Annotated in this window: 39 protein-coding genes (2 of these 39 cut by a window edge); 23 read left to right on the forward strand and 16 right to left on the reverse strand. The window is 72.0% G+C overall.

Annotation, left to right across the window (positions count from 1 at the left end; translation table 11 throughout):
* The 5 genes from argS to AB0M79_RS08010 form a co-directional block, all read left to right on the forward strand.
* Nucleotides 1–746 carry the 3' portion of an arginine--tRNA ligase gene (gene argS, locus AB0M79_RS07990; RefSeq protein WP_364209328.1) on the forward strand. Its footprint begins 997 nt before the window's first position, so only the last 746 of its 1,743 coding nucleotides appear in the window; the start codon falls outside the window, past its left edge; its stop codon occupies nt 744–746.
* A gap of 128 nt (nt 747–874) precedes the next feature.
* Nucleotides 875–1,861 carry a LacI family DNA-binding transcriptional regulator gene (locus AB0M79_RS07995; RefSeq protein ID WP_364209331.1) on the forward strand — a complete coding sequence of 329 codons (987 nt, stop codon included), beginning with the start codon at nt 875–877 and terminating at the stop codon, nt 1,859–1,861.
* Nucleotides 1,862–2,014: 153 nt separating this feature from the next.
* Nucleotides 2,015–5,725, forward strand: coding sequence for an ATP-dependent RecD-like DNA helicase (locus tag AB0M79_RS08000; RefSeq protein ID WP_364209334.1), 3,711 nt, complete (start codon nt 2,015–2,017; stop codon nt 5,723–5,725).
* 62 nt (nt 5,726–5,787) lie between these two features.
* Nucleotides 5,788–7,161 carry a hypothetical protein gene (locus AB0M79_RS08005; protein WP_364209337.1) on the forward strand — a complete coding sequence of 458 codons (1,374 nt, stop codon included), beginning with the start codon at nt 5,788–5,790 and terminating at the stop codon, nt 7,159–7,161.
* A 10-nt stretch (nt 7,162–7,171) separates the two neighbouring features.
* A complete protein-coding gene (locus tag AB0M79_RS08010; protein WP_364209340.1) occupies nt 7,172–8,827 on the forward strand; it encodes an Hsp70 family protein in 1,656 nt (551 codons plus the stop codon).
* On the opposite strand, the gene AB0M79_RS08015 is transcribed toward AB0M79_RS08010, so the two are convergent.
* From AB0M79_RS08015 to AB0M79_RS08025, 3 genes are all read right to left on the reverse strand, one after another.
* Nucleotides 8,733–12,149, reverse strand: coding sequence for a helicase-related protein (locus AB0M79_RS08015; RefSeq protein WP_364209343.1), 3,417 nt, complete (start codon nt 12,147–12,149; stop codon nt 8,733–8,735). The genes AB0M79_RS08010 and AB0M79_RS08015 overlap by 95 nt on opposite strands.
* Before the next feature lie 215 nt (nt 12,150–12,364).
* On the reverse strand, nt 12,365–13,270 hold the full coding sequence (locus AB0M79_RS08020; protein ID WP_364209346.1) for an RNase H family protein: 906 nt from the start codon (nt 13,268–13,270) through the stop codon (nt 12,365–12,367).
* Nucleotides 13,271–13,332: 62 nt separating this feature from the next.
* Nucleotides 13,333–13,869: a DUF4352 domain-containing protein gene (locus AB0M79_RS08025; RefSeq protein WP_364209348.1), complete on the reverse strand. Its 537-nt coding sequence runs from the start codon at nt 13,867–13,869 to the stop codon at nt 13,333–13,335.
* 260 nt (nt 13,870–14,129) lie between these two features.
* On the opposite strand from AB0M79_RS08025, the gene drmD reads away from it, so the two are divergent.
* From drmD to AB0M79_RS08060, 7 genes are read left to right on the forward strand one after another with little or no spacing between them, the layout of a single operon-like run.
* The gene (gene drmD / locus AB0M79_RS08030) at nt 14,130–17,279 is read left to right on the forward strand and encodes a DISARM system SNF2-like helicase DrmD (protein ID WP_364209351.1); all 3,150 of its coding nucleotides are present in this window, start codon (nt 14,130–14,132) and stop codon (nt 17,277–17,279) included.
* Nucleotides 17,276–21,337, forward strand: coding sequence for a DNA methyltransferase (locus AB0M79_RS08035; RefSeq protein WP_364209354.1), 4,062 nt, complete (start codon nt 17,276–17,278; stop codon nt 21,335–21,337). Before drmD ends, AB0M79_RS08035 begins: the two co-directional genes overlap by 4 nt.
* Nucleotides 21,337–25,203 (forward strand): DISARM system helicase DrmA, encoded by a 3,867-nt coding sequence (gene drmA, locus AB0M79_RS08040; protein ID WP_364209357.1) that lies wholly within the window; start codon nt 21,337–21,339, stop codon nt 25,201–25,203. The genes AB0M79_RS08035 and drmA overlap by 1 nt, the downstream gene beginning before the upstream one ends.
* Entirely contained in the window at nt 25,203–27,101 is a 1,899-nt protein-coding gene (locus tag AB0M79_RS08045; RefSeq protein WP_364209360.1) for a DUF1998 domain-containing protein, read from the forward strand. Before drmA ends, AB0M79_RS08045 begins: the two co-directional genes overlap by 1 nt.
* Nucleotides 27,098–27,871 (forward strand): DISARM system phospholipase D-like protein DrmC, encoded by a 774-nt coding sequence (gene drmC / locus AB0M79_RS08050; protein ID WP_364209363.1) that lies wholly within the window; start codon nt 27,098–27,100, stop codon nt 27,869–27,871. Before AB0M79_RS08045 ends, drmC begins: the two co-directional genes overlap by 4 nt.
* Nucleotides 27,872–27,878: 7 nt before the next feature.
* On the forward strand, nt 27,879–29,897 hold the full coding sequence (locus AB0M79_RS08055; RefSeq protein WP_364209366.1) for an N-6 DNA methylase: 2,019 nt from the start codon (nt 27,879–27,881) through the stop codon (nt 29,895–29,897).
* A gap of 17 nt (nt 29,898–29,914) precedes the next feature.
* Nucleotides 29,915–31,531: a serine/threonine-protein kinase gene (locus AB0M79_RS08060; protein WP_364209369.1), complete on the forward strand. Its 1,617-nt coding sequence runs from the start codon at nt 29,915–29,917 to the stop codon at nt 31,529–31,531.
* 135 nt (nt 31,532–31,666) lie between these two features.
* Here AB0M79_RS08060 and AB0M79_RS08065 read toward each other — a convergent pair whose 3' ends face one another.
* A complete protein-coding gene (locus AB0M79_RS08065) occupies nt 31,667–32,311 on the reverse strand; it encodes a hypothetical protein (RefSeq protein ID WP_364209372.1) in 645 nt (214 codons plus the stop codon).
* Nucleotides 32,312–32,318: 7 nt separating this feature from the next.
* Nucleotides 32,319–32,606 carry a hypothetical protein gene (locus tag AB0M79_RS08070; protein ID WP_364209375.1) on the reverse strand — a complete coding sequence of 96 codons (288 nt, stop codon included), beginning with the start codon at nt 32,604–32,606 and terminating at the stop codon, nt 32,319–32,321.
* Nucleotides 32,607–32,813: 207 nt separating this feature from the next.
* On the opposite strand from AB0M79_RS08070, the gene AB0M79_RS08075 reads away from it, so the two are divergent.
* The 3 genes from AB0M79_RS08075 (at nt 32,814) to AB0M79_RS08085 (ending at nt 37,342) form a co-directional block, all read left to right on the forward strand.
* On the forward strand, nt 32,814–33,038 hold the full coding sequence (locus AB0M79_RS08075; protein WP_357539342.1) for a potassium transporter TrkA: 225 nt from the start codon (nt 32,814–32,816) through the stop codon (nt 33,036–33,038).
* A 17-nt stretch (nt 33,039–33,055) separates the two neighbouring features.
* Nucleotides 33,056–34,540, forward strand: a complete 1,485-nt coding sequence (locus AB0M79_RS08080) for a cation:proton antiporter (protein WP_364209378.1) — start codon at nt 33,056–33,058, stop codon at nt 34,538–34,540.
* A gap of 141 nt (nt 34,541–34,681) precedes the next feature.
* A complete protein-coding gene (locus AB0M79_RS08085; RefSeq protein WP_364209381.1) occupies nt 34,682–37,342 on the forward strand; it encodes a LuxR C-terminal-related transcriptional regulator in 2,661 nt (886 codons plus the stop codon).
* Nucleotides 37,343–37,388: 46 nt separating this feature from the next.
* Here the strand turns inward: AB0M79_RS08085 and AB0M79_RS08090 are convergent, their stop codons facing one another.
* Both AB0M79_RS08090 and AB0M79_RS08095 read right to left on the reverse strand, forming a co-directional pair.
* Nucleotides 37,389–37,952 carry a thioredoxin domain-containing protein gene (locus AB0M79_RS08090; RefSeq protein ID WP_364209384.1) on the reverse strand — a complete coding sequence of 188 codons (564 nt, stop codon included), beginning with the start codon at nt 37,950–37,952 and terminating at the stop codon, nt 37,389–37,391.
* Complete coding sequence (locus AB0M79_RS08095; RefSeq protein ID WP_364209387.1) at nt 37,949–38,626, reverse strand: BON domain-containing protein; 678 nt, start codon at nt 38,624–38,626, stop codon at nt 37,949–37,951. Before AB0M79_RS08095 ends, AB0M79_RS08090 begins: the two co-directional genes overlap by 4 nt.
* 333 nt (nt 38,627–38,959) lie before the next feature.
* Between AB0M79_RS08095 and AB0M79_RS08100 the strand changes: the two genes are divergently transcribed.
* The 5 genes from AB0M79_RS08100 (at nt 38,960) to AB0M79_RS08120 (ending at nt 46,651) form a co-directional block, all read left to right on the forward strand.
* Nucleotides 38,960–40,087, forward strand: a complete 1,128-nt coding sequence (locus tag AB0M79_RS08100; RefSeq protein ID WP_364209390.1) for a S1 family peptidase — start codon at nt 38,960–38,962, stop codon at nt 40,085–40,087.
* Nucleotides 40,088–40,344: 257 nt separating this feature from the next.
* Nucleotides 40,345–42,444 (forward strand): hypothetical protein, encoded by a 2,100-nt coding sequence (locus AB0M79_RS08105; RefSeq protein ID WP_364209393.1) that lies wholly within the window; start codon nt 40,345–40,347, stop codon nt 42,442–42,444.
* A gap of 91 nt (nt 42,445–42,535) precedes the next feature.
* Nucleotides 42,536–42,946, forward strand: coding sequence for a hypothetical protein (locus AB0M79_RS08110; RefSeq protein WP_364209396.1), 411 nt, complete (start codon nt 42,536–42,538; stop codon nt 42,944–42,946).
* Between the two features lie 268 nt (nt 42,947–43,214).
* Nucleotides 43,215–45,935 carry a cellulose binding domain-containing protein gene (locus AB0M79_RS08115; protein WP_364209399.1) on the forward strand — a complete coding sequence of 907 codons (2,721 nt, stop codon included), beginning with the start codon at nt 43,215–43,217 and terminating at the stop codon, nt 45,933–45,935.
* Nucleotides 45,936–46,282: 347 nt separating this feature from the next.
* Nucleotides 46,283–46,651 carry a hypothetical protein gene (locus AB0M79_RS08120; protein ID WP_364209402.1) on the forward strand — a complete coding sequence of 123 codons (369 nt, stop codon included), beginning with the start codon at nt 46,283–46,285 and terminating at the stop codon, nt 46,649–46,651.
* On the opposite strand, the gene AB0M79_RS08125 is transcribed toward AB0M79_RS08120, so the two are convergent.
* Together AB0M79_RS08125 and AB0M79_RS08130 are read right to left on the reverse strand one after the other, a co-directional pair.
* Nucleotides 46,633–47,601, reverse strand: a complete 969-nt coding sequence (locus tag AB0M79_RS08125; RefSeq protein WP_364209405.1) for an AraC family transcriptional regulator — start codon at nt 47,599–47,601, stop codon at nt 46,633–46,635. The two genes, AB0M79_RS08120 and AB0M79_RS08125, sit on opposite strands and share 19 nt — an antisense overlap.
* A gap of 106 nt (nt 47,602–47,707) precedes the next feature.
* Complete coding sequence (locus AB0M79_RS08130; protein ID WP_364209408.1) at nt 47,708–49,678, reverse strand: histidine kinase; 1,971 nt, start codon at nt 49,676–49,678, stop codon at nt 47,708–47,710.
* Between the two features lie 135 nt (nt 49,679–49,813).
* Between AB0M79_RS08130 and AB0M79_RS08135 the strand changes: the two genes are divergently transcribed.
* Nucleotides 49,814–51,280, forward strand: a complete 1,467-nt coding sequence (locus AB0M79_RS08135; RefSeq protein ID WP_364209909.1) for a type II CAAX endopeptidase family protein — start codon at nt 49,814–49,816, stop codon at nt 51,278–51,280.
* 78 nt (nt 51,281–51,358) lie between these two features.
* Here AB0M79_RS08135 and AB0M79_RS08140 read toward each other — a convergent pair whose 3' ends face one another.
* From AB0M79_RS08140 to AB0M79_RS08150, 3 genes are all read right to left on the reverse strand, one after another.
* Nucleotides 51,359–51,757 carry a hypothetical protein gene (locus tag AB0M79_RS08140; RefSeq protein ID WP_364209410.1) on the reverse strand — a complete coding sequence of 133 codons (399 nt, stop codon included), beginning with the start codon at nt 51,755–51,757 and terminating at the stop codon, nt 51,359–51,361.
* A gap of 176 nt (nt 51,758–51,933) precedes the next feature.
* A complete protein-coding gene (locus AB0M79_RS08145; RefSeq protein ID WP_357539330.1) occupies nt 51,934–52,080 on the reverse strand; it encodes a hypothetical protein in 147 nt (48 codons plus the stop codon).
* A 370-nt stretch (nt 52,081–52,450) separates the two neighbouring features.
* Entirely contained in the window at nt 52,451–52,852 is a 402-nt protein-coding gene (locus AB0M79_RS08150; protein ID WP_364209414.1) for a VOC family protein, read from the reverse strand.
* A gap of 336 nt (nt 52,853–53,188) precedes the next feature.
* Between AB0M79_RS08150 and AB0M79_RS08155 the strand changes: the two genes are divergently transcribed.
* On the forward strand, nt 53,189–53,548 hold the full coding sequence (locus tag AB0M79_RS08155; protein WP_357539328.1) for an STAS domain-containing protein: 360 nt from the start codon (nt 53,189–53,191) through the stop codon (nt 53,546–53,548).
* A gap of 185 nt (nt 53,549–53,733) precedes the next feature.
* Entirely contained in the window at nt 53,734–54,558 is an 825-nt protein-coding gene (locus tag AB0M79_RS08160) for a serine/threonine-protein kinase (protein ID WP_364209912.1), read from the forward strand.
* Nucleotides 54,559–54,710: 152 nt separating this feature from the next.
* Here AB0M79_RS08160 and AB0M79_RS08165 read toward each other — a convergent pair whose 3' ends face one another.
* The 4 genes from AB0M79_RS08165 to AB0M79_RS08180 all read right to left on the reverse strand — a co-directional run.
* Nucleotides 54,711–55,652 (reverse strand): DUF559 domain-containing protein, encoded by a 942-nt coding sequence (locus AB0M79_RS08165; protein ID WP_364209417.1) that lies wholly within the window; start codon nt 55,650–55,652, stop codon nt 54,711–54,713.
* A 159-nt stretch (nt 55,653–55,811) separates the two neighbouring features.
* The gene (locus AB0M79_RS08170; RefSeq protein ID WP_364209420.1) at nt 55,812–56,780 is read right to left on the reverse strand and encodes a DJ-1/PfpI family protein; all 969 of its coding nucleotides are present in this window, start codon (nt 56,778–56,780) and stop codon (nt 55,812–55,814) included.
* Between the two features lie 7 nt (nt 56,781–56,787).
* The gene (locus AB0M79_RS08175; protein ID WP_364209423.1) at nt 56,788–57,384 is read right to left on the reverse strand and encodes an isochorismatase family protein; all 597 of its coding nucleotides are present in this window, start codon (nt 57,382–57,384) and stop codon (nt 56,788–56,790) included.
* Nucleotides 57,385–57,515: 131 nt separating this feature from the next.
* Nucleotides 57,516–57,671, reverse strand: the end of a protein-coding gene (locus AB0M79_RS08180) for a glycosyl hydrolase (protein WP_364209426.1). 2,847 nt of this gene lie beyond the right edge of the window; the window shows 156 of its 3,003 coding nt (coding positions 2,848–3,003); the start codon falls outside the window, past its right edge; it ends in the stop codon at nt 57,516–57,518.

Raw genomic sequence — 57,671 nt, forward strand, 5'->3', positions numbered from 1 at the left:
ACCTGGGCGCGACCCGGCTGCGCTACGTCGTCGGGACACCGCAGCGGCAGCACTTCGAGATGGTGTTCGCGGTAGCCCGGGAGGCGGGCTGGCTGCGGCCGCCGGTCACCGCCGAACACGTCGGCTTCGGTTCGGTTCTCGGGCCGGACGGCCGGATGCTGCGCAGCCGGGCCGGCGGCACGGTGAAGCTCGTCGACCTGCTCGACGAGGCCGTCCAGCGGGCCGCCGAACTGGCCCGGCGGAAGAACCCCGACCTGGACGAGGCGGCCGTCGCCGAGGTGGCACGGGCGGTCGGGATCGGGGCGGTGAAGTACGCCGACCTGTCCACCGACCGGATCAAGGACTACGTCTTCGACTGGCAGCGGATGCTGTCGCTGGACGGCAACACCGCCCCCTATCTCCAGTACGCCCACGCCCGGATCCGGTCCATCTTCCGGCGGGCCGGGACCGGCGTACCGGCCGGCGTCCCCGTTGTCGTCGGTGAACCGGCCGAGCGGGCCCTGGCGCTGGAACTGCTCGGCTTCGAGCCGGTCGTCACCGAGGTCGGGCAGAGCCTGGAGTTCCACCGGCTCGCCGGCTACCTGCACACGGTGGCGGCGACGTTCAGCGGCTTCTACGAGCGGTGCCCGGTCCTGCGCGCCGACGGCCCGGTACGCGACAGTCGGCTCGTGCTGTGCGACCTCACCGCCCGGGTGCTGCGTCAGGGGCTGTACCTGCTCGGGATCGGCACGCCGGACCGGATGTGAGGCCGGGCGGGCGTCCCCGGACCGAAGCGGAGACGCCCGCCCCGGCCGGCCTGTCTCCGGATCGTCGCGCAGTGTTACCCCGTGCGATAATCGACCGCCATGCGAGGTCTACCCGAGCGGGCGATGCAATGACCGCTGTCGATGGCGATCGTCCGGCCGGCCGGCGGCGCCGGGTCACCAGCGCCGACGTCGCCCGCGCCGCCGGGGTGTCCAGGGCGACGGTCAGCTACGTGCTCAACGACGTACCGAACCGCAACATCTCCCAGGCGACCAGAGAACTGGTCCGGTCGACGGCGAAACGGCTCGGGCACATGCCGTACGCGCCGGCGCGGGCCCTGCGGTCGGGGCGCACCAACCTCGTCCTCGCCCTGGTGCCCGGCTTCGGGATCGGCTTCCTGTTCGACAAGGCACTCGACGCGCTGAACACCGCCCTGGCCGCCCGCGGATACGCCCTGCTGGTGCACCACCACGCCGAGGCGCTGCGGTCGATCACCGACCTGTGGGGGCTGGTGTCGCCGGCCCTGGTCGTCACCACCGGCGGCCTCAGCGCCGACGAACGGGCAGCCGTCGAATACTCCGAGGCCCGGCTCGTCGACGTCGACGGAATCGTCTCCTTCCCACGGATCGGCCGGATGCAGGCCGAATACCTGCTGTCGAAGGGCCATCGCCGGCTCGGGTTCGCCATGCCCGGCGATCCGCACCTCCAGGTCTTCGCCGACAGCCGGCTCGACGGCGTACGCGAGGTGTGCGCCGCCGCGGGGCTGCCGGAGCCGGTCGTCGAGGTCGTCGACTTCGAACGGGGCGACGTACGGGACGCGGTCGCGTCGTGGCGGGACCGGCCCGACCCGGTCACCGCCGTCTGCGCCCACAACGACGACGTGGCGCTGGTGCTGATGGCCGGACTCGAGATGATGGGGCTGCGGGCCGGCGTCGACCTGGACGTGATCGGGGTCGACAACGTACCGATGGCCGCGATCGGGGTCACCACCGTCGCCATCGACATCGACGCGCTCGCCGGGGTCGTGGTCGCCTCGGTTTTGGCCGAACTCGACGACCGGCCGCCGCCGGACCGCGACGGCGAGTTCCTGCGCCTGGTCGTACGCCGCTCGGCCTGACCGCCGTCGTGCCGTCCTCTCTGGACGGGGTGGCGGCAGGCTGTCGATCCTGGTTCAATATCGCCGCTCCGGTACGACCCTGATATTGGATTCCGAACGCGCCAGTGGCGTCGGTTCAGCGACAGTTCGGTGCGCTCAGCGAGTGGAGTGACCATGTATCACCTGACGATTCGCGTCGCCTGGCACGACAATGCCTGGAACGGCACCGTGTGTCGTGATCCTCGCGGGAACCCCTACTGCCTGGACCTCGACCGGATCCGGATCGAGCGCAATGACGGTCGGGAAATTGTCAATGCCGGCCGGCCGTTCGCCGAACTGGATCTCGCGCAGCGCCCGCCCTGCGCGGCCGAGTCCGGCGGGTTCATGAACCCGACGCCCTGGGTACGCCTCTTCCAGCACCCGTACGCGAACCTGGCAGCTACCGCCGGAACGCACGGCCACCTGCAGCCAACCGCGGTGAAGGTGCCCGAATACTCCACCTTTGCCGTGCCGTTCGCCTGGATGCTGCGCGCCCGGGGGCCAGAGATCGAGGACCGCCTCCCGATCTCACTCACGCCGGACGAAGAACCGCCGTTCCCGTCGAAGTGGGCCTTCTCCGGACCTCGGCAACGAGAGTTGCTCTCCACCTGTTTCGAGCGCATCTCTCCCGGTAGTTCGCTCGCCGTTTTCTACACCAAGTCGGGGCATCCGCTCGACGACAGCATCAGCCGGCTGGTGGTCGGCGTCGGACGGATCGATTCGATGAAGGGAATCATCGAATACGATGCGTCACCCGGCCGGGATACCTACCCCTTATGGGATCGGCTGATCGGTCATTCAATTCGGCCGGACGGATCCGATGGATTCCTGCTGCCGTACCACGCCTATCTCAGTCCGACCGGCGACCCGACCGAGGACGCCCGCCGGCGCGGGCTCCTTGCCGAGATCGCGGTAGTCCCCGACCGTGGCCAGATCACCGCGTTCTCCTACGGCAGCGAAACCGTCGGCTCCGACGTGACGCTCGCCGTCCTGGAGCGGTCGCTGACCGCACTACGGGCGGTGATCCGGCACGGCATCGCACCCGGCCCCTGGCACGAACGCGTCGAATGGCTCAACGCGCGTATTGCCGAGGCTTGGACGGATCGGGGAGCCTTCCCGGGGGCCGGTCCCGTACTCGAAGCACTCGGCCTGCGGCTGGCGACCTCGCTGCTGCTCGACCTGACCCGCGACGGCAGCCTGCCACCGGCGACGGACCCGTGGCCGCTGCTCGATGCCATGTTGCGCGGCGAACGCGCCGCACCCCGATCCGCGTACGAGGCCGACCTTGCCGCCGCCCGTCGGACCTGGACCCAGATGGCGCCCGACCGGCGCGACTATGTCAAGCTGCTCAGCCGCTTCGCGCTGACGACGGCGGCGGCGAAACGTTGGCTCGAGCCGGGCCTGCGCGCCGCCGGCACCGAACGGCCGGTCACCGACGCCGAGGTGCTCGCCAACCCCTACCTGATCGCGGAGGTCGACCTCGGCGACACCGATGACGAGCCGGTCTCGCTGCCGGTGGTCGACCGGGGCCTGTTGCCCGATCCCACCGTCGCGGTCGCGGCCCCGCTGCCGGCACCGAGCCGGATCGAGTCGCCCGGCGACCCGCGACGGATCGAGGCCGCTCTGGTCTGCGTGCTGCGGGCGGCAGCGACCGAAGGTGACGCCTTGCTGTCGGTCGACGAGGCCATGAAGCAGGTGGGCGAACTGCAGATCAGCCCACCGCCGATGATCTCCAGCGACTGGATCACCGGAAACATCGGCGCCGGCCACCGGGTGCTGAGCAGGGTCGACCTGCCCGCCGGGGACGGCGGCGAGATCCCCTTTGTCCAGCTTGCCGACCTCGCCGAACGCGGTCGTCTCCTCACCAAGATCCTGGCCGCCCGCGCGGTCCGGCTCCTGCCCAGCCTCGACGAGGACTGGAAGCAGCTCCTGGTCGCCGCGATCACCGCCGGCGGCGGACGGGTCGACGAGACCGACGAGCGGCACACCCGGGCGCTACACGAGCAGGCCACCGCGCTCGAAAGCCTCACCACCCGGAAACTGTCGGTACTCGTCGGACCGGCCGGCACCGGCAAGACCAGTGTCGTCGGCGCACTGCTCGCCTCGGAGAAGCTGCTCGCCGACGGTGTCCTGCTGCTCGCGCCGACCGGCAAGGCCACCGTCCGGCTGGCACACAAGACCCGGGCCCGGGCCCGGAACATCGCCCAGTTCCTGTACGGCCTCAAGCGCTACGACGGCCGGCGGCAGCGGGTGCTGTTCACCGGTGACCAGGCGTACGCACAGGAACGCACCGTCGTCGTCGACGAATGCTCGATGCTGACCGAGGACCAGCTCACCGCCCTGCTCAAGGCCCTCGACCTCGGCCACGTCCGGCGCCTCATCCTCGTCGGCGACCCGAGCCAGCTGCCGCCGATCGGCGTCGGGCGGCCCTTCGCCGACCTGGTGGCGTACCTCGGCGCGGGCAAGGGAGCCGACGACCCGGCCGAAGCGGCCCGGGCCGGGGCACTTGCCGGACTCACCGTCGAACTGCGTACCCTCGGCGACCGACCGTCGGACATCCTGCGGCTCGCCTCCCTGTTCAACACCGACGCCCACTCCGTCGACGCCGACTCGGTCCTCGCCGAACTGGCCGACAACGCCCGTGGAGCAGGAGACCCGGGCGGTGCCGGCGGTCCCGCATCGGACCTTCGGCTGGTCTTCTGGAAGACGGCCGAGGAACTACGCACCCGGCTGCTCGACGAACTGACCCGGGCTCTGAACATGACCGACCCGAACGACGCCGAAGGCTATGCCCGGGCACTGGGTCTGAACGGCGCACTGGTGCCGTTTGCCGACCACTCCGGCGCGGAACGGTTCCAGGTGCTGTCGCCGGTCCGGATGCGCGAATGGGGCACCTTCGAACTCAACCGGCTTCTCCAACGGCACTTCCGGGCCGAGGAGGTACGGCGGAGCCGTCGCCCCGGCGGTCGCAGCTACGGGCCGGAGGAGATCGTGCTGCGTGACAAGGTGATGCTGGTACGCAACCGCACCGGCAACGGCTGGGACCACAGCCGGAAGGCCAAGATCAAGGAGCAGTTGGCCAACGGCGAGGTCGGTCTGGTCGCCGTGCAACGCGACCGGTGGTTCAAGGTCGCGTTCGCCGGCCGGGAATGGCAGCACTACGACTTCACGGCTGTTCCCGGCAGCACCGAACGGCCCGACCTGGAGCTGGCGTACGCCCTGACCGTCCACAAGGCACAGGGCAGCGAGTTCGAGACCGTTCTCGTGGTCGTGCCGGAGGAGAGTCGGCTGCTGACCCGGGAACTGCTCTACACCGGGCTTACCCGGGCCCGGCGCCGGCTCGTCCTGCTCGTCCAGGGCGACGACGTGCAGCCGCTGTGGGACCTCGCCCGCCCCGAACGCAGCGAAACCGCCCGCCGCAACACCCACCTGTTCACCGCCGGTACCCGCCGCGGCGACCTGGGGGTGCCGTTCGCCGAACACCTGATCCACCGCACCGCCCGCGGTGAGCTGGTCCGGTCCAAGAGCGAGGTGGTGATCGCCAACCTGCTGCACGCGGCCGGCGTCGACTACCACTACGAGCGGCCGCTCAACGGGACGTCCGTGCCCGGCACCGTACGCCCCGACTTCACGTTCATCGACGCGGGTGGTGACCCCGTGGTCTGGGAGCACCTGGGGATGCTGGACCGACCCGGCTACCGGGCCGCGTGGGAGCGTCGCCGCGAGTGGTACGTCACCAACGGGTACGTCGAGGGCCAGACGCTCTTCACCTCGCGGGAAGACGGGACCGGGCTCGACTCCGCCGCCCTGAACGGGCAGGTCGCCCGGATCCGCGAGCTGTTGTGAACAGTGGCCCGCAGCGGCGCCGCACGCTGTCGACAGACGAGGACCTGTCTACAGTCTCTGCCGTGGAACAAGCTCAGGTTGTCGTACATCGGCCGTTCAGCCGTGACGAACCCGTCCGGGTCGCCACGGTGCTCGAGCGAGGCATTGGCAAGCCCTTCAGGGTTCGCTGGGACGACACGGGGGAGGAGGCCGAGGTCAAGATCGATACCCGTAACCTGCTCGCGCCGAGGGGATCGTTGCGTCACCAGTTCCTGGTCGATCCGGCGCCGATCGCGGAACTGTTCGCCGCTGATCCGGCGGGCATCGTGCTGCGGGTGCTCAGCGAGAGCGGCAGGTTCATGACCGCAATACAGATCAAAGATCAACTCGTTCGGTTCCAGCTGGACGAGCAGGCGGTGACGAAGGCGTGGACGGCCATCCGGAAGTCCCTTGCCGCGGACGACCGACGGATCAGACGCGAAGGCATGGGCTACCGGTGGATCGGTCCGGCGTTCGAAGCTACCCGGGTATTGCCCGTCGACGCTCCCCGCGCTGGTGCCGCCGACTCGAACGAGGATGCGGCAGCTGCGGTCGGGCGGCCGGTGGCGGGCCCCACCGACCCTAACCCGGGCACGCCCGAGCCCATTACGGTCGGGCAGGCGGAGGCGGGGGCCGCGGAACCCTGTCAGGTCCAGCCCTCGCCCACCGATGCCGGTCAGGCAGCGGCCGACCGAACCGAGGCCGCCCAGCTGACGAGCGTGCCAGGTCGCGAGGGGAAGGAGGACGCTCCGGGCCAGGAGCCCGAGGTCTCGCCGGCAGTCGGGAGTGACCGGACGGCAGCCCTGGAGACCGAATTCGCCGAGGCGCGTAGGGCCGCCGCGGATGCTCACCAGCAGGCCGAGGCGGCCATGGCCATGGCGATCGACGCGGAGGCCAGGGCCGAGCAGGCCGAGAAGACGGTCGCTGAGGCGCAGGCGCGGGCCGACCAGGCGACCGGCCGGATGGCGGCGGCCGAGGCCCGGGCTGAGCAGGCGGTGGCCAGAGCCGGCCAGGCCGAGAACAGGGCCGACGAGCTTGCCGACCGGTGCGAGCGGCTGGAGTCGATGTTGCGCACCGAACACACCCGGGCCGTAGGCATGCGGGCGGCCCAGGAGCGGCAGATCCGCATCGACGTGGTCCGCGCTCTGGCGGATCTTGCCGCCGAGGTCGAGGAGATCGTGGCCGCGGGCGGTGACGCGCAGGTGCTCGTCGAGCGGGTGCGTGGCCTGGCAATGGCGCAGGGACTCGAACCGGTGGGGTCGTCCGGGGCCCCGGCGAAGTTCGATCCGACGCTGCACGAATCCGTCGGCAGGCAGCCGGAGACGGGCGCCACGGTCGCGGTCGTCCGCCCCGGATACCGATGGCGATTCGCCGACGAGGAAATCCTGCTCCACCGATCCGTCGTGTCGACGATGTAGGAGGAACGAGATGGCAGGCACCACCCGCGCGGTCGGCGTGGATTTCGGTACCTCCACGTCCCTGGTGGCCGAGAAGGTCGGCCGGTCTCCCGTCGAGGTCGTGCCGTTGGGGCGTACCGCGCGGTGGTTCCCGTCGGTAGCCGGCTACCAGAGCGAGGCACTGGTGGTCGGGGAGGACGCCGAGGTGCTTCCGGGCGACCGGGTGATCCGGTCGGTCAAGCGGGCCATCACCGAGGAACTGGAAACCCTGGACGTCATGGGCCCGCGCGGCGTCCGGGAGGTGGTGGCCGATGACGTCATCGTCGCGGTGCTGTCGGAAATCGGCCGTCGCTCCGCCGCGGCGGACCTGCCACTGACCACGGAGGGGGACATTCGGCTGGGCTGTCCGGCGATGTGGACCGGCCCGCAGCGGGCAAGGCTGCTCGGCCTCGCGGCCAAGGCCGGACTGCCGATCAGCAATTCGACGCTGGTCGACGAGCCGATCGCCGCCGGGATCGCCTGGGTCACGCACCGGTTTCTGATGTACGGGGAACGCCCGGCCGGACGCCTGCTCGTGTTCGACATGGGCGGCGGCACTCTCGACATAGCGGTACTCGACGTGGAAGGTGGCGAACACCCCGAGATCTCGGTGCTGTCCGCACTCGGCACCGCCCATGCCGGTGACAGGCTCGACGCCGTGGTGGCCGACGAGTTGGCGGCCGACCTCGCCGGCGCGGGCGTCGACGTCGACGGGCAGGCCGGGTTGTTCCGTGCCCATCTCCTTCGAGCCGCGCGGGAGACGAAGGTCCGTCTCTCCACGGCGCATACACACGCCATTGTGCTGCCGCGTCTCCTCGGGCGGACGCCGGTGCTTCCGTACGGCCGGGAACGGTTGGAGACGGCTTTCCGCGCCCAGATGGACGATGCGGAGCGGCTGGTGTGGGCCGCGCTGCGGGCGGCGTTGCTGACCGAACGCGGCAGTCCATCGCCTGACGCGCTACGCCGGATGGGGCAGACGGAACTCGCTGCCGGGGTTCACTACGTGCTCCTCGCGGGTGGGATGAGCCGGGTGCCGTACGTGGAGCGGCGGATCGGGGCGCTCTTCCCGCACGCTCAGATCTTCGACAACGCGGGGGTGACCGCTGACGAGGCGATCGTGGCCGGCCTCGCCGACAACGGCAGCTATGAGCGACTCAACCTGCACCGGCCGGGATTCGACTTCGTCCTCGAATGGCAGCACGCCGGCCAGCACCGGGAGCAGACGGTCTATCCGGCGTTCACGCCCTTCTACGAGCCGTGGCAGGTGCTCAACGGTCAGACGAACCTGGGCTACGAATGGTGGGGGCAGGATTTCGTCGGACCGGGTGACGGCGTAGCTGTGTTCCGGGTCCGGTCCACCTCCGGCGACCACCTCGGCTTGACCTTCGACGGGCAGGCAATGGACGGGTTCCGGGTGAGGCTCGGACGGCACCTGATGGTCAAGCTCTACTGTGACGGCCGGATTCTGATCCGGGACGGCACCGGGCGGGCGTTCGACATGCGGGTCGACCGGTGGCCGGTACTTCGTGGTCGTGGGGCCGCCCGACTGAAGCTCAGGAGCGTCGCCGCCGGCTCCCCGACGCCGCCGACGCCCTGGTTCCTGGAGAAGGAATGGGCTCCGCCGCCTCCACGAGCAAGACGGCGATAGCGTTCAACCCCACGCTGAGTTCCTTGCGACCTAGGAGTTCGGCACGGGCCTGTGTCCGGCGGTCTTTCAGATTCCGCAGCCGGCCCTTGTGCAGCCGGATGATGCTGGCCGCCGCGGTGCTGGCGCTCAGCTTGATCAGGAGTTGCTCGGTCTTGCGGATCTGGACGGTGAGTGAGCTTTCCCGGGCACGGATGCGCCCTTCTACGAGAGCCGCGTTCTCCTGTGCCCGGGTCTGTTCAGACTGACGTTGCCGTACGAAGGTGCGATCCTGGGCAAGCTGCCACACCTCACGCAGGTCGTGGGGCGGAACCGTCGAGCCGTCGCGCAGCTCACCGTGGGCGAGGGCGGTGAGCAGCGCTTCGCCGACTTCGGGGCACAGTTGCCGGCTTGCGACGTCGACCGCCGTTGCCCACAGTTCGAGCGTCGGCCGCAGGCCGTTGGTTTCGGCGAGGTCCACGGTGACCAGGTAGCGTCGCCCGATCGGCAGGCCGGGTACGGCGACCGCGCCGAAGCGGGGCAGTGTCAGCGTTTCCTCGGCGAGGACCTCAAGGGCAAGCTTGACCAGCGGGTGCCGTCCGGAGATCAGCTCGACGTCGTAGCGGCTGCCGGTTTCCGGCCGGAAGGTGCAGTGGATGGGTGCCAGGTCCTGTAGGAGACTGGCCAGTTTCGATCTGGGGTAGCGGCTGCCTCCTTCGCCGACGTTGCTCGACCGTAGCCGGTTCGCGAGCCGGTCCGATCCGATGATCTCGAAGGTTCCGTTCTGGTCAGGCGCTCCACGGTGGCCGCCCAGCCGATGGAACAGTTCGTCGAGGATCCTGCGTAGCTCGGCCGGTCCGATGAAACGACCGTTACCGGGACCGGCCTCGGTGAGTCCGTCGATCAGCAGGCCGTCGATTCCGGCCAGCAGCGATCTGGACGACTCCAGGTCGTCGAGGTCGCGGGTACGTTGCTCGACGGCGACCGCGATTCGGTCGGCCTCCCGGCGTCGGCCGGCGGCGTCGAGTGACGGGTCGAGGAACTGCTTGGCGTAGTCGCCGAGTTCGTCACGCAGGATGGGTTCAAGCTCGCCGATCGAGTCTCGGAACACTCCGATCCGGTCGTAGAGGCGCTGGAAGATGTCGGTCTCGATGGTGCCGGGCACCCGCATGTTGTAGATGAATATCTTCTCGTGCTGCTGTCCGAACCGGTCGAGGCGGCCGATGCGCTGTTCCACCCGCATCGGATTCCACGGCAGGTCGTAGTTGACCAGGACGTTGCAGAACTCGAAGTCGAGACCTTCCGAGCCGACCTCACTGAGCAGCAGGATCTCGAACTTTCCGTCTCGGAAGTCCCGCATGATCTCCTGCCGGCCGTCCATGGAGACGCCGCCGTGCATCACCCGGACGGTGAACTGTGTGCTCAACCGCTTTCCCAGGTATTCGAGGGTTCGCCGGAAGAACGAGAAGATCATGGACTGCCGCATGCCGGCCTGGCGGATCCGTAGCAGTTCGCGCAGGAGTTGGTCGTACTTCGTGTCGACCGGCAACGACGCGGACAGCACCGAGGTCGCGAGGCCGGTGAAGTCCGCTCTGACGTCTTCGGGAAGGTCGTCGGTGTCCGTCTGCGCGAACTGCGGGTTGCGTTCCCGCATCAGCTGCTTCGAGGCTTCGATGCAACTCGCCGCCTGCCGGAGCGGCATCTGAGTCGCGAAGCCCGGTGGCGTGCCGGTCTGCAGCGCGCGGCTCAGGAACCAGGCCAGGATCGAGTCGTAGTAGGCCCGTTCCTCGTCGGTCCACCGGACCTCGATGTCGCGTGGCTCGCGTACGGCCTTGCGGTCGGGAACGTCGGCCTTACGGGTTCGGGTGATCACGCCACCCAGGGTGTTGAGGTCGGCGAGCAGGCGACGGGCTTGAGCCACCTCTCCCGCGTCGAGCCGGCGGTCGACGTCGAAAAGCTTGTTGAGGGTGGTGAAGTCCGGCCGGTCGGTGACCGTGCCGCCGAACTCCAGCGTGTGCAGTTCGCCGAGCCTGGCGATCAGCTTGCGGGGTTCGTCGCGGCCGGATCCGGTCAGTGCCGCGGCGACGGCGTTCAGAACCCGGTTCGGTTCCAGCTGAGCCGCGAAGATCGCCTGGTCGCTGAACTGTCCTTCGTCGAGCAGGCTCATCAGGTTGAACAGGTCGTTGTTGCCGAGGTTCAGCGGCGTGGCGGAGAGAAAGATCAGGTAGTCGGACCAGTCGGCCAGCAACCGTCCGAGAGCATGTGATCGGCTCTGCTGGTTTCGCAGATAGTGGGCCTCATCGACGATCACCAGGTCGAACCGGGGGTTCACCTTGGTCAGCTGCTCCAGGACGTGGTCGGCGGACCGCAGCGATTCGAGTGAGACCACCCCGTGGATCGGGGCGTTGTCGCCGTCCTGCAAACGCTGCGCGAAGGTGTTCAGATCGGCCGGCCTGAGCAGTTCGAGGCGCCGGTCGAAGCGTCGCCGCATCTCCGCCTGCCACTTGAGGGTCAGCGTCGCCGGAGCGACGACGAGGACCCGCTCCAGCCGGGACCGCTGTTCCAGTTCGGTCCAGATCAGGCCGGCCTCGATGGTCTTTCCGAGACCGACCTCGTCGGCAACGAGCAGTCGCCCAGAAGAGGCGGTGAGCAGCTTGAGGACGGGTTTGAACTGGTAGGCGCGGAACACGGTCTTGCTCGCGGCGAACGAGTAGATGGTATCGGTCAGTGGATGGGTGAGTTTGGTCCAGGTCAGGGTGAGTGAGACGTCGGCGGCTCCGGCCGGCGGCTGGGACAGCCAGAACTGTGGGTCACGCGGATCGCCCTCGATCAGGTGCAGCGCGGTCTCGTTGTAGTGCTGCCGGCGTCCGTCGCGTAGTTCGACCTCGTAGCGGTAGCCGTCGGAGGTCTGGTACACGCCGCTGATCCGCCCGAGGGTGTCGGATCCTTTGACCCGCACCAGATCTCCCACGCCGAACGTCGACAACCCGGCGAACCGGACCGCGTCCGGCCATTTTTCGTCGTACACGTCATAGGCTGCGTGGAGATGATGATCAGGGTCCGTGTACTTGCGCCGCGCGCTCTCCGGGCCACGAGGTCCGCTGCCCCCCATCACCAGTAGCCCGTGCCACAGGCCGCCCCTGAGGACCGCGTATCCGCCGTGATGCACCGCCCTGGAGATGAACGGAGTGAGTCGGGCCATCCGAACCTCGGGTGCGAGTTCGCTCACCGCTTTCCGCTGGTCGTCCGGTACCTCGCCGAGGACCAGACAGGTCTCCGGCCGGAGTTCGGCCAACCATCCGAAACCGTGGAGCGGTGGCTCGTAGCGGAGGTCGTTCCTGTTCATGGACGTCCTTCGGCGCGGAGGGGGAGGGGATGCCCTTGGTGACGAGGCGGTGACTCGGCGGTGGGGCGAAAGCGTAACGATGGGTGATTCGCCGGAACAACCACTGCTCGGGCGGTTGACGTTGCCGGGACGGGCGGGCCGCTCCGGCTTGCGGTACCGAGGGTGCCGACCGCGGTCGGCACGAGGAGTGGGCGAAGATACCGCTGGCGTGGCTGCTACGGACGTCGCCCACCGACCATCTGGACCGAGGCGGACGACCTTCGTGTGTCGAGGTGCTCCTGTCGCGGTACGGGCGTGGAGTGCCAGTCGCGGAGGAAGGCGTCGACGAGACTCTCGGCCCTGGTCCGTACGTCGAACCGTTCCCGGATCCGACGGCGGGCCATCGACGACAGGGCGTCCGCGGCCTCGTTCAGTGCGTTTCCACTGTGTCCCTTCACGTGTGTGAAGGTGACGCCGGGGAGTCGGGCGACTCGGTCGGCGAGCCGGACGAGGGTGGGTCGGGCGGAGCGGATGCGGGGGCGCAGGCTGTAGCCGGGCGGCATGGCAGAGGTGTCGCCGGCCTGCCACCGGTGCAGCAGGCGAAGCGCCGCGGCGCAGTCGAGCAGCACGGTCAGCCGTTCGGGGTGTTCGGTGAAGCCGTCGAGGAGGAAGTCGACGGCACGTAGCTCGTCGACCAGGACCCGCGATGGCCCGCTCGGGTCGAGGCGGCCGGCGATCCGGCCACCCAGACCGAAGCGGCCGTTGCTGATGACGTAACCGAGTCCGCTGGCGCGGTCTTTGCAACTGGCGTCGGTGGCGGCGACGAGGGTGCCGGCGAACCGGGCCCAGCCGGCGACGACGCCGCGGGAGGTGCTCGTGGCGCGGTGCCGGTCGGCGTCGGCGCAGCCGTCGGTCGCGGTGTGGCCGGGGTGGTCCACGAGTTGCTCCGCGTCGGCGAGCAGTTGTGCCGCGGAGTGGATTTCGTCGTAGTGGGCGGCGGTCACCGCCAGGTCGACGCTGTCGGTTATCCGACGGCATGGGTCGCAGGCGCTCCCGAATCGGTGTGGGCGCAGCGCCTCGGCGCGGGCCCGCAGATCCTCCGGGAGCAGCGGTAGGGCCGCGATGAACTGGTCGGTTCGCATGATGCCTCCTGTCGGTGGGCGGTCCGGCCCGGGCCCCCGTGGTGCCCGGGCCGGTCGCCGGCTCAGGCGAGTTCGACGGTGACCCCGCCGGACAGGAAGGAGTCGTGCAGTTCGAGCTTGGCGAGCTTCGTTTCCTTGGGCACGTCGAAGACCAGCACCGCCGTGATCTTGTTGCCGGGATTGATCTCCTTGTAGAACGTGTCGGCGTTCTTGTTGGCGTAGAGCCCGGCGGTCGTGTTGGTGGAGAACTCGGTGCCGTCGGCGTCGAACGCCTTCTGGTCGCTGTCGCTGAACGACTGCGGCTCCTTGCCGATGTTGGCGACATCGAGGGTGACCAGGCAGAACTGGCCCTGTGCCCGTTCGCTGAGCGGGTCCTTGCCGACGGATGCCTTGCCACAGTCGAGTTTGGTGACGGTGAATTCGAACTTGCCGTCCCGGGCCGGGTCGCCGATCTTGGCAGCGGCCGGCTTGTCGTCGCTGCCGTCTCCCTGGCCGGTGCCGGAGTTGCCGCCGGCGGCGGAGTCGGAGCCGCCGGTCGCCCCGCCGACGCCGCAGCCGAGAGCCACGACCGCCGCGGCCAGCAGCCCGATCAGGGTCATCTTGCGCATCATGTCCTCCAACAAGCTCGATGTCGCAGTCAATGACAGCAGCGACTGTGAATCGAGTCAACAGTCAAAATTTCTGACAGGGTGATCATCTGGAGGGTTGGTGGCCGTGAGCAGCGGCGATTCGCCCGTACGGGTGCTGTGAACCGCCGAATCAGGCAAATGGGCGGACTCGACTAACCTCCGAGGGGCACGTAGCGTGCGGGGCCCGCCCCTCCTGCGGCAGGGGTGTGCCCGTCGACGAGGGGAGCGCGGTGCGCGGCGCGACACGACAGAGGCCGGCTGACACGCCGACCATCGGAGCCCTGGTCCAGGTACGCGGCCAGCGCTGGGTGGTCAGCGACGTCGAACCGGGCGACCACAGCCACCTGGTCGGGCTGCAGAGCGTCGAGGACGGCCGGTACGGCCACACCCTCGACGTCATCTGGGAGATCGAGCCCGGTGCCCGGGTCCTGCCCACCGGCGCGCTGCCCGAGGTCACCACCACCGGCTTCGACCCGCCCGAACGCCTCGCCGCGTTCCTCGACGCGGTCCGCTGGTCGGCCGTCACCTCCGCCGACGTCAAGACCCTGCAGGCCCCGTTCCGCTCGGGTGTCGCGATCGAGGACTACCAGCTCGAACCGGTCGCCCGCGCCGTCGACGCGCCCCGGGTCAACCTGCTGCTCGCCGACGACGTCGGCCTCGGCAAGACCATCGAGGCCGGCCTGGTCGCCCAGGAGATCCTGCTCCGTCAGCGCGGCCGCCGCATCATGATCGTCTGTCCGGCCGGGCTGACCGTGAAGTGGCGCGACGAGATGGCCGAGAAGTTCGGTCTCGACTTCACCGTCATCGACACCGAACGGTGCGCGGTCGTGCGCCGTACCCACGGGTCGGCCGCCAACCCGTTCCAGGTCTATCCACTGTGCATAGTCAGCCTGCCCTGGCTGCGCGGTCAGAAGGCGCAGCGCCTGCTCGACGAGGTGCTGCCGGCCGACGGACCCGGCACCCGCCGCACCTTCGACCTGCTCATCCTCGACGAGGCACACCACGTCGCACCGGCCGCACCCAAGCAGGTCTACGCCGTCGACTCGCAGCAGACGAAGCTGATCCGCCGGCTCGCCCCGCACTTCACCCACCGGCTGTTCCTGTCGGCGACCCCGCACAACGGCTACCCGGCCTCGTTCACCGCCCTGCTGGAGATCCTCGACGACCAGCGGTTCGCCCGCGGCGTACGCCCCGACCCGGCCGCGGTCCGGGAAACCGTCGTACGCCGGCTCAAGCGCGACATCGTCGACGCCGACGGCAACCCGCGGTTCACCCGCCGCCAGGCCCGCGAGATCCAGGTCCACTATCCCGAGCGGGAGCGGGAGGTGCACGCCCTGCTCACCGAGTTCGCGGGGCTGCGCCGCAAGCGCCTGCTCACCGAACGGGGCCGCAAGGCCACCGACCTGGTCACCCTGCTGCTCAAGAAGCGCCTCTTCTCCAGCCCGGCCGCGTTCGCGCACACCGTCGACGTCTACCTGGAGACTCTCCAGTCCAGGACCCGGGCCGCCGCACCGCCCGGTGACGACGTGCCGGAGTGGGTGGAGGAGTTCTTCGACGACACCGCCACGTACGACGACGAGCAGCTCGCCCAGGCCGAGGACGACGCGTTCGGGCGTACCCGGTCGATGCAGCCGGACGCGACCGGCGACGAGATCGAGCTGCTGGAACGGATGCGGCGGTGGGCGCTGACCCACGAGGCACAGCCGGACGCCAAGGCCCGCGAGCTCGTCAACTATCTGCGGGCGGTGACCAAACCGGACGGCCGTAACTGGAGCAACGAACGCGTCGTCGTCTTCACCGAATACCGGGACACCCAGTCCTGGCTCGCCGAACTGCTGCGCCAGGAGGGCCTGGCCGGCGACGCTGTCGCCCTGCTGCACGGCCAGATCTCGCCGGAGGACCGGGAGCAGATCCGGCTGGCGTTCCAGGCCGCCCCGGACGAGAACCCGGTCCGGATCCTGCTCGCCACCGACGCCGCCAGCGAGGGCATCGACCTGCACACCCAGTGCCACCGGCTGGTCAACTACGACATCCCGTTCAACCCCAACAAGCTCGAACAGCGGATCGGCCGGATCGACCGCTACGGGCAGAAGAACGACCCCGACGTACGACACTTCGTCGGCGCCGGCTGGGGTCACGCCGTCGACTCGTACGAGGCGGACCTGGAGTTCCTGTCCCGGGTCGCGACCAAGGTCGCCCGGATGGAGGAGGACCTCGGCGCGGTCAACGCCGTCCTGTCCAACGCCGTACAGCGCCGGATGCTCGGCCAGGACACCGCCGACGTCGACACGGTCACCGCCACGGCGCCGGCCACCACCGGCCTGGCCGGTGACGCCAACGTCGGCGAGCAGGTACGCCGGCTGCGCGGCAACCTCGACGACACCGTACGCGAACTCGGCCTGACCCCGGCCGCCGTCAAACGGGTCGTCGACACCGCTCTCGCACTGTCCAACCAGCAGCCGCTGCGCCACCAGCCGGACGAGAAGGGCCGCACCGACCAGCTCTACACGGTGCCGACCCTGACCGGCTCCTGGCAGCGCGCCGCCGCCGGCCTGACCGAGAAACTCAAGCGCCGTAACGAACCGCCCCGGCAGCGGCCGGTCACCTTCGACGCCGGTGCCGCCAAGGACCGCGACGACGTCGTACTCGCCCACCTCAACCACCCGCTGGTCGCCATGTCGACCCGACGGCTGCGGGCCGCCGTCTCCGACCCCGCGATCGGCCTGCACCGGATCACCGCCGTCGTCAGCGACGACCCGGCGCTCGAAGAGGTGCTGGTCGGTGCCTACTCCCGGTTCGTCCTGGTCGGCAACGACGGCGTACGCCTGCACGAGGAGGTCCTGTACGCCGGCGGCTGGGCCCCGGCGGCCGGCCGGTTCCGCCGCCTGGAGAACCTGACGACCCTCGGCGGCATCCTCGACCGGGCCCTGACCGCCGGCATCCCGGCCACCGCCCCGGTCCGCGAACGGCTCGCCGAACGCTGGCCCCGGATCGCCGACGGCCTGCTCGCCGCCATCGACTGGCGCGGCAACACCCGCCAGGAGGCCCTGACCCGCAAACTCGACCAGCGGCAGAAGGCCGAAGAGGCGCGGATCAACGCCAACCTGGACCGGTTCGCCGCCACCCTGCGCGCCGAACTCGCGAACGATGACGCCGAGGCGGAGGACGCCCTGTTCAGCCGCGCCGAGGCGGCCGGCTCCCGGGAGGAACGCGAACAGTACCGCCGGGACCGCGAAACCTGGCGGGCCAAACTCGACGGCCTGGAAGCCGAACGGTCCCGCGAGCTGGCGGCGGTCGCCGCCCGCTACCGCGACCCGCAGCCGCACCGCTTCCCGGTCGCGGTCGTCTTCGTCGTCCCGAAGCGGGAGGCCACCCGATGAACCGCCGTCCGTCACGCCGCCCCGCCACCCCGGACGGCGCCACCCAGCACCGGGAATGGCTCAGCCTCGTCGACATCAGCGGCCCGTTCCTCAGCCTGCCCGTGCTGCGGGACACCTGGCCCGGCCTCGACGCCCTGGACCGGCCGGCCCGGCACCGGCTGCGGCTGGCCCACGCCACCTGGCTCGACGACCGGGCCGCCGGCCAGTCCGCCTGGACCGACCACGTGCTGCGTGACCTGCTCGGCTGGCGCGAGCTGCTGCGCGACACCGGACTCGACCGGCTCGCCGTCGACGTCGCCGAACACGACACCACCATCCGTCCCAGCTTCGTCCTGGTCGAGCCCGGCCCGGCCGCGACCGCCGACACGGTCAAGCCCGACGACGTACGACTGCTCGGGCTGGTCTGCCCGCCCGGTCACCAGCCGACCGCCCGGGTGCCCGGCTCGGCGTGGGCGGCGACGTACGCCGACCGGCTCGCCCACCTGTGCCGGCACCACGACGTCGAACTCGGCCTCGCCACCGACGGCCGCTTCTGGACCCTGGTCTGGGCGCCACGCGGCAAGGCGACCACGACCGCCGTCTTCGACGCGATCGCCTGGCCGGAAACCGCCGAGCGCGTCGTCGTACGGGCCTTCGTCTCCCTGCTGTCCCGGCACCGGTTCTTCAACGTCGCCGAACCGCAGCGGCTGGTGAAGCTGCTGCACGCCAGCCTGGAAAACCAGGAGGAACTCACCGAGGCGCTCGGCGTACAAGTCCGGCAGGCCGTCGAACTGCTCGTCGCCGCGATCGGCCGTGCCGACGTGCACGACCGGGAACACGGCGGCCCCGGCCTGCGCGACGTCGACGCCCACGACGTCTACCGCGGCGCCGTCTCGGTCATGATGCGGATCGTCTTCCTCCTCTTCGCCGAGGAACGCAACCTGCTTCCCGCCGACAACCCGCTCTACGCGCGGGCGTACTCTGCCGGCGGGCTGCGTGCCGAACTCCAGCAGCAGGCCGACGACGGCACCGAGGACGAGCTGGAACACTCGTACGCCGGCTGGCAGCGGCTGCTCGCCCTCTTCCACGCCATCTACCGCGGCGTCGACCATTCGCAGCTCACCATGCCGGCCCACGACGGCTCGCTCTTCGACCCGGCCCAGACCGACTGGCTGCCGCTGACCATCGACGACCGGACCGTGCTGCACATGCTGAACGCCGTGCAGCGGGTCCAGGTCGGCACCGGCAAGAACCGGGAGGTCCGCACGCTCAGCTTCGCGACCCTCGACGTCGAACAGATCGGGTACGTCTACGAGGGCCTGCTCTCCTTCGAGGGCTTCCGCGCCGACGAGGTCACCGTCGGCCTGATCGGCAAGGAGGGCATCGAGGAGGAAATGCCACTGTCCGTACTGGAGGAGCTGCGGACCCGGCACGGCGCCGAGCTGCCGAAGGCGCTGGCCGAGAAATACAAGGACTCCAAGATCGGCTCGGCGGCGGCGCTGGCGAAGAAGCTCACCCCGCCCGACGACGTCGAGCGCGAAGAGGTACGCAAGCGGCTGCTCGCCGTCACCGGCGGCGACTACCCGCTCGCCGAACGGCTGATGCCCTTCGACGGCGTCATCCGCAAGGACCTGCGCGGCCTGCCGGTCGTCATCCTCCCCGGGGCACTCTTCGTCACCGAATCCGCGCTGCGCGGCAACACCGGCACCCACTACACCCCGCGCGAACTCGCCGAAGAGGTCGTCGAACACGCCCTCGAACCACTCGTCTACGCGCCCGGCCCGCTCCAGACCGCCGACCGGACACAGTGGACGCCGAAGTCCGCGCGGGAGATCCTGGCGCTCAAGGTCGCCGACATCGCGATGGGCTCGGCGGCGTTCCTGGTCGCCGCCGGCCGCTACCTGGCCGGCCACCTGATCGCCGCCTGGGCCCGCGAGGGCGACGAACGCGCCATCTCGTACGTCGTCGCGGACGGGGACCGCCCGGTCAACGCCGACGCCGACCCGCTCGTCATCGAGGCCCGCCGGCAGATCATCGAACACTGCCTCTACGGCGTCGACATCAACCCGATGGCCGTCGAGATGGCGAAACTGTCGCTGTGGCTGGTGTCGATGGACCCGCACCGCCCCTTCACCTTCCTCGACGACCGCCTCGTCGCCGGCGACTCCCTGCTCGGCATCACCAACCTCGACCAGCTCGAAACCATGCACCTCGACCCGGTCAAGGGCCGCAAGCTGCACGAGGGAACCTTCTTCGACTGGACGTCCGGGGTGCGCGAACTCGTGGCCGAGGTGGCCCGCGACCGCCGCCGGATCGCCGAGGTCGAGTCGGCGGACGGCTCACTGGACGCCAAACGCGAACTGCTCGCCGCCGCCGAGGCGAAGACCGCCCGCCTACGCCTCTACGCCGACCTGGCCGTCGGCGCGGCACTCGCCAACGCCGGCCGGGGCGAGCGGGCGATCAATGCCGGATCGGTGGAGGCGGCCAAGCTCGTCGACGACGTAGCGGCCGGCCGCATGAGCGAGGAAGACGCCCGGGTGCGGGCCACCAGATGGCTGGCCACCGACCACGTCCCCGGCTCCTTCGACCGCCACCCCCTCCACTGGCCCCTGACCTTCCCCGAGGTCTTCAACGACCGCAACGGCTTCGACGGGGTAATCGGCAATCCGCCATTTCTCGGTGGGCAGAAACTCACCGGCACCCTCGGCACCGCCCACCGCGAATACCTCGTCGAGACGATCGGCCGAGGAGTGCGGGGCAGCGCGGACCTGGTGGCCTACTTCGTGCTCCGCGCCCATGCCGTGCTCAACAACAGGGGGCAGACCGGCCTGATCGCTACCAACACCCTCGCCCAGGGCGACACCCGCGAGGTCGGCCTGGATCAGATTGCGGCGGCTGGAACCACCATCCGTCGGGCGATCAAGAGCCGGCCTTGGCCATCCCGGTCTGCGGTGCTCGAATACTGCGCTGCCTGGACCAGCCGAGCGCCGGTCGCGAAGCAGGCTGAGCGCGTCTTGGACGACGCCCCGGTTCGCGACATCTCCCCGGCGCTCGACTCGGTCTCCAGGACGTCCGGAAACCCGTTCCGGCTGGCTGCGAGTGGTGGAAGATCGTTCATCGGGTCGTACGTGCTCGGGATGGGATTCACGATGGATCCGGCCGACGCGATCGCACTGATCGAAAAGGATTCGGCAAACAAGGACGTCCTGTTCCCTTACCTCAATGGTCAAGACCTGAACAGCAGTCCGGATGCCGCCGCAAGCCGTTGGGTCATCAACTTTCATGACTGGAGCGAGGCGCGAGCACAGGAGTATGCGGACTGTTATGGCCAAGTAGTTCGCTTGGTGAAACCAGAGCGCTCCACCAACAATGACAAGCGGCGGCGAGAAATATGGTGGCGGTTCACGCGTCCTGCGCCGGAGCTGTATCAGGCGATTGCGGGGTTGGGGCGGGTGGTGGTGATTGCGCGGGTCAGCAAGACCGTGATGCCGGTGATGGTGCCGACGGGACAGGTCATCAGCGAAGCGGTTGTGGTGTTTGCTACGGACGACACGGCGATGTTGGGGTTGTTGTCGAGTGCGCCGCACTACTGGTGGGCGGTCAGTCGCGCATCCACGTTGGAGACGCGTGTTCGCTACACGCCGTCGGATGTGTTCGAGACGCTGGCGTTGCCGGAGTTGACTGCCGAGTTGCGGGAGTTGGGGGACCGGCTGGACACGTACCGGCGGGATCTGATGCTGGCCCGGCAGGCCGGGCTGACCGCGACCTACAACCTCGTCCACAACCCGTCCTGTCAGGACGACGACATCGCCGAGCTGCGCCGGATCCACGTGGCGATCGACGAGGCCGTCTGCCGGGCGTACGGCTGGGACGACCTGCTCGCCCACGGCCTCGACCACGACTTCCACGACCTGGGTCGGGAGACCCGTTACACCGTCGGCGCCTACGCCCGCCGCGAGATGGTCGACCTGCTCCTCGAACTCAACCACGAGCGGTACGCCGCCGAGGTCGCTGCCGGCCTGCACGACAGGAAGAAGTCCGCCCGCAAGGCCGCCCAGCCCGAAGGGACCCTGTTCTGATGGCCGAGGGGTTGTTCCCGCACCCGCGCGGGGAGCAGGAGATGTTGCCGCTGGGTGACGGCGGACGGGCCGTGGCCGCCACCGCGCCGGGGACCGGGTCGGACGACATCGAGCCGCTCGACGTACCGCAGGAGTTCGAGGCGGCGACTTCGTTCCAGGTGCGGGACGAGTTGCAGGCGCTGGTCGGGCGGGATCTGCTCGGGCCGTGGGACGGTGACCACGAGCAGTTCCGGCCGGGGGCGATGGGGCCCCGGGAGCGGTACCTGGTCGGAATGCTCGGGCCGAAGCCGGCACTGCACCGGGCGGCCCGGGTCGCCGAGCCGCCGGACATGGACGCGGCGGTGCAGGGCGACGCCAGTGACGGCGAGCTGCCGGAGGTGCTGACCCCGCAGAGCCTGGGCAAGATGTGGGCGTCGTCGATGGGGATGTCGTTCGCCGTAACCGGTGACGTCGACGTGCTGCGGGTCGACTACGGCTGGGGGCGTTACGAGCCGAAGCCGGTCGAGGATGAGAACGGCCGCAAACGCACGAGCTGGACCCGGGAGCCGGTCGAGAAGCGGGCCGAGGTACGCCTCGACGGCAAGCCGTCGTACGACGTCGAGTCGGGTGTGCCGGGCGTGCGTCTCGCGGTCGAGGTGCGTCCCCGGGACGGGCGCCGGGTGGTGCAGATCGTCCTGGTCAACGCGCAGTCGGAGCCGGAGAGTCGGGCCGACACCGCCTGGCTGTTCCAGTCCCGGCTGACGGTGACCGCCCTCGACGGGCAGGCGGCCGTGTTCCTGCCGGTCGACGACCCGCTCGACGGTGGCCGGCCGGGTTCCGGTGACGAGGACGTCGAGGAGGCGCGGCTGCGGCTGCTCTACCGGGGGCAGCGCCGCTACGCGACCGGCCGCAACGTCGCCGTGCACCCGACCGTCCGCGCCGGGGAACGGCACGCGTACCGGCTGGAGACGACGTGGCTGCCGGCGTACGACGTACCGGCCACGGTGGCCGCCGCGGGCGACGAGGCGCTGGCGGCGGTCGAGTTGTCGATGGACGCGCTGGCGACCGCCGGGCCGCGCCAGCTGCGGCACGGGCTGGCGCCGCTCGCCGACGGCTACCGCGCCTGGCTCGACGAGCGGGCCGCCGAGATCCCGACACTGCCCGCGTCGCTGCGGGCGGCGGCCGAGTCGGCGGTGTTCACCGCCCGGCGGGCCGCCGACCGGATCCGGGCCGGCATCGAACTGCTCACCGACCCGGGCGCCGACCGGCACGCCGACGCGCTGGCCGCGTTCCGGTTCGCGAACCGGGCGATGGCGTTGCAGCGGCGGCACTCCGAGGTCGCCCGGCTGCGTGCCGAACACCCGCAGACGTACGCCGAGGCGAAGGCCACCGTGGACGCCCGGGGGCCCGGTGCCGCGTCCTGGCGGCCGTTCCAGCTCGCGTTCGTGCTGCTGAACCTGCCGTCGATCACCGACCCGGGGCACGGGGAGCGGGCCGCCGACGACACGGCAACCGTCGACCTGCTGTTCTTCCCGACCGGTGGCGGCAAGACCGAGGCGTATCTGGGGCTGACCGCCTACACGTTCGCGATCCGGCGGCTCCAGGGCGTGATCGGGGTCGGCGCCGACGCCCGCAGCGGCTCGGCCGGCGTCGCCGTACTCATGCGTTACACGCTGCGGCTGCTGACCGCGCAACAGTTCCAGCGGGCCGCCGCCCTCGTCTGTGCCGCCGAGGTGCTGCGCCGCGAGGACGAGGCCCGCTGGGGTGCCGAACCGTTCCGGATCGGGCTGTGGGTCGGCGGCGGCGTCTCCCCGAACTGGTACACCGACGCCGCGCAGCAGATCCTGGAGGCGAAGGACAGCGCCGACCCGCGCCGCGCCAGCGTGCTGCAGACGCTGAGCTGCCCGTGGTGCGGCAGCGCGCTGCGCGGCGACCGCGACCTCGACCCGCGCGACGACACCCACCGGGTGCTGGTCTGGTGCCCGGAAGGCGAAGGCGTCGACGCCTGCCCGTTCTCCCGCACCCGCGGCGACGAGGGGCTGCCGATCCTCACCGTCGACGAGGAGATCTACCGGTACGCGCCCAGCCTCGTCATCGCCACCGTCGACAAGCTGGCCCAACTGCCGTGGCGCGGCTTCGCCGGCATCCTGTTCGGCCGGGTCCAGCAGTGGTGCCCCCGGCACGGCTACCGGCACGACGACCTCGACGGCCGCACCGGCTGCGGGCAGCGGCACAACCGCAAGGGCAACCTGCCGGCGGTGACCAGCGAACCCGTGATCCGGCTCCGGCCACCCGACCTGATCATCCAGGACGAGCTGCACCTGATCTCCGGCGCGCTCGGCACCACCGTCGGCCTCTTCGAGGCGGCCGTCGACGAGCTGTGCACCTGGCCGCTGCCCGGCGGGCGGGAGACCGGGCCGAAGATCGTCGCCTCGACGGCGACCACGAAACGCGCCGCCGAACAGGTGCTCGGCGTCTTCGGCCGGCGGCTGGCGGTCTTCCCGCCGCCGGTCACCGACATCGCCGACACCTGGTTCAGCCGGCAGGTGCCGGTCACCCCGGCCCAGCCGGGCCGCCGCTACCTCGGCATCTGCGCCCACGGCGTACGTCTCAAGTCCGCCGAGATCCGGCTCGCCGAGATCCTGCTGATCGCCGGCCAGACCATGTTCGACCGGTACGGCGCACCCGCCGACCCGTACATGACGACGGTCGGCTACTTCAGCGCCACCCGCGAACTCGCCGGCATGCGCCGATACCTCGACGACGACGTCACCACCCGGGTACGCAGCCACGGCCGGCGCAAGGGGCTCTCCGACCGGCTCGACAGCACCCAGATGCTGACGGTCCAGGAACTCACCTCCCGGATCTCGTCGTCAGACATCAGCGAGGTGCTGAAACGCCTGGAGATCGGCTTCGACCCGGAGCTGGACACCACCGCCCGCCGCCGGGCGATCCGTGACGACATGCGGCGGGTCATGGCGGCCCGGACCGGTTCCGGTCCACGACCGACGCGGCACCCGCTGACCGACCGGTGGTATCAGCGCACCGACCGCGACCAGCAGCCGGTCGACGCGGTCCTGGCCACCTCGATGCTCCAGGTCGGCGTCGACGTGTCCCGGTTCGGGCTGATGGTCGTCACCGGCCAGCCGAAGAACACCGCCGAATACATCCAGGCGTCGTCCCGGGTCGGCCGCGACGCGAAGCGCCCCGGCCTGGTCGTCACCCTCTACAACTGGTCCCGGCCCCGGGACATGGCCCACTACGAGGACTTCGAGTACTACCACGCCACGTTCTACCGCCAGGTGGAGGCGCTGTCGGTCACCCCGTACACCCGGCGGGCGCTGGACCGGGGGACCACCGCGACCCTGGTCGCCGCCGTACGCAACGCGAAGGAGAACTTCTCCCGCAACGGCGACGCGCACACCGTGCCGCTCGACGGGCCCGAGGTGACCCGGATCATCGACCGGATGCTGGCGCGGGCCGAGGCGATCGGCGGCCAACGCGGCCGCGACTACCTCGCCGAACGGATCAACCGGCTCCGGGACCGCTGGGCCCAGAAGCGGACCGGTCAGACCCGGCTCGGCTACCTCGATTCCGGCGCCGACCAGCAGCGGCTGGTCGGGCTGCTGGAGCGGGCCGGCGGGCAACGCTGGGACGACCTGACCGTCGGCCAGTCGATGCGGGAGACCGAGAACGAGATCAACCTGCTGGTGCCGGCCGGGGCGCAGCTCTTCAGCCCGCTCTACGACGCTCCGGAGTGGACGTTCGGTTCCAGCGGTAGCCCGGACGGCGCGGGGCTGGACGGTGCTGTCCAGGACGGCAACGAGGATCTGCCCGACGGCGACGAACTCGGCGAGTCGACCCTGACCGCCGGAAAGGGCAACTGATGGCCGGCAACCACTTCAGCCGGGTCGGCGCCGTGCGGCCCAGCCACCTCATGTTCACCACCGGCGTCGGCGCCCTCGTCGATCTGCCCAACATCTCCGTACTCGTCCGCGGGCTCGACGACTGGCGGCACGACAAGGTCCCGGACTGGGAGGCGATCACCGAACCCCGGGTGCTCGACGCCGTACAACGGATCCTCGGCAAGCAGGTCAAGGAACTACGGCCGGCGCCGTGGCTCGACGGCGCCGACCGCGACCCCGCCGGCCCCGCCGGCCGGGTCGGGGTGCCGGTCGTGCCGTTCCCCGGCTGGCTGCGCTGCACCGTCTGCGACGAACTCGGCCCCATCGACTCCGGCGCGTTCGGATTCGACAACGCCAACGCCCGCAAGCCGCACGAGGCCCGCTTCTTCCACGCCGGCTGCCGGCGCAAGGTCAGGTCGAGGAAGAAGCCACTTGCCGTCGCCGCCCGCTTCCTGCTCGCCTGCACCGACGGACACCTCGACGACTTCCCGTACGCCCGCTTCGTCCACCACGGCGGATCGTGCCCGGAAGCCACCCACCCCACCCTGAAGATGGACGACCGGGGCGGCAACCTCGGCGCCAACGTCGAGATCAAGTGCATGCGCTGCGAACAGCGGCGCAACATGCGCGAGGTGTTCGGGCCGCGTGGCGCCGACAAGCTGCCCCGCTGCCGGGGCCGCCGGCCCCACCTCGGCGACTTCGAGACCTGCAAGGTCGAGCCGAAGGTGCTCGTCGTCGGCGCCTCCAACCAGTGGTTCGCGCAGACGCTGTCCGCGCTCGCCGTGCCGCCCACCGGCGCCAGCGAACTCGACGCCAAGGTCGACAAGCACTGGGACAAGCTGGAGAACATCCCCGACCTGAGCATCATCTCCTACCTGCGGACCGTGGTTCCCGTCTTCCGGGAGATGGTCGACTGGAGCGACGACGAGATCCGGGCGGCGATCGAGGCACGCCGGGCCGGGCCGAAGCCGGAACCGCAGACCGGCAACCCCGACCTCCGCAGCGCCGAATGGGAGATCTTCTCCGCCCGGCAGCTGCCGGAACCCACCGACGACTTCACCCTGCGCCGCGACCCGGCCGGGGTGCCGGCCCGGCTCAAGGGCTGCTACGCCGACGTCGTCCAGGCCGAACGGCTGCGCGAGGTCCGCGCCATGGTGGGCTTCACCCGGCTCGACGCCCCCGACCCCGACGACCCCGACCTCGTCACCCGGGTCGCCCTGGCGCGCGGCGACGTCACCTGGGTTCCGGCCAGCGAGGTACGCGGTGAAGGAATCTTCCTCCGCCTGCCCGAGGACCTGGTCGCCAACTGGGAGCAGCGGGTCGCGACGTCGGCGGCGCTCGCCGAGCACCGCGACGCGTACGCCCGCTTCCGCAGCAACCGCTACTCGGCCCGGACAGCCGGCCGGCTGCCCGGCGGCTTCGACCCGATGCGCAACTGGCCCGGCGCCCGCTTCATCGCCCTGCACACCCTGTCGCACCTGCTGATCCGGACCATCGCCCTCGAATGCGGCTACTCGTCGGCCAGCCTCTCCGAACGGATCTATCCCAGTAGGGACGACGACCCCCGCGCCGGAATCCTGATCTACACGGCGGTGCCGGACGCCGAGGGCACCCTCGGCGGGTTGGTGTCGCAGGCCGAGGAGGAGCCGCTGGTACGGCTCACCCGGCGGGCGCTGGCAACGGCGATGCACTGCTCGTCCGATCCGCTGTGTGCCGAACGGCTGCCGCAGGAGCCGGCCGACTTCCTGCACGGCGCCGCCTGCCACGTCTGCCTCTTCGTCTCCGAGACGACCTGCGAACGCGGCAACCGGTTCCTCGACCGTCGGTTCGTCGTCCCGATCGACGACCCCGACCTGGCTCTCTTTCCCGAGCTGCCGTGACGTCGTACGCGGCGTTCGAGGAGGCGGCGGCCTCGGCGGTCGAGGCACTGGGAGCCGGGCCGCTGCGGGTGCTCGCCGACCGGATCGGCGCCGGCTGGCCCGATCATGCCGCCCTCGGCTCGGTCGCGGTCGCCGGGTTCGCCGACGCCGCGCGGGCCGTGCTGGCCGGCCAGCGGGCCGCCAAGCTGACCGGCGCGGAGGCCGCGGCCTACCTACGCGGCCTGGCCGCCGGCCACACCCGGCAGGCGTCGGCGGTCCGTGTCGAATCGGTGTGGAGCGGCCCGAGCACCCACGCGGTGCCGGTCCGGGCCACCGCCCCGGTGCTCGTCGACCTGATCGGCGAGGCGACCGGCGAACTGCTGCTGATGACGTACTCGGCGAAGCCGTACCCGCCGGTGCTGGCGGCCCTGACTGCGGCCGTCGGGCGCGGGGTGTCGGTGACCGTCGTCGTCGAGACGCTGGCGGGCGCCGGCAGTGCGCTCGGCGGCGCAGAACCCGCGGCCGCGTTCGCCACCGTGCCCGGCGTGCAACTGTGGCACTGGCCGGTGGCGCGGCGGGCCGACGACCACGCCAAGATGCATGCCAAGATCGCGGTTGCGGACCGCCGCTTGTTGCTGGTCTCCAGCGCCAACCTCACCGCGTCCGGCATCGACCGCAACATCGAGGCGGGCCTGCTGGTCCGGGGCGGCTCGGCGCCCCGACGGGCGGCCGAGCACATCGCCGAACTGACGGCGGGCGCGGTCCTGGCCCGGCTCCGGCCGGGCGGATAGGAGGGACATGAACGGCGAGACGACCCGCGACGCGACCGTCGCCGCGAACGACATCGCCCGGCTCGCGGGCGTCGGCCGGGCGGCGGTCAGCAACTGGCGGCGCCGGTTTCCCGACTTCCCCGAACCGGTCGGCGGCACCTCCGCCAGCCCGCTGTACTCGCTGGCCGACATGGAGAGCTGGCTGACCCGGCACGGCAAGCCGTTCGAGCTGCGGCCCGGCGACCGGATCTGGCAGCAGATCCGGGGTGTCGTCGACGAGTTGCGGCTCACCGATCTGCTCGGCTACCTCGGAGCCTTCCTCGTCCTGCTCGTCCGCGAGCCGGACCGATGGCAGTCGCTCGCCGGCCATCCGGACACCCGGCTGGCCGCCGAACTCGGGCCGGCGATCGCCGCCGCCGCACCGGAGGTCCCGGCGCTCGACGACGGCTTCGAACCCGAGTGGAGCCCGATCGTGCGCTCCGTCGCCGACCTCGCCCTTGGCCCGAACGGCTTACGCGGCCTGCCGGCCTACCGCGACCTGTTCGACTTCCTGTACGACCGCTACCACCAGGTGCACTCCCGGCGGTATGCCATCAGCACACCGGCGGATCTGGCCGAGCAGATGGTCAAACTGGCCGGGCCCGACCTCGGCACCGTCCTCGACCCGGCCTGCGGGATCGGCACCTTGCTGCGCACCGCACACGACCGCGGCGCGGCCGGCCTGCTCGGGCAGGAGATCGACGGTACGGTCGCCCGGCTCGCCGCCGTACGGCTCCTCCTGCACGCTGTTCCGGCCAGGGTGGTGGCCGGCGACGCCATGCTCGCCGACGCCTACCCCGGACAGCGGGCCGACACGGTGGTCTGCGACCCGCCGTTCAACGAACGTGCCTGGGGCTACGACGAGCTGACCGGCGACCCGCGCTGGGAGTACGGCCTGCCGCCGCGCGGCGAACCCGAACTCGCCTGGGTGCAGCACTGCCTCGCCCGGGTCAGGCCGGGCGGCCGGGTGGTGATCGCAATGCCGGCGAGCGCGGCGAGCCGCCGGGCTGGCCGTCGGATCCGGGCCAACCTGCTGCGTACCGGCGCGCTGCGGGCGGTGATCAGCCTGTCCGGCGGAGCCACCCCGGCGACAGCCGTGCCGGACCTCTGGGTGCTCCACCGACCCGATCCGGCCCGGCCACCGGCGTCGGACGTGCTGCTGGTCGACGCCAGCGACGACCCGACGGCCGCCGCCGCGGCCTGGCGGGCGTACATCGCCGACCCCGCCGGACTCTCCGGCGGGGCCGGACCGTACCGGGTGGTCCGGATCATCGACCTGCTCGACGACGAGGTCGACGTCGGCCCGCTGCGGTACTTGACCACTACTGTGGACGGCACGCCGGCCGGTGAGTTCCCCCACGCTCGGCAGCAACTGCTCGCCGCCGCCGCCGAGCTCACCCGGACCCTGCCAGAGCTGGCCACGCGCGGCGATGCCGAACCGCTGTCGATGACCACCGTCGGTGAACTCGCCCGTGCCGCACTGGTCGTCATCCACCAGGCTCCGCTGAAGATGGGTGTCGGGACCGGCGGCGTCCCGGTGTTGACCGTCAAGGACGTACTGGTCGGCCGGGCCCCGTCGGAGATCGGCCAGGTCGGTCCGGGCACCGTTATGATCCAGCCGGGTGACGTGGTGGTGCCGGTCGCGGCCCGGGAGCCCGCAGCCCGGGTACTGGATCTCACCGGTGTGCTGCTCGGTCCGCAACTGCTGCTCGTCCGGCCCGCCCCGGAGCGGATCGACCCGCACTTCCTCGCCGGATTCCTCCGGGCCGCCCAGAACCGCAGTGGAGGACCCCGGGGATCCTCGCTACTCGCCCGCACCGACGTACGAAGGGTCCCGATCCCGCGACTACCGCTCGACGAGCAACACGGCTACGGTGAGGCGTTCCGCCGTCTCGCAGCGTTGGAGGACATCCTCCGGGAGACGGCGGCGCTCGCGGAGACCGTCATCCAGCACGGCTTCGCCGGCCTGGCCGACGGCAGCCTGCGGTCCGCGAGCGGCACCGACTGACGACGAAGGGTCGATGGGTGTCCGGGCGGACGACGATCAACGGTCGCTACGAACTCGACGGGCAGCCGATCGCCAGAGGCGGGATGGGCGAGGTCTGGGGCGGGCGGGACACCAAACTCGACCGGCAGGTGGCGGTCAAGTTCATCCGCTTCCCGGAGGACGTCCCGGACGACGAACTCGTCCGGCGATTCGTTCGCGAATCCCGGATCACCGCCCGGCTCGAACATCCCGGCGTGCCCGCCGTCTACGACGTCGGCACCCACCAGAAGCGGCCCTACCTGGTCATGCAGCGGATCAGCGGGATCAGCGTCGCCGACCTGATCGCCGAACAGGGACAGCTGCCGGTCGGCTGGGCCGCCGCGATCGCCGCCCAGACCTGCGCGGTACTGTCCGTCGCACACGAGGCGTCGCTCGTCCATCGCGACCTCAAGCCCGGCAATCTGATGCTGGAATCCGATGGAGGCGTCAAGGTCCTCGACTTCGGGCTCGCCGTCGCGCTCGACCTCACCGACTTCTCGAAGATCACCCGGACCGGACAGAGTTTCGGCACCCCGGCATACATGGCACCCGAGCAGATCCAGGCGGGGCTGAGCGGGCCGCACACCGACCTCTACTCACTGGGCTGCACCCTGCACGAGATGCTCGCCGGCGAGCAGGTCTTCGCCGGGTCGACACCGTACTCGGTGATGAACCGGCAGGTCGACGAGCCGCCCCGGCCGATCCGGGAGCTGCGGCCCGATGTGCCGGTCGGTCTCGAGGAGTTGCTGCTCACTCTGCTGCACAAGAGGCCCGAGGACCGGCCGGACGGCGCGGACGCCGTATACCGGCAGCTGCTGCAGTACGTCACCGGCCTCGGGCCGTTGCCCGGCGTTCTGCAGCCGGCGACGGTCCCGAGCCCGAGCCGGATGTACGCCGGCGTGCTCAGCCGGGTACTGGCCGATGCCGCGCCCGTTCCGCCGCCCGCCCCGCCGGCCGGGGGAGCCGTCGTACCGGTGCCGCCACCCGCGTCGGTGCCATCGGCGCCACGGCCGCGTTCCGGCCGTATGGTCGCTGACGCCGCGCCGGCCGGCCGCGACGAGCTGTCGCGGGCCCGCGACGAGGCACACCGGCTGATGAGGCAGTCGCGGTACCGGCATGCCGCCGATGTGTTGTCAGCGGTCGTCGACCGGGGCGCGCAGGCCTTCGGTGACGCGGACAGCGAGGTGCTCGACCTGCGGATGGAACTGGCCGACGTGCTGTTCGAGGGCGGCGACTATCGGGCGGCGATCCCGGTCTACCAGCAGTTGGCCCGGGACCTGGCCATCCGACGGGGCGCCGGCGCCGAACCGGTGCTGCACTGCCGATTCCGGGCGGCCACCTGCCACGCGCTCGCCGGCCAGATCGAGGAGGCGTTGCGGCAGCTGGGTGAACTGCTGACCGACGAAAGCCGGGTGTTCGGCCCCGACGACCCCCGGACGCTCGAACTGCGCCGCCAGATCGGTCTGCTGCAGATCGGCGCCCGGCACCACCGGGCGGCGATCGAGACGCTGGACGCCCTGCTGCCCGCGCTGATCCGGTGCCACGGCCCCGCTCATCCCACCGTCACCGAGGCCCGCGACCTGCTGGAGAACCTGCGCCGCAGAGATGAGGCCTAGTTCGGGCGATCTTGAGGGATCCTGCGTGGGCGCGGGTGGCCAGGGCGGGGACCGTACCCGACGCCCCAGCCGATCGGGGTGACGATCTCGCCGTGGGTCGTGTCGCAATTGCTGGAGTCGACCGGCATCAGTGCCTCACCGTGCCGTGCGCCGACCGTCTCCCAGGTGGCCGGTGAGACCGAACGCCTCCATGGCCTCCTCGCCGGCGATGGCCGGTCCTTCGCGGTCGATCCAGGTCTGCCGGCTCTCGCCGCTGATCAGCGAGACGAAGGCGCGGGCGGCGCGGTCGGCGACGTCGCGGCCGACGGACTGCTCGTCCCAGCGCGACCGGACGAAGTCGGCGTGGCAGTGCCATTCGTGGCTGCGGTCGGTCTTGGTGCGCTCGCCGGTCTGGAAGTTGAACCGGTCGGGCAGGTTGCCGGGTACGCCGTCCCACACGTTGATCGCGTTGACGTAGCGGCGGCGCGGGTCGGTCGGGTCGAGCCAGACCCGGTAGACCCGGCCGTGCGACTTGACCATGTCGGCCCGGCTGACCGACATGTCGATCGCGGCGGCGGCCTTCAGGTTCACCACCGCCGGCGGCCGGCCGAGCGGGTCCGGGGTGCTGTAGTCCGGATAGTTGCCGTGCAGCCGCAGGTCCTCGATCGACACGTGCGGGCCGCCGCGGGCAAGATGCGCGGCGTCGGGAACGATTCCGGACAGCACCGCCGAGGGGTAGCCGGCCTCGTCCTCCCATTTCTGGGCGGCGTACCGCAGTTGCCGGGTGGTCTCGGTGGTCATCGTCCGGTCACCCGCCCGGCCGCCGGGCGCCGCCGTCGAACGGCGCGACCGTTTCGACCCACGGTGCGGCGAGTACGTCGTACCGGCCCTCCTCGGCCGCCCGGTGCCGGCCGCGCGGCCCGGTGGTCAGCACCGGCATCCCGTCCGGGGCCCGGACCTCGAAGCCGGCGTCCGCCCGGTAGTCGTAGATCCAGCACTGCCCGGCCGGCCGGTCGACGAGGAGGAACCCCGCCGGGCGCCGGCTGATGGCGTGCTGGCCGTCGAGCGGTCCGCCGTGGCAGATGGCTTCGTACACCGACCGAGTATCCGCCCGGACGCGTGATCAATGTCGGGCATGTAAAAGATCGATCCCGGGGGATCGGTGGCTCCGGTACGGGCCCGGGGGCGCGTACGCTTTGCGGGCGACGAGCGACCGTCCGGTCGTCGGGGAGAGCGGTCATGAGCGGGCGGGCCGGTGGCCCGGGCCGGCGCATGGCGACTGCGAGCGAAGCGAGTGGGTGTCATGGGCAAGGGTGTACGGGTGCAGGAGCTGCCGGGCATCGGCAAGCGTTACGACTTCGACCTGGGTGGCAGCACCGACCGGGTCTCGGTGGTGACCCGCCGGGACGGGGTGCGTGACCTCTACGTCTTCACCGCCAAGTCGGACGAGCCGGTCGCGGTGATCGAGCTGACCGAGGAACAGGCCCGCAAGGTCGGGGCCGTGCTCGCCGGCACATTCTTCGACTGAGGCTGTGGGACCCACACGTGCACGCTGACCTGATCGGCTTCGGCGCCCTGGTTCTGATCGCGGGCCTGCTGGCCCGCGCCGGCCGGCGGTTCGGGCTGCCGACCGTACCGTTCTTCATGCTGGCCGGGATGCTGCTCGGCCCCGGCACGCCCGGCCCGGTGCTGATTCCGCACCCGGAGGACCTGTCGCTGCTGGCGTCGCTGGGCCTGGTGCTGCTGCTGTTCCATCTCGGCGTCGAGTTCCCGGTCGAGCAGGTGCTCGGCAGCGGGAAGCGGCTGTTCATCGCGGCCGGCTGCTACATCGGCCTGAACGTCGGCGCCGGCCTGGTCCTGGGGTTCGGGCTGGGCTGGGGCACCTCGGAGGCGTTCGTGATCGCCGGGGCGCTCGGCATCTCGTCGTCGGCGATCGCCACCAAGCTGCTCATCGAGCTGCGCCGGCTGACCAACGCCGAGACGCCGGTGATCCTGGGCATCATCGTGATCGAGGACCTGTTCCTCGCCTTCTACCTGGCCCTGCTGTCGCCGATCCTCTCCGGCGCCAGTTCACCGGGGCAGTTGGCGCTGCGGATCGGCATCAGCTTCGGCTACCTGGTGCTGCTGTTCGCCCTGGCCCGGTTCGGGGCCCGCGTGATCGGCAAGATCATCGACAGTCACGAGGACGAGCTGCTGGCGATCCTGATGGTCGGCCTGGTGGTCCTCGTCGCCGGGCTGTCGGCCGAGGTCGGCGTCTCCGACGCGATCGGCGCGCTGATGATCGGCCTGGTGGTGGCCCGTACGTCGGTCCGGGAGCGGGTCGAGCGGCTGGTCCTGCCGCTGCGCGACGTCTTCGCCGCGGTGTTCTTCGTGGCGTTCGGCCTGAGCATCGACATCGGCGCGATCGGCACGGTCGCGGTGCCGGTGCTGATCGCGGTGCTGGTGACGATCGTGGTCAACGTGATCGCCGGCATGATCGCCGGGAGCCTCTTCGGCTTCAACCAGCGCGGGGCCGCCAATGTCGGCCTGACCGTCCTGGGCCGTGGCGAGTTCTCGCTGATCCTGGCCACGCTGGCGCTCGCCGCCGGCCTCGACCCGCGGATCGGCCCGTTCGTCGCCCTCTACGTACTCGTGCTCGCCGTCCTCAGCCCGCTGCTCGCGTCGCAGTCGCGCTACCTGGCCCGGGTGATGCCGGACCGGCTGATCAAGTCCAACTGGCGCTACGTCCGCGAGGAGACGACGAGCACCGCCTGCACCCACCTCGACCGGATCCAGATCACCGAGAGCGACGCCGACGAGTGCCCGCAGTGCGCCGAGACCGGCGACGACTGGGTGCAGTTGCGGATGTGCCTGACCTGCGGCGCGGTCGGCTGTTGCAGCGACTCGGTCAACAACCACGCCGAGGCGCACTTCCGGGAGACCGGGCACCCGCTGATGCGGTCGCTGGAGCCGGGCGAGAACTGGCAGTACTGCTTCATCGACCAGTCCCTGGTCCGCGAACCGATGGGGGCCGCCCGGTCCACCGGGTGAACCGCCCGCCACCGGCCGGGTGAAGATGTCTCGTCCGCAAGGGGTGAACCGCGCCGAGGTGGGTAACCGCCGACCGCACGGGAGGCCGCCACGGCTCCCGCAGTTGGCAGCCATCGATTCGTCTCCGCGGGGGTGGGACGGATGCGCGAGGACCGCGAAGTCACCGGGGATCTTCCCCTGCTGGCGTCGAAGCTGGCCGTGCCGCCGGCACCGGCGGTGTCGGTACGGCGTACGCGGCTCCTCGGGCTGCTCGACTCCGGTGCCGCCGGCCCGGTCACGATCGTGACCGGACCGGCGGGCTGGGGCAAGACGACCCTGCTCGCCGCCTGGGCGCGCGAGCGGCCCGACGGCCCGCCGGGCTGGCTGTCCGTCGACGCCGGCGACGGCGCCGACCGCTTCTGGGCGTACGTCCGCGCCGCACTCGACACCACCGTCGGCCCCGACGGCCCCGCCGGCTCCGACGGGCCGCTACGGCTGGCCGACGCGCTCGCCCGGCGGCCGGAGCCCGTCACCCTGGTCGTCGACGACTTCCACCTGCTCGACGACGCCGACGTGCTGGCCGGCGTCGACCTGCTGCTGCGGCACGCGGGGCTGCGGCTGGTCGTCGGCACCCGGCGGGAGCCGGCCCTGCCGCTGCACCGGTTCCGGCTCGCCGACGAGCTGACCGAGATCCGGGCCGCCGACCTGACCTTCGGCCCGGACGAGGCCGCCGAGCTGCTCGCCGGGCACGGGGTCGCGCTGCCGGCCGGACTCGTCGACGACCTGCACGACCGCACCGAGGGCTGGCCGGCCGGGTTGCGGTTGGCGGCGGACGCCCTGAAGGGCCACCCCGAGCCGGCGGGCCTGGTCGACGGGTTCACCGGCGACCACCCGGTCATCGCCGGCTACCTGGCCGAGGAGGTTCTCGCCGGGCTGCCCGCCGACCTGCGCGACGTGCTGCGGCGGGGCTGCGTCGCCGACCGGCTCACCGGCGAACTGGTCGAGACGCTGACCGGCCGCCCGGACGGCGAACGGCTGCTCGGCGAACTGGAACGGCACACCGGGCTGGTCCGCGCGGCCGGCGGCCGGCCGCCGGCCTGGCGGTGCCACCGGATGCTCGGCGAACTGCTGCGTGCCGAGCTGCACCGGCACGATCCGGGTGCGGCCGCCGACCTGCACCGCCGCGCCGCGGCGTGGCATGCCGGGCAGGCCCGGCCCGCCGAGGCGCTGCGGCACGCGCTCGCCGCCCGCGACTGGGCCGGTGCCACCGGCGTCCTGGCCGGGCACTGGCCGGAGCTGCTTCCGTACGTCCCGGCCGGGCCGGCCACCGACCCGGCTCCGCCGCCGCCGGACGACGCGGTCCGGTCCGGGCCGGAGCTGGCGCTCGCCTACGCGCTGGACCGGCTCGGTGACGACCCGGCGACAGCCGGGAGCTGGTTGCGGCTCGGCGACGAACTCGCGCGGCGGCTGACCGGCGGGCGGCGGGACCGGTTCGTGGTGCTGGCCGCCGCCGTCCACCTGGTGTTCGCGCAGCTCGGCGGTGACGACGGCGCGGTGCGGTCGGCCGCCAGCCGGCTGCTCGCCCTGGTCGAACCGAACGGCGACGGGCGGGAGCGGGCGGCGGCGCAGGCGGCGCTCGGGGCCGCCCGGCTGACCGCCGGTGACCTCGACGGCGCGCAGGCCGTGCTGGTCGACGGGCTCGCCGACGCGGAGGCGGCCGGGCCGGACCGCGCCGTGCTGTCCTGCGGCAGCCGGCTGGCGCTGATCCGCGCGCTCCGCGGCGAACTGGACGCCGCGCAACGGATCGCCCGGCAGGTGCTCGCCCTGCCCCGGTGCCAGGACCCGGTCCGCCCGCCCGACTGCGCGTACGCCCACCTGGCCCTGGCCGTCGTCGCGGCGGAGCGGGGCCGGCCCGACGAGGCCGAGGCGGAGATCACCGCCGCCGGGCGGGCCGAGGAGCCCCAGCTCGCCGCGCTGGTCGACGTCGTCACCGCCGAGCTGCGCCACGACCGGGGCGATCTGACCGGTGGCTATCAGGCGTTGCGTGCCGGCCGGGCGGTGCTGTCCGGCCGGCCGACCGCCCGGTTCGTCGCGCTCTGGTTCGCCGTCGCGGAGGCGGAGCTGCGTACGGCGCACGGCGACGTGGACACCGCCCGGACGGTGCTGCGACCGCTGGTCGACCGATTCCGGCCCGGTCGGGGACCGAACGGCTCCGCCCCGGCGGACGGGGCGACGGCGCTGCCGGCACCGGTCGCGGTGGCGCTGTCCCGTACCCACCTGCGCGGCGGCGACCCGCGGACCGCCGCGCGGCTGCTGCCCACCTGGGAGGACGGCCGGCCCGGCGACCGGCTCGCGGTACGGCTCGACGCCGGCCTGCTGGACGCGCTGACCGCCAGCCGGCTCGGCGACCGGCGGCGGGCGACCCGGGCGCTGGAGCGGGTGCTCGCGCTCGCCGAGCCGGAAGGGTTCCGGCGGGTGTTCGTCCGGTACGGCCCGCCACTGCGCGACCTGCTGGCCGCGCACCTCGACTCGGGAACCGCGTACTGGCCGCTGGTCAACGAGCTGATCGACGCGACCGGCACGGCGGCCGGGCCGGTGCCGGGCGCGCCGCCACCGGCGCCGCCGTCCGGGGAGGAACTGACCGAGCGGGAACTGACCGTGCTGCGCTACCTGCAGAGCATCCTGTCCAATGTGGAGATAGCTGCCGAGATGTCGCTTTCGGTCAACACGGTGAAGACGCACGTGCGCAACATCTACCGGAAGCTGGACGCCACGAGGCGCCGCGAGGCGGTCCGCCGGGCCCGCGAACTGCGCCTGCTCTGACCGTCGTATCCACTGTGGACCAAAGCCGGCGGCCGGCGCCCCTCGCTCAGTGGCGGGCGGCGCCGTCGACCGCGGTCAGCAGGTCCGACAGCGCGTACGTCCCCTCGTGCCGCGTCCCGTTGACGAAGATGCTCGGCGTGCCGTCCACCCCGCTGCGTACCCCGCTGACGAAGTCGCGCCGGATCCGGTCGAGGTGCACGTGGTCGTTGACCTCGGCGGCCACCTCCTCGACCGGGAGGCCGACGTGCTGCGTACCCAGTGCCAGGTGCACCGGGTCGAGCTGGTCCTGGTGGGCGAAGAGCCAGTCGTGCATGGCCCAGAACTGTCCCCGTACGCCGGCCGCCTCGGCGGTCTCCGCGGCGATCTCGGCGTACGGGTGCACGTTGGCGAGCGGGAAGTGCCGGAACACCAGCCGTACGGTGCCCGGCCGTTGCCGCCGCAGCTCCCGCAGGTTCGGGTACGCCGCCGCGCAGTGCGGGCACTGGAAGTCGCCGTACACGACCACGGTGGCCGGCGCGTCCAGCGGCCCCTGGGTGTGATCCTCGTCGGTCACCGCGGCGCGCAGCCGGCTGACGGTCACCTGCAGCGGTGTGATCCCGGCCGCGGTCACAGGCTGACCTTGATCCGGTTGTCGACCGACGAGACACCCGGTGCCGACCAGGCGACCCGCTCGGCCTCCTCGCGTTCGAGCCAGGAGCGCACACTCCCGTTGAGCACCACCCGGTCGCCCTGTACGGCGATGGTCAGCCGGTCGACGTCGGTCTCGACGCTGCGGACCAGGGCCTCGCCGATCAGTTGCCGCAGGTCGTCGGGGGAGATCCCGGCCCGGGGCCGTACGGTCATGCCGTTGGTGACGCCGCGTACGCCGGCGAGGCGGCGTACCGTCCGTTCGGCGGCCCGGCGCTGGTACTCCCACTCGACCTCGCCCCGCACCATCACCCAACCCGCGGAGACGGTCACGTCGACGTTGTCGACCGGCACGAACGCGTCCCATTCAAGGGCCCGGGTCGCGGCGTCGGCGATGTCCGAGTCGGTGCGTTCGGCCGCGGGGGACAACTGCACCTCGATGTCGTTGGCGACCGCCCGGACCCCGCGTACGCGGTGGGCGGTGCGTTCCGCCGACCACTTCCGCGCGTAGTTGTCGACCTTTCCGGTCAGGGTCACGACCCCGTTGCGGGCGATGACCCCGATCTCGTTGGGCTGCACCCGGGCGTCCCATTTCAGCTCGTCCAGAACGTCGCGCTGGAGTTCCTCGTCGGTGCGCGTCATCCCTGCCGTCGCCATGGTCACCTTCCCTCCGGTCAGCCTGCCAGGGTCGATGTTGCGCCGTGGGCGGGTGAGGCGGCGTCGTCCGGGGCGGGTGATACCGGTTCCATAACGTCGGCGGTATGACCCCAACGTTATGTAGCCACAGATCTCGATCAATGGTTAATCTGCGTTCAGTCCTTTCGGGTGATGAGGCAATCATCCGTCCGGACGTTGACCGCTACCTATTGGCTGCTCCAGTTCAGCCACGTCGGTATGGCAGTTGATTCGTGCCCGGGGCCTTCCCGCCGATTTCCCCCATTAACCGCTGGTAGCGGGGCGTCCGGGATCCCCCACACGAAGGAGACGAGAATGCGCCGTACCCTCGCCACCGCCGTCGCGCTCACCGTCGCGACGGGGGGCCTGACCACCGTGCTCGCCATCGGCGGGCCGGCCTCGGCGGCCCCGACCCCCGCGGCCGACGTACCGGCCGGAATGCTCGCCGCGATGGAACGCGACCTCGGGCTCACCGAGTCGCAGGCCCGCCAGCGCATCGCCGACGAGGCGGTCGCCGCGAAGACCGAGCAGCAACTGCGCAAGCAGCTCGGTGCCGGCTTCGCCGGTGCCTGGGTGGACAACTCCGCCCTGGTCGTCGCCGTCACCAGCGAGCACGACGCGGCGGCCGTACGCGCCGCCGGCGCCACCGCGAAGGTCGTCGACCGCAGCGCCGCCGACCTCGACTCGACCAAGTCCAAGTTGGACGCCAAGTCGGGTGCCGCCGGTGCCGCCATCAGCGGCTGGCACGTCGACGCGAAGTCCAACCGGGTCGTCCTGCTCGCCGACCCGGGCGCGGCGACCGCCGCCGCCGAGTTCATCAAGGCCGCCGGGGTCGACGCCGCGACCGTCGACGTCGTCACGGTGGACGAGTCCCCGCGTCCGCTGTACGACGTGGTCGGTGGCGACGCCTACTACATGGGCGGCCGCTGCTCCGTCGGGTTCTCGGTCGTCGGCGGCTTCGTGACCGCCGGCCACTGCGGCACGGTGGGCACCCCGACCCAGGGCTACAACAACGTCGCCCAGGGCACCTTCCAGGGCTCGTCGTTCCCCGGCGAGGACATGGGCTGGGTGGCCACCAACTCGAGCTGGAGCACGCCTCCGCTGGTCAACAACTACGCCGGCGGCACGGTCACGGTGACCGGCTCCGCCGAGGCGTCCGAGGGCTCCGCGATCTGCCGCTCCGGCTCCACCACCGGATGGCACTGCGGCACGCTCCAGGTCAAGAACTCCACCGTCAACTACCCGCAGGGCACCGTCTACGGCCTGACCCGTACCAACGTCTGCGCCGAGCCCGGCGACTCCGGCGGCTCCTGGCTGACCGGCACCGAGGCCCAGGGCGTCACCTCCGGTGGCTCCGGTAACTGCAGCTTCGGCGGCACCACCTACTACCAGCCGGTGAACCCGATCCTCAGCACCTACGGCCTGACCCTGGTCACCGGGTAACCCCCTGTCCCGTTTCCCAGCCCGCCGGTGCCGGCGCCCCTCCTCCCCGGGGCGCCGGCACCGGCACGTCCGGCTTCGATCGGCGTCGATCGCGGGACGGGGTCGACAGCGGCCGGCGCCATAGTGGAGGATCTGTCACCACCCGGACGCCTCCCGCGCCCCGCCCCCGGCAAGGACGTCGCTATGACCGAGCGTAGTGAGGGAATCGGCCTGCTCAGGGCCCAGTCATGCGATCGCCGAGCGGAGCGAGGTGGCGCATGACCGTAGAAGGTAATTCGGTCCTGCCCCGCCTCGCCGCAGCGCTGCGGAGGGCGGCCGGCCACGAATGGACCATCGCCGCCGCCGGCAGCCTGCTGCTCGCCGCGCTGTTCACGTGGCCGACGCTGCGGGACATCACCGGCACCATCCCGCAGGACACCGGCGACCCCACCCTGCAAGCCTGGCAGATCGCCTGGGGCGGGCACGCGCTGAAGACCGACCCGACCAGCCTGTGGCACTCCAACACCTTCTATCCCGAGCTGTTCACCTACGCCTACTCCGACACCCTGCTCGGATACGCGCCGCTCGGCATGATCGGCGAGGGGCCGGTGGCCGCCGTCGCCCGCTACAACATCCTGTACGTCCTGGTGCACGCGCTCGCGTTCTTCGGGACGTACGCGCTGGGCCGCCAGCTCGGCGCGACCCGGATCGGCGCCGCGGTGGCCGGCGTCGCCTTCGCGTACGCGCCGTGGAAGCTCGCCCAGGCCGGGCACCTGCACGTGCTGTCCACCGGCGGGATCACCCTCGCCCTGGCGATGCTGGCCCGCGGCCACGGCTGGTCGCTGCGGCACGGCTACCGGCCCGAGTCGCGCCGCCCCGGCTGGGTGGTCGCCGGCTGGCTGGTGGCGGCCTGGCAGATGTCCCTCGGTTTCGGCGTCGGCCTGCCGTTCGGCTACCTCCTGGCCGCCGCCGTGCTGGTGGCCGCGGCCGGCTACGGCTGGGCCTGGTGGCGCCGTGGGCGGCCGGTCTTCGGCCGCCGGCTGCTGATCGCCGACCTGGCCGGCGGCACGGTCTTCGCCGCCGTCACCGTGTTCATGGCACTGCCCTACCTCAAGGTGGTCGAGCTGCACCCGGACAGCCGGCGGACGGTCGCGCACATCGACCAGTTCTCGCCGCCGCTGCGCGGCTTCTTCACCGCGCCGGGGGAGTCATGGCTCTGGGGCGAGCGGCACGCGGCCGCCCGGGAGACGCTGTCGTTCGCCGGGGAGATGACGCTGCTGCCCGGGGTCACCCTGATCGGCCTCGCCGTCACCGGCCTGTTCTTCTCCGTGTGGCGGCTGCGGCACCGGATCGCGCTCGGGGTCGGGGTGCTGGTCAGCGCGATCCTGGCCACCGGAAGCTCGTTCCTCGGCGACGGCGATCCCGGCTACGTCACGTTGATGAACCTGCTGCCGGGCTGGGACGCGATGCGTACGCCCGGCCGGCTGGTGCTGTGGACCACCCTGCTGCTCGGCCTCCTCGCGGCCGGCGCGGTGAGCATGGCCGGCACCGCGTCGTCCGATGTGGAGGACGACGCTGGCGGCAGGGACCGGCCGACCGGCGGGGAAGCGCCGCTGCCCGCCGTGACCGCCGCTCCGGCCGGCGGCAAGGACGCGGACGCGGCGATCGCCGCCGGAGACGGGCCGGCCGTGGCGGTCGCCGCCGGGGACGGGCCGGCCACGACGGTGCCGGCCGCCCGGGCCGGCCACGACACGGTGGTCGCCGGCGTGCCCCGGCTGCGACCGGCGGCACCGCCGGCCGCCGACGTGCCGGTGATCGAGGCCGGGCCGGGCCGGGGGATACCCGCGCCACGCCGGGCGGGCACCCTCGCCCCGGCGGTTTCCGGCGGGCCGGCGGACCACCCGGTCGTCCCGACGCCGGCCGCACGTCGGCGGCGCGACCGGATGGCTCTCGCCCTCGCCCTGGTCCCGCTCGCCCTCGTGCTGCTGGAAGGGGTCAACCGCACCCCGCATCCGCCGGCCCCGCCCGCCCCGCTCGCCCTGCGCGATGTCGCCGAACCGCTGCTGATCCTGCCGCCCGAGGGCATCGCCGAACTGCACTACATGCTCTGGTCGACCGACGGCTTCCCGCGCATCGCCAACGGCCTCGCCGCCCACGTGCCGCAGACCCAGGCGCGGACCCGGACGATGACCGTCTCCTTCCCCGACGCCGCCAGCATCGACTACCTGCGGGGACTCGGTGTGCGTACGGTCGTCGTGCTGCCCGGCTACCTGCCCGGCACCGGCTGGCAGGACATGCTGGACCGCCCGATCGACGGCCTTCCGGTCACCCGCGAGGAGGTCGACGGCGCGGTGCTCTTCCGGCTCGGGGACAGGTGACGCACCGGTCACCAAAACGTCATCCGACCGTTGCCGTCCAGTGGCGGCGCGCGGCCTCGCCGCCGGGTGCCGGCGTGATGGTATTGGCGCCGTGAGTGCCCGGGTGGACAGGCATGTGGCGATGTTCTTCGCCGGGATCGTGGCGGTGGGGATCGGTCCCGCGGTGTGGCTGGGCGGCACCCTGCTGCGCGGCAGCCCCGCGCCCCAGCCGCCGCCGGCCGTCGCCCCGTCGGCGACCGCCGGGCCGAGCCCGCAGGTGATCCCCTCGCCCACGCCGGCCGAGCTGCCCGGCCGGCCGGTCGACCCCGGTCCCGGCACCGGCTATGGCACGCCGGCGCCGACCGGCAGCCTGGTGACCATCCCGGCGGCGACCGTGCCACCACGGCCGCCGACCACCGGACCGCCGTCACCGTCGCCGTCGACCCCGCCGCCGACCACCCCACCGGCCACCACCGCACCGGCCACGCCGACCACCGAACCGGCCACGGAGACCGGCGCCTGAGCGGCCGCCCACGGCAGGCGCAGATGTTTGACAGCGTCGATATCTGTGTGTGAATGTTTGGGCGAGGCCGGTGCGGGAGCCACCAACCGGTGCGGGAGCCCAGGGCAGCTCCGCCACCTCCGCGTCCCTGCCTGCCGCAGGGCGCGCGTTCCCGTCTCCGGCACGCCGCAGGGCGCGTTCACACCCTCCGTACCCCCGCGCCCACACACCTCTCGACGTGCCGGTGGGAGAACCGTCTGCTCAGCGCACCCATGAGAGGTAGCCCTACATGCGCAGAAGTCTTGCCGGTGTGCTCGCGGCCGTGCTGGCCGCCGGCACGGTGGCGGTGGCGGCGCACGTCGTCGTCAGCACCGCGTCACCCGCACTGGCCGCCGCCTCGGAGCCGTACTCCTGGAAGAACGTCCGGATCGACGGCGGCGGCTACGTACCCGGGATCGTGTTCAATCCGACCGAGAAGAACCTGATCTACGCCCGCACCGACATCGGCGGCGCCTACCGCTGGGACCAGGCCGGCCAGTCCTGGACCCCGCTGCTCGACCACATCGGCTGGGACCGGTGGGGCTGGAACGGTGTCGTCAGCCTCGCCACCGACCCGGTGCAGACCAACCGGGTGTACGTCGCCGCCGGCATGTACACCAACAGTTGGGACCCGAACAACGGGGCGATCCTGCGGTCGACCGACAAGGGCGCGACCTGGCAGGCGACCGAACTGCCGTTCAAGCTCGGCGGCAACATGCCCGGCCGGGGCATGGGCGAGCGGCTCGCCATCGACCCCAACCGCAACAGCGTCCTCTACCTGGGCGCGCCGAACGGCAACGGCCTGTGGCGCAGCACCGACCACGGCGCCACCTGGGCCAAGGTCGCGAGCTTCCCCAACCCGGGCAACTACGCCCAGGACCCGAACGACCCGAACGGCTACCTGAACCACCGGCCGGGCGTGGTGTGGGTGACCTTCGACAAGCGCACCGGTACGGCCGGCAACACCACCCAGACCATCTACGTCGGCGTGGCCGACAAGGAGAACACCGTCTACCGCAGCACCGACGGCGGCACCACCTGGTCGCGGCTGGCCGGGCAGCCGACCGGCTTCCTGGCCCACAAGGGCGTGCTGGACACCGTCGGTGGCTACCTCTACATCGCCACCAGCGACAACGGCGGCCCGTACGAGGGTGGCAAGGGCGACGTGTGGAAGTACGCCACCGCGACCGGCACCTGGACGCAGATCAGCCCGGTGCCGTCGAGCAGCACCGACCTCTACTACGGCTACAGCGGCCTGACCATCGACCGGCAGAACCCGAACACGCTGATGGTCGCCACCCAGATCTCCTGGTGGCCGGACGCGATCATCTTCCGCAGCACCGACGGCGGCGCGACCTGGACCCGCGCCTGGGACTTCACCAGCTATCCCAACCGGAGCAAGCGATACACCATGGACATCTCCTCGGTGCCGTGGCTGAGCTGGGGCGCCAACCCGTCACCCCCGGAGGAGACGCCGAAACTCGGCTGGATGAACGACTCGGTCGAGATCGACCCGCACGACTCCAACCGCTTCATGTACGGCACCGGCGCCACCATCTACGGCTCCACCGACCTGAAGAAGTGGGACACCGGCGGCCAGATCACCATCCGGCCGATGGTCAAGGGCCTGGAGGAGACGAACGTACTCGACCTGATCAGCCCGCCGACCGGCTCGGCACCGCTGATCAGCGCGCTGGGCGACCTCGGCGGCTTCCGGCACACCAACCTCGACGCGGTGCCGCCGATGCTGTTCACCCAGCCCGGTTTCACCAGCGGCACCAGCCTCGACTACGCCGAGACCAACCCGAGCGTGATGGTGCGGGCCGGCAACTTCAACGACGCCGACCGACCCAACGACAGCCACGTGGCGTTCTCCACCGACGGCGGGGCCAACTGGTTCCAGGGCAGCGAGCCGGGCGGGATCAACGAGGGCGGTACGGTCGCCGCGGCGGCCGACGGCAGCCGGTTCGTCTGGGCGCCCCAGGGCGTCGGGGTGCACTACTCGGTCGGCTTCGGCAACTCCTGGACCCAGTCGACCGGCCTGCCCACCGGATCTACTGTGGAGTCCGACCGGGTCAACCCGAACAAGTTCTACGGCTTCAGCGCCGGCAGGTTCTACGTCAGCACCAACGGCGGGGCGAGCTTCACCGCGACCGCCGCCACCGGACTGCCGGGCACCGGCAACGTGAAGTTCAAGGCGGTCGCCGGCCGCGAGGGCGACATCTGGCTCGCCGGTGAGACCGGCCTGTTCCGGTCGACGAACTCGGGCACGTCGTTCACCCGTCTGTCCAACGTGGAGGACGCGGTGAACATCGGGTTCGGCCGGGCCGCGCCCGGGCAGACGTACCCGGCGCTGTTCACCGTCGGCACCATCGACGGCGTGACCGGCGTCTACCGCTCCGACAACACCGGTGCCGCCTGGGTGCGGATCAACGACGACAAGCACCAGTACGGCAACGCGGGCGAGGCGCTGACCGGTGACCCGAGGGTCTACGGCCGGGTCTACCTGGGCACCAACGGCCGGGGCATCCTGGTCGCCGACCGGCTCGGCGGGCCCACGTCGCCGCCGCCGACCACGCCGCCGCCCACCACGCCGCCGCCCACGACGCCCCCGCCGACCACGCCCCCGCCCACGACTCCGCCGCCGACCACGCCGCCGCCGGGCGGTGCCTGCACGGCGACGTACCAGGTGACGAACTCATGGCCGGGCGGGTTCCAGGGCGAGGTGACCGTACGCAACACCGGCACGTCGCCGCTGAGCGGATGGGTGGTCGGCTGGACGTTCCCGAACGGGCAGACCATCTCCCAGCTCTGGAGTGCCAGCCACACCCAGACCGGTTCCGCTGTCACGGTCTCCAACGCCGCCTGGAACGGCAACCTCGCGGCCGGGGCGTCGACGACGTTCGGCTTCACCGCCAGCTGGACCGGCACCAACGGAGTGCCGGCGCCGATCACCTGCGCCCGGGGCTGACCGGCTGAGCAGCGTACGCGGGGTCGGCCCGCGTACGCTGCTCCACCCGCCACGGCGGCCCGTCGCGGCCGGCGCCGGGGTGACCGTCCGGGCGGCGGGGTGGGGTTCAGGCGACCCCGCGTGATCCGGATCGTCTCCGCGCTCTTCGGATCGACTCTCCGCGATGGTCGACCTACATTCCGTTGCAGTGTGGTTGCCGACGGTTCCGTGCGGGCCTTCCGCCAATCACACCGGGCAGTGGAATGAACGCGCCGGCCCGTTCGAGCGGGACGGCTTGCCCACGCCACGGCCCTGCCCGCCCCGCCCGACGCTGGGTGGTGCCGGTGCCGCAGAAAGGCGGGGGTGGCATGGAGGGCCAGGCGGAGCTGGAACGTGATCTGACGCGGGCGGCCGACGCGTTGCGGGACGCACTCACCTTCCTGGTCCGATACGACCAGCTCGTGGCGCTGTCGCGCGGCGAGCCGGACGGGACCGGCGGGTCGGTGCTCGCCGACCGGGTCCACGAGGGACTGGCGGCGGCCAACCGGGCGCTGGCCGGGCTGCGCGCCGGGCGTTGGCCGACCGCGTGCCCCCCGGACGCCGCGTACCCGGACCGGCTCGACGCGCGGGCCCCGGGGGCAGCCGCGCAAGCCGGTGACCCGGGGGTGGGCACGCCGTCCGGCGAGGCCGGACCCGGGTCGCCGCCGCCTCGGATCGGTCACGAACCGGGGGAGTGACCGCTGCCCATTCGCAGCGTCGTCGACGGGGGTACGTCGTACTTCGCCCGGTAGGCCGCCGCGAACCGGCCCAGGTGCCCCCAGCCCCAGCGGTGTGCCACGTCCGCCACCGTGGTCTCGCCGGGCCTGGCGCGCCGCAGGTCCTCGTGGGCCTGGGCCAGCCGGACGCTCTGGAGGTAGGCCATCGGCGACTGGCCGAGGTGCCTGCGGAACCCCTCCTGGAGGCTGCGGACGCTCGCCCCGGCGATCTCCGCGAGTTCGCCGCAGGTGAACCCGTGGGCGGGGTTGGCGTCGATCGCCTCCATCGCCCGCTTGACCGTACGGGGCCGGCTGGGCGGCGCCGGCTGGTCCAGTTCGTCGCGGTACCGGTGTTCGGTGGCGAGCAACAACCCCCTGATCAGGCTCTGTGTGAACTGTCCGGCGATCAGCGGATGACCGACCACGCTGCCGCCGTTGTGGAACTCGTCGCGGACCAGGATCGCCAGCCGGGCCCAGCTCTGCCCGGCTCCGGTGGCCAGGTCGATGTGGTTGCCCATGTTCAGCGACCCGCGGAGCGGGCGGTCGAGCAGCGCGGCCAGTTGCGCCTCCACGGCCGACCGGTCGATCTTCACCGCGAGCAGCCGGCCGTTGTTGTCCCACGAATGGATGCGGGTGGACCCTTCCGGCCGGTAGACGCAGGCCCGCCGGGGATGGGCGACGAAGCGCTTGCCGCGGTGCTCGTTGTCGAACCGCCCGGACAGCGGCATGTTGACGTGGTACGCGTGCAGGTCGCCGGCCACGATCGTGGTTTCGGCGCTGTACCGCAACTCGCCCACGGTGATCGGACCGAGTCGCATGACGTCGACCGAGGCCGCGAACTCCGCGCCCCGGGGAGCGGTGACCCGGACCGGGTAGTAGAACTCGTCGCAGAGCTCGCGGAACCGGTCCAGTCTGGTTGTGGCGAAAGACAACCGGTCACCCCAACCGGTCGCATTCATATCTGTTGCTATTTGCATACTCTGAGTATTGCCTAGGGGGCGGTGCGGCCGATCGGGCCAGCTTCGGAGAATCGACGGCCTACGAATCGGCGGGCTGATGCCCGGGTTGCGGCGGGGCGGTCCGCAGGCTGCGGAGCAGTTCGCGCATCGCGGCGAGCGACGCGCGGGCCTCGGCCGCCACCTCGTCGAGCCGGTTGGCCTCGGCGGCGGCCAGCACCCCCTGCGCGTGTTCGAGCACAGCCGCCCGCAGGCCGGCGGAGATCCGTGCCCGCTCGGCCCGCGACGCCGCCACCGCCCGCGCGGTCACCTCGGCGACCGCGTCCCGCTCCTGGGCCACGGTGCGGTCCCGCCGGACCCGTACCGTGAAACCCGCCGCCCACGCCGCACCCAGCACCGGAAGCAGCAGCATCGCGAGCGTGGCCGCCATGGTCGCCCCCGTCGCCGGCGTCGCCGGAGCACCCCCCAGCCGCCCGTCGGCGGCGGCGGTCGCCACCAGCGCGGTGCCGAAGCCCACCGCGGCCGCCGGCACCGCCAGGCAGGTCGCCCACCTCGGCCATCCGTACGCCGCCACCGAGTAGACCGCCGCCAGCTCCGCACCCACGGTCGCCACCAGCAGCCACACCGCGTCACCCGGCAGCCGGGCGTAGAGCGCCGCCGCCGGCCACAACACCGCCGAACCGACGACCGCCAGCAGGACCAGCCAGGGCCGGTCCCGGCGCCAGAGCAGCGGTACGGCATGCAGGACCATCAACAGCGCCAGCAGCACCGTCGTCGCCGGCGCCAGCACCGGCGGCCCCTCCCAACCCGCCAGCAGCCCACCGGCCAGCGGCACGACGGTGGCCAGCGCGACGACGCCGTCCATCGCGCGGGGCCCCCGCCACCAGCCGGCCGGCGTCGACCCGGCCCCGGGTGGCGGCGTGCCAGCGGCGCCGTCGAACGGCAGCACCGCCCGGACCCGCCAGCCGTCACCCCGGGCACCCGCCTCGCAGGTACCGCCGAGCGCGGCGGCCCGCTCCCGCATCCCGACGATCCCGCGCCCCGAACCCAACCCACCCGCGCTCGGCCGCATCGTGCCGCCCTCGTCGTCGACGACCAGCACGAGCGCGTCGTCGGCCAGCGTCAGGCAGACCCGTACGGCGCCGCCCGGGGCATGCCGCAGCGTGTTCGTCAACGCCTCCCGGGCGATCCCGTACGCCGCCTCGCCCACCGCCGGCCCGACGTCGACCGGATCGGCCTCCAGGGTCACCGGCTGGCCCAGCCGCCGGAAGCCGTCGGCCAGCTCACCGAGCCGCTCGTCCAACCCGCCCGGCCCCGCCTCGTCGGTCGTACGCATGACCGCCACCAGCCGGTGCAGCGCCGCCAACGTCTCCCGGGCCGTACGCGCCGAGAACTCCAGCGCCTCGGCCGCCAGCTCCGGCCGGCGGTCGGCCAGCCGCTCGGCGGCGGTCACCGTCACCACGATCGACGTCAGATGGTGCGCGCTCACGTCGTGGAGTTCCCGGGCCAGCCGCTCCCGCTCCAGGCCGGCCGCCCGCCGCTGCTCGGCCTCGGCCCAGGCCAGCAGCTCGGCCGCGTCCGCCCGGGCCGCGTACCACCGCCGGCGGCCCCGCCCGAGACCGACGGCGAGCAGATAGAGGGTGAGACTGAAGAGCAGGCCGCCGACGTACCCGCGGCCGGTGTCGTACAGCCCGGCGGTGAGCGCCGCCTCCATGACGACGACGGCGGCGGTCGCGACGAGCGCCACCCGGGCCGACCGCCGGGCGGCGACCGTGTAGAGCGCGACCATCTCGGCGATGGCCAGGCCGACCAGCGCCTCGGGCGAGGTGGCGAGGTAGCCGAGCTTCGCCACCGTGGACACGATGGCCAGCACCGTGACCGGCGCCCGGTGCCGCCAGCCGAGCGCGACGGCGACGAACGCGGTCGCGACCAGGCCGGCCGCGACCGACACCCGGTCCGGCCGGTGGCCGGCGAGCAGGGCCGCACCGGGCCAGACCACCAACTGCGCCGCCACCAGCAGCAGGGGGGTGAGCCAGCTCCGCGAGACCCTCATGACGGGTACGACGATAGAAAAGGCGCGCGACCCGGGGTGGCCGAGTGCGGCTGGTCGTGTCCTCGGTCGCAGTACGCGCCGGTCGGTACCGGGCTGTCGGGCGGTGCCCGTACCGGGGATGCTTGCGGGGTGACCATGCCCCCGCCTGGAATCGCCTACCACCGGCTGGCCCGCACCGCCCGGCACCGCTGGTGGCGTCCCGTACTCGGCACGCTGCTCGTGCTCGGCGGCCTGCTGGCGCTCAACTGCCTGCTGTTCGCCGTCGCCGAGGCGGTCAGCCTGCTCACCGACGCGCCCCGCGACGCCGACGGCTGGTACGACTTCGGCCCGATCCCCGACACCGCGCTGCTGGTGCTCAGCATCGCCGTCGCACTGCCGGTGGTGTACTTCGCCGCGTGGGCGGTGCAGCGCCGCCGCCCGGGAACGGTGTCGTCGGTCACCGGACGGCTGCGCTGGCGCTGGCTCGGCGTGTGCGTGCTGGTCGCCGTACCGGCGGTCGGTGCCCTGCTGCTCGGCGCCTCGGCCCTGGCCGCGGCGACCGGCGCCGGCGACGACTTCGAGCTGACCCTCGGCGGCTGGGTGGGGTGGCCGGTCTTCCTGGCCGGAATGGCGATGGTGCTGCTCCTGGTGCCGTTCCAGGCGGCGGCCGAGGAGTACGTCTTCCGCGGCTGGCTGGTCCAGGCGATCGGCGCGTTCCTGCGCAACCCGTGGCCGGCGATCGGGGTGCAGGCGGTGCTCTTCGCCGCCGCCCACGGCTGGGGCACCACGTGGGGGTTCGCGAGCCTGACGGTCATGGGAGTGGTGACCGGCTGGCTGACCGTACGCACCGGCGGCCTGGAGGCCGCGGTCGCTCTGCACGTGGTCAACAACGTGGTCGCGTTCGGGTTCTCGGCCGCGACCGGAACCCTGGAGGCCGACGAGACGCTGGCCGACGCGCCGTGGCAGCTCGCCGTCGTCGACTCGGTGGTCAGTGTCGGGTTCGCGCTGGTGGTGCTGTGGCTCGCCGGCCGGCGCGGGCTCGTGACGCTGGCCTCGCCGGCCCTGCTGGCCGTCCCCGTGCCCGCCGGCGCACCGCCCGTTCCGGCCTTCGGGCCCGGGTATCCACCGGCGTCCGGGCCGGGGTACCCGCCGGCGGGCGGAGGGTATCCGCCGGCGTCCGGGCCGGGCTATCCGCCGGCGGGCGGAGGGTATCCGCCGGCGTTCGGAGCCGGGTATCCGCCGGCTGCCGGGGGTGGGTATCCGCCGCTGCCGGGGCAGCCGTACCCCTGGCCGGCCGGGCAGCAGGGTGCCCCGGTGGGGCCGCCGCCACTGCCCGGTCAGCACTATCCGTGGCCGGTGCAGGGGTCGGGCTGGCCGCCGGGGCCGGGCTGGCCACCACCCGGATCGGTTCCGTCCGGACCGATGCCGCCCGGCTCTGTGCTGTCCGGTCCCGTGCTGTCCGGTCCGGTGTCACCGGCGCCAATGCCACCCGGTCCGGTGTCACCGGCGCCAATGCCACCCGGTCCGGTGCCGCCGGTCGACGGGCCGGCGCCGGGCGCGCCGCGCCGGCCGGCGGAGGCCGGGAACGCCGACGCCGGACCCGATCTGCCGGTCGGTCACTGAGCGGACAGGATCGTGGCCGGGCTCGGCCGCCGAGCGGGGCCGCCTACCTGGTGGGTACGCCGCCGGCCGGTCGGCGTCTTACTTGGCGGGTACGCCGCCCGGCCGGTCGGCGTCGACGAACTCGATCCGCTCGTCGTGGTCGTCGCGGGAACGGGCGACGGCCGCCCGGGCGGCGGTGCCGACGGCCCAGCCGAGCGCGGCACCGACCACACCAGCGCCGATGATCCAGGCCCACGGCAGCGACGAGGTCGTACGCCGGCCGGCGAGGGCGTCGAACGCCGCACCGGCCCGGTGCCACGCCTCGTCGGCCATGGTGGCGACCCGGTCGCCGGCCTCGTCGGCGAAGTGGGCAGTGCCGCGGCCGGCCGAGCGCGCCGTGTCGCCGGCGCTGTCGAGGACCGAGCTGAGATGCTGCCACGCCTGGTCGGCGATCCGTTCGGGCTTGCTGCGGCGATCCAGAAGGTTGGTTCCGAACATCGTGCTACCTCCTCGGGTGCCGAACGAAGTAGCCACTTCGGACAGAGGCGTCAGTTCGGCGCGGTTTCGTGACTCGGAGGTGCCCGCCCGCGTACGGCGGCAAACCCGCGCCGGGCGGGTCGTCTGGTGGGTGTTTCAGCCGGTACGGGCGGGATTGCCCGGAGCGGGAGGTCGGGTCAGCGGATCGAGACGACCGCCGGGCGGGCGGCGAAGTCATCATCGTCATCGTCATCGTCGTCGTCCCCGGCGGGACCGAAACCACAGGCCAGTACCAGGGCCAGCAGCGCACCCACACCGGCGAGACCGAGCAGCTTCTTCAACATCGTGTCCTCCATCGTCGGTGGACCGTCGGGGCCGATGCTAGTGCGGGCGGGCAACCGACCCACCCGGTCCGACCCGGTACGGACGCCGCCATTCCTTACCCCGTCAACCGGACGTCGTACCCAGGGCAGGTCAGGGCGCGCGATCGGGTGGTCGGGGGACGGGCGACCGGCCGGCGGACACCGGGGGAGCGGGGTGTGCCTGGTGGGACAGGTCACCCCGGGCGACACCGCCGGGGTGGTGCCGTGGCCGGCACCTCTAAGGTTCCAAAGTCCGTGGACGGGCACCCGCACGACGGGGCCGGCGGGCTTTCGGCGCGGTGTCCGTGCGGGTCTGACCGGCCCCGCGGACGCCGTTCGCCCCGTCAATCGGTCAGTGCCGGGTGGCCGGGCCGGCGTAGGAGCAGATCTCGATCAGGTTGCCGTCGGGATCGCGCAGGTAGACCGAGACCATCGGGCCGACGGCGCCGGTGCGCTCGACCGGGCCCTCCTCGACCGGTACCCGACAGGCGGCGAGGTGGGCCAGGACGTCGGCGAGCGGTCCCCGACTGACCAGGCACAGGTCCGCGGAGCCCGGAGTCGGGCGGTGGGCGGCCGGTGTCGCCTCCCGGCCGGCCTGATGCAGGTTGATCTTCTGGTTGCCGAACTCGAGTGCCCGCCGGCCGGAACCGGAGGTGACCGGGCGCAGGCCGAGGACCCGGCGGTAGAAGCCGACCGTACGGTCGATGTCCGCGACGGTCAGGACGAGGTGGTCGACCCGCTCGATCTCGATCACCGGCTGCTCCTCCCCTCTCGCGCATCCTCGCCGCCCGGCGTGCCGGCCGCTGGCGGATTGCCCGACCGGGGGTTGGGCGGCGGGACCGACCTGGCCGCCGCCCGGGCGGGTCGATCGGCCGACCGGTTAGTGTGGGGTGCGCAAGGGCCGGTTTGAGAGAACCAATCACGGGGAAATATGTCGCCGCCTGTCCTGGTATGGGCAGATTCTGCGCCGGGGTAGTTCCGGGGAAACCCAGGGACCCCGGGGGTAGCGGCTGCAACGGGGGAGGAATACTCTCGGTCGCGGCCTGCGTACTGACGAGGCACCCGGTTGCGGGTGAGTGGAGGTGATCGCGTGAGCCTGTCGATCGTCACGTCGACGCTGCCCGGTGGAGTGGTGGAGATCGCTCCAAACGGGGAGATCGATGTCGACTCGGCGTACGAGGTCCGGGAAGCCGTCGCCTCGGTGCTCGCCAAGAGCCGACCGACCCGGATCCAGCTCAACATGCGCGAGGTCAAGTTCATCGACTCGGTCGGCATCAGCGCCATGGTGGCCGGCTTCCAGACCGCCGAGGTCAGCGGCGTCAAACTCGTGGTGACCGAGCCCAGCCGCTTCGTGCACCGGCAGCTCTGGGTCACCGGCCTTCTCGGGCTCTTCGGCGCCCCCGAGCCCTACTTCGCCGGCGCGGCCCAGACCCAGCTACCGACCGGCTGACCCGCCCGCGATCAGCACCTGATCCGCCGGGCGGTTCCTGCCCGGTTCGCCGGGCGGTTCCCTACCCGATCCGCCGGGATGATCCTCACCCGATCCGCCCCGGCGGATCGGTGCGCCCGGCGCGGCCCGGCGCCCTTGTCCCGCCCGGCGCGGTGCGAAATAGTCCCTCCGTGACATGGCTACGGATGGGCACCGCTCTCGTCCGACGCTATGTCCTGCTCGGCCCGATCGGCCGCGGTGGTGTGTCAATGGTCTACCAGGCCGTCGACGCGCACTCGGCGGAGAACCGGGCGGTCAAGGTGCTCGCCCCCGCGATGGCCGACAGTCCGCGCGCCCGTGGCAACGTACGGCGGGAGGCGATGATCACCGATCGGCTGCGCCACCCCAGCGTCCCCCGCGTCTACGACTACGGCGACGCGCCGCTGCCCGACGGCACCCTCCTGCCCTACGTGGTGCTGGAACTCCTCAACGGCATCCCGCTCGCCGTCCGGCTGGCCGGCGGACCGCTGCCCTGGCGGGAAGCGGTACGGATCGCGGCGACCGTGGCCGACGTGCTCGCCGTCGCGCACCGCCGCGGCGTCGTCCACGGCGACGTACGGCCGGACAACGTCATGGTGACCCGGGCCGGGATAAAGATCATCGACTTCGGGCTGGCCACCTCGCTCGACACCCCGGTGCCTTCCGGGCCCGGCGTCGCCCGGCCGGCCGACGACGTCTACGCCCTTGGCGTGCTGCTCTACGAGATGGTGACCGGCCGTTCGCCGTACCCGGGGGTGCGCCCCGGCGGGATGCCGGCCGCCGTACGGCTGCCGGCGCTCGCCCCCGCGCCGGTACTCGCCGTACCCGGGCTGCCGTCCGCGATCGCGGACCTGTGCCGCGCGTGCATGGCGAAGCGGGCCACCGATCGCCCGGACAGCGCCGCCGTCGCCCTGGCCCTGTGCTCCATACCGGACGGTGGCCGGGCGCCCGCCCCGGCCGGCCGTTGGCACGTGCCACTGGCCGGTGTCTGACCGCCACCGGTTCCGCCGCCCCGCCACCGGTTCTGCCGTGCCGCCACCGGTTCTGCCGCCCCGGCGTCATCCGCTGTCCCGGCGTCATCCGTCGGCCCGCGCCAACCAGCCGGCGTGCGTCATCCGTTCGCCCGCGACAGCCGTTGGCCGCGTCAGCCGGTGGCCGCCCGCCGGCTGGCCAGGATCGCGAGGACCTCCCGGCGTACGGCGTCGGCCTCCTGCCGCAGCCGCCGGTGGGAGAACCGCACCACGAGGATGCCCACGGTGGCGAGCAGCGCGTCGCGGCGCAGGTCGATCTCACGCTGCCGGGGATCGTCGTGGCTCGCGGCCCCGTCGAGTTCGATGTCGAGCAGTTCCCGTTCGGCGTACACGTCGAGATAGACGGTGCGTCCACCGAGCCGGATCGGCGTCTGCCGCCGGAACCGTGGCATTCCCGGCCCGGTGAAGACATGGTCGTGCCCCCAGATCTCCAGCGCGCTGCGGCAGCCGGCGGCCAGCCGGTCGAGCAGCGTACGAAGCTCGGCGCGGCCGGCGAGCCTCGGCGCTGCGGCCAGCACGTCGGCGATCCGGCCCGGGGTCGTGCGCCGGTCGTTGACCGCGCGGATCACCGGTGCCGCCCGATCGACCGCCGGCAGCAGCGGCCAGGCGTCGACCAGCGTCTGCTCGAGCCGGGTGACCGGCACGCCCCGCCGGTTCAGCACCACCAGGTTCTGGCGTTGGTGGACCACCACATGGGGGCGGCTGCGGATGCCGGCTCCCGCCGGAACACTGAGATGCATCGCCTCGCCGGTCGCCTGTTGCCGGAGCCCCCATACGTCGAGTGCGGTCGTGTGACTGAACGCTCCTCGGCCGGCAAGGTAGGCGGCCGCCACGCGGCGGGCCAGATCACGGTCGAGGTGTGCCAGCAGACCCTTCCTGTTCCCGACCGGACCGGGCAGGAGCGCCGCGTCCAGGTAGACGCCCGGGAGTACCCGGCGCAGGTGACCGGCCCGGCAGGCGCCGTCCAGGCTCCAGACCGGAACGACCTGGCTGGCTTGGGCGCGGCTGACCAGGCCACCACACCGGTCCACGAAGAGCTGGAGTTCAGGATGCACTCGATCGACGGTGCCACGATCGAGGGAGCCGGAGACAGCGGAATCATGCGCCTGTGGACAAGGGGCTGGCCAGCCTGTGGACGACGGCGCCGAATGTGCTCGATCATCAGTCGTCGAACTGTGCGACACGCCGCCGGGCTGCCGGGAAACGACTGATGATCACGGCGCGTGGAGCGGCGCGCCGGGCGGCGTGCTGGGCGGGGGTGTGGAGTGGACTGGCGCTGGGCGGGTGGCCCGGAGGCGGCGGAGCATCCGGGCGTCCTCGAAGCCGACCGCGCGGGCCGCCGCCTCGGCCGTCGCGCCGTGCCCGATCAGGTGCTCGGCCCGTTCCAGCCGGAGCAGGTGCTGGTAGCGCAGCGGGGTCAACCCGGTCGCGGCCGTGAACCGCCTGGTCAGGGTGCGTTCGCTGACCCTGCAACTCGCGGCCAGGGCGGCCAGTGGCAGCCGTTGCGTGAACCGCGCGTCGATCAGGTCCTGTGCCCGGTGTACCACGTCGCTGAGATGCCCGCGGTGCCGCAGCATCGTGCTGGCCTGCTGCTCGTCGCCGTTGCGGCGGGCGTAGACCACCATCGACCGGGCGACCCGGGCGGCGGCCGCGGGGCCGTGCCGGACGGCGACGAGGTGGAGTGCCAGGTCGATTCCGCTGGCGATGCCGGCCGAGGTCACCACCCGGTCGTCGACGACGTACAGCACGTCGCGGACGACCCTGGCCCGGGGATGGCACCGGGCCAGCTCGTCCTGGAGGTCGTGGTGGGTGGTGCAGCGTCGCCCGTCGAGCAGACCGGCCCGGCCGAGCAGGGCGGCGCCGGCACAGACGCTCGCCACGGTGCCGCCGGCCGCGTGGTGATCGGTCAGTCGCCGGATCGTCGCCGGGCCGACGTGTCCGTGGCGGTGCAGGGTGGGCGCCCGCCAGCCGGGTACGACGACGAGGTCCGTCGGGTCCAGGTCGGGCCAGACCGTGCCGGCCCGCACCGGCAACCCCTGTGCGGTGGGTACGTCCTCCTGCTCCGCGACGTAGCTCAGCCGGTAGTCGTAGCCGAGCTGGGCGGCGGTGGAGAAGACCTGGGCCGGACCGGCGAGGTCGAGCAGGTGCAGCCGGGGCAGCAGCAGGAAGACGACCCGGGACACGATCCGGTCAGCCGCCCGTCGGTGCGCCGGTCAGTTCGGCGACGGTGCGGATGGTGGCGAACCGGCCGGCGAGCGCGTACTCCGTACGGGCGACGATGTCCCGCGGGTGCAGGGTGCGCGGGTCGGCGAGCAGTTCGGTGACCGACAGGTCGGCCGGCGCGTCCCGGTGCGGGATCGGGTTGGTCGCGGTCGCGTCGGTGACGAAGGTGACGTCGAAGCCGAGGTCGGAGCCGACCCGCGCGGTCGTCTCGCAGCACTGCTCGGTACGGATGCCGGCGATCGTCAGGGCGCGGACGCCCCGGGTGGTGAGCAGTCGCTGGAGCCCGGTGGTGGTGAACGCGTTGTGCGAGGTCTTGGTGATCAGTGGTTCGCCGTCGCGGGGGACGAGGCCGTCCATCAGCCGGACGTGGCCGCTGGCCGGATCGAAGACCGTGCCGCTGCCCGGCTCGCTGTGCAGGACCCAGACGACCAGGTCACCGGCGGCGCGGGTGGCGGCCACCAGGCGGTCGACCTGCTCGACGATCGCCTGGTTCGAGATCGTCGACCACAGCGGCCGCCGGCGGAAGGACTCCTGTACGTCGATCACGACGAGTGCGTTTCCCATGCGGTGAGCCTCGCCCCCGATCGACCTGCCCGGAAGACACCATCATGCCGCGCACCGGACGGATCCGGTCAGCCGGCACGACGACGGCGGGAGGCCCTGGCCAGGGCCTCCCGCCGTACTTCAGGTGCGGGTCAGGACAGCGCGAACGGCACGGTCACCGTGGACTGCCCGCCCTGGGCGGCCGTCGCGTCGACGCGCACGGTGGTCGGCGCACTGCCGATCGCGTTCCACAACTCCAGCCGTACGCAGCCGTTGTTCATCGCGGCGAACGATCCCGACGACGAGCG

The sequence above is a fragment of the Polymorphospora sp. NPDC051019 genome (assembly GCF_040683055.1).
Taxonomy (GTDB): domain Bacteria; phylum Actinomycetota; class Actinomycetes; order Mycobacteriales; family Micromonosporaceae; genus Polymorphospora; species Polymorphospora lycopeni.

Bases quoted from the DNA above. Each gene is read 5' to 3' on its own strand.
- AB0M79_RS07995 (WP_364209331.1), top strand. From the start codon at position 875: ATGACCGCTGTCGATGGCGATCGTCCGGCCGGCCGGCGGCGCCGGGTC.
- AB0M79_RS08000 (WP_364209334.1), top strand. From the start codon at position 2,015: ATGTATCACCTGACGATTCGCGTCGCCTGGCACGACAATGCCTGGAAC.
- AB0M79_RS08010 (WP_364209340.1), top strand. From the start codon at position 7,172: ATGGCAGGCACCACCCGCGCGGTCGGCGTGGATTTCGGTACCTCCACG.
- AB0M79_RS08015 (WP_364209343.1), bottom strand. From the start codon at position 12,149: ATGAACAGGAACGACCTCCGCTACGAGCCACCGCTCCACGGTTTCGGA.
- AB0M79_RS08020 (WP_364209346.1), bottom strand. From the start codon at position 13,270: ATGCGAACCGACCAGTTCATCGCGGCCCTACCGCTGCTCCCGGAGGAT.
- AB0M79_RS08025 (WP_364209348.1), bottom strand. From the start codon at position 13,869: ATGACCCTGATCGGGCTGCTGGCCGCGGCGGTCGTGGCTCTCGGCTGC.
- AB0M79_RS08035 (WP_364209354.1), top strand. From the start codon at position 17,276: ATGAACCGCCGTCCGTCACGCCGCCCCGCCACCCCGGACGGCGCCACC.
- drmA (WP_364209357.1), top strand. From the start codon at position 21,337: ATGGCCGAGGGGTTGTTCCCGCACCCGCGCGGGGAGCAGGAGATGTTG.
- AB0M79_RS08045 (WP_364209360.1), top strand. From the start codon at position 25,203: ATGGCCGGCAACCACTTCAGCCGGGTCGGCGCCGTGCGGCCCAGCCAC.
- AB0M79_RS08055 (WP_364209366.1), top strand. From the start codon at position 27,879: ATGAACGGCGAGACGACCCGCGACGCGACCGTCGCCGCGAACGACATC.
- AB0M79_RS08065 (WP_364209372.1), bottom strand. From the start codon at position 32,311: ATGACCACCGAGACCACCCGGCAACTGCGGTACGCCGCCCAGAAATGG.
- AB0M79_RS08075 (WP_357539342.1), top strand. From the start codon at position 32,814: ATGGGCAAGGGTGTACGGGTGCAGGAGCTGCCGGGCATCGGCAAGCGT.
- AB0M79_RS08085 (WP_364209381.1), top strand. From the start codon at position 34,682: ATGCGCGAGGACCGCGAAGTCACCGGGGATCTTCCCCTGCTGGCGTCG.
- AB0M79_RS08095 (WP_364209387.1), bottom strand. From the start codon at position 38,626: ATGGCGACGGCAGGGATGACGCGCACCGACGAGGAACTCCAGCGCGAC.
- AB0M79_RS08100 (WP_364209390.1), top strand. From the start codon at position 38,960: ATGCGCCGTACCCTCGCCACCGCCGTCGCGCTCACCGTCGCGACGGGG.
- AB0M79_RS08105 (WP_364209393.1), top strand. From the start codon at position 40,345: ATGACCGTAGAAGGTAATTCGGTCCTGCCCCGCCTCGCCGCAGCGCTG.
- AB0M79_RS08115 (WP_364209399.1), top strand. From the start codon at position 43,215: ATGCGCAGAAGTCTTGCCGGTGTGCTCGCGGCCGTGCTGGCCGCCGGC.
- AB0M79_RS08120 (WP_364209402.1), top strand. From the start codon at position 46,283: ATGGAGGGCCAGGCGGAGCTGGAACGTGATCTGACGCGGGCGGCCGAC.
- AB0M79_RS08130 (WP_364209408.1), bottom strand. From the start codon at position 49,678: ATGAGGGTCTCGCGGAGCTGGCTCACCCCCCTGCTGCTGGTGGCGGCG.
- AB0M79_RS08135 (WP_364209909.1), top strand. From the start codon at position 49,814: ATGCCCCCGCCTGGAATCGCCTACCACCGGCTGGCCCGCACCGCCCGG.
- AB0M79_RS08140 (WP_364209410.1), bottom strand. From the start codon at position 51,757: ATGTTCGGAACCAACCTTCTGGATCGCCGCAGCAAGCCCGAACGGATC.
- AB0M79_RS08145 (WP_357539330.1), bottom strand. From the start codon at position 52,080: ATGTTGAAGAAGCTGCTCGGTCTCGCCGGTGTGGGTGCGCTGCTGGCC.
- AB0M79_RS08160 (WP_364209912.1), top strand. From the start codon at position 53,734: ATGGGCACCGCTCTCGTCCGACGCTATGTCCTGCTCGGCCCGATCGGC.
- AB0M79_RS08175 (WP_364209423.1), bottom strand. From the start codon at position 57,384: ATGGGAAACGCACTCGTCGTGATCGACGTACAGGAGTCCTTCCGCCGG.